Annotated in this window: 45 protein-coding genes, 1 tRNA gene and 1 pseudogene (1 of these 47 cut by a window edge); 22 read left to right on the forward strand and 25 right to left on the reverse strand. The window is 60.2% G+C overall.

The genetic code is table 11. The annotated features are described in order from the left end of the window. Positions 1-65: 65 nt before the first annotated feature. The gene (locus LGH74_RS06350; RefSeq protein ID WP_226173462.1) at positions 66-764 is read right to left on the reverse strand and encodes a hypothetical protein; all 699 of its coding nucleotides are present in this window, start codon (positions 762-764) and stop codon (positions 66-68) included. Positions 765-939: 175 nt separating this feature from the next. On the opposite strand from LGH74_RS06350, the pseudogene rpsA reads away from it, so the two are divergent. The 3 genes and pseudogenes from rpsA to cphA form a co-directional block, all read left to right on the forward strand. Continuing rightward, a pseudogene (gene rpsA, locus LGH74_RS06355) lies at positions 940-2,832 on the forward strand (30S ribosomal protein S1); the annotation flags it as partial. Between the two features lie 615 nt (positions 2,833-3,447). Next, a tRNA-Cys gene (locus LGH74_RS06360) sits at positions 3,448-3,518 on the forward strand. Positions 3,519-3,789: 271 nt separating this feature from the next. Then, positions 3,790-6,420 carry a cyanophycin synthetase gene (cphA, locus tag LGH74_RS06365; RefSeq protein WP_226173466.1) on the forward strand — a complete coding sequence of 877 codons (2,631 nt, stop codon included), beginning with the start codon at positions 3,790-3,792 and terminating at the stop codon, positions 6,418-6,420. A gap of 112 nt (positions 6,421-6,532) precedes the next feature. On the opposite strand, the gene LGH74_RS06370 is transcribed toward cphA, so the two are convergent. After that, positions 6,533-7,480, reverse strand: a complete 948-nt coding sequence (locus LGH74_RS06370) for a hypothetical protein (protein WP_226173468.1) — start codon at positions 7,478-7,480, stop codon at positions 6,533-6,535. A 113-nt stretch (positions 7,481-7,593) separates the two neighbouring features. On the opposite strand from LGH74_RS06370, the gene LGH74_RS06375 reads away from it, so the two are divergent. From LGH74_RS06375 to kdsA, 3 genes are read left to right on the forward strand one after another with little or no spacing between them, the layout of a single operon-like run. Next, complete coding sequence (locus tag LGH74_RS06375) at positions 7,594-8,208, forward strand: methyltransferase domain-containing protein (RefSeq protein ID WP_226173470.1); 615 nt, start codon at positions 7,594-7,596, stop codon at positions 8,206-8,208. Further along, a complete protein-coding gene (locus tag LGH74_RS06380; RefSeq protein ID WP_226173472.1) occupies positions 8,205-8,510 on the forward strand; it encodes a hypothetical protein in 306 nt (101 codons plus the stop codon). Before LGH74_RS06375 ends, LGH74_RS06380 begins: the two co-directional genes overlap by 4 nt. Positions 8,511-8,548: 38 nt before the next feature. Then, on the forward strand, positions 8,549-9,373 hold the full coding sequence (gene kdsA, locus LGH74_RS06385) for a 3-deoxy-8-phosphooctulonate synthase (protein ID WP_226173473.1): 825 nt from the start codon (positions 8,549-8,551) through the stop codon (positions 9,371-9,373). 66 nt (positions 9,374-9,439) lie between these two features. On the opposite strand, the gene LGH74_RS06390 is transcribed toward kdsA, so the two are convergent. Continuing rightward, positions 9,440-10,210 (reverse strand): O-methyltransferase, encoded by a 771-nt coding sequence (locus tag LGH74_RS06390; RefSeq protein ID WP_226173475.1) that lies wholly within the window; start codon positions 10,208-10,210, stop codon positions 9,440-9,442. A gap of 154 nt (positions 10,211-10,364) precedes the next feature. After that, positions 10,365-10,751: a Co2+/Mg2+ efflux protein ApaG gene (apaG, locus tag LGH74_RS06395; protein ID WP_226173477.1), complete on the reverse strand. Its 387-nt coding sequence runs from the start codon at positions 10,749-10,751 to the stop codon at positions 10,365-10,367. 109 nt (positions 10,752-10,860) lie between these two features. Here apaG and LGH74_RS06400 point away from each other — a divergent pair, with 109 nt between their 5' ends. Continuing rightward, positions 10,861-11,526 (forward strand): uracil-DNA glycosylase, encoded by a 666-nt coding sequence (locus LGH74_RS06400; protein ID WP_226173479.1) that lies wholly within the window; start codon positions 10,861-10,863, stop codon positions 11,524-11,526. Positions 11,527-11,687: 161 nt separating this feature from the next. Here the strand turns inward: LGH74_RS06400 and lepB are convergent, their stop codons facing one another. The 7 genes from lepB to LGH74_RS06435 form a co-directional block, all read right to left on the reverse strand. After that, positions 11,688-12,878: a signal peptidase I gene (gene lepB / locus LGH74_RS06405; RefSeq protein ID WP_226173480.1), complete on the reverse strand. Its 1,191-nt coding sequence runs from the start codon at positions 12,876-12,878 to the stop codon at positions 11,688-11,690. Positions 12,879-13,008: 130 nt separating this feature from the next. Then, on the reverse strand, positions 13,009-13,728 hold the full coding sequence (dapB, locus tag LGH74_RS06410) for a 4-hydroxy-tetrahydrodipicolinate reductase (RefSeq protein ID WP_226173482.1): 720 nt from the start codon (positions 13,726-13,728) through the stop codon (positions 13,009-13,011). Further along, the gene (locus LGH74_RS06415) at positions 13,725-14,396 is read right to left on the reverse strand and encodes a DUF5683 domain-containing protein (RefSeq protein ID WP_226173483.1); all 672 of its coding nucleotides are present in this window, start codon (positions 14,394-14,396) and stop codon (positions 13,725-13,727) included. The genes dapB and LGH74_RS06415 overlap by 4 nt, the downstream gene beginning before the upstream one ends. A gap of 11 nt (positions 14,397-14,407) precedes the next feature. Continuing rightward, a complete protein-coding gene (locus LGH74_RS06420; protein WP_226173485.1) occupies positions 14,408-15,373 on the reverse strand; it encodes a ParB/RepB/Spo0J family partition protein in 966 nt (321 codons plus the stop codon). Positions 15,374-15,608: 235 nt separating this feature from the next. After that, entirely contained in the window at positions 15,609-16,673 is a 1,065-nt protein-coding gene (locus LGH74_RS06425; RefSeq protein WP_226173487.1) for a glycoside hydrolase family 43 protein, read from the reverse strand. Positions 16,674-16,809: 136 nt separating this feature from the next. Then, positions 16,810-18,390 (reverse strand): RagB/SusD family nutrient uptake outer membrane protein, encoded by a 1,581-nt coding sequence (locus tag LGH74_RS06430; protein WP_226173489.1) that lies wholly within the window; start codon positions 18,388-18,390, stop codon positions 16,810-16,812. A 34-nt stretch (positions 18,391-18,424) separates the two neighbouring features. Then, the gene (locus LGH74_RS06435; RefSeq protein WP_226173497.1) at positions 18,425-21,565 is read right to left on the reverse strand and encodes a SusC/RagA family TonB-linked outer membrane protein; all 3,141 of its coding nucleotides are present in this window, start codon (positions 21,563-21,565) and stop codon (positions 18,425-18,427) included. A 394-nt stretch (positions 21,566-21,959) separates the two neighbouring features. On the opposite strand from LGH74_RS06435, the gene LGH74_RS06440 reads away from it, so the two are divergent. Then, a complete protein-coding gene (locus LGH74_RS06440; protein ID WP_226173499.1) occupies positions 21,960-23,033 on the forward strand; it encodes a glycoside hydrolase family 43 protein in 1,074 nt (357 codons plus the stop codon). 268 nt (positions 23,034-23,301) lie between these two features. Here the strand turns inward: LGH74_RS06440 and LGH74_RS06445 are convergent, their stop codons facing one another. Together LGH74_RS06445 and LGH74_RS06450 are read right to left on the reverse strand one after the other, a co-directional pair. Further along, positions 23,302-23,688 carry a hypothetical protein gene (locus LGH74_RS06445; protein WP_226173501.1) on the reverse strand — a complete coding sequence of 129 codons (387 nt, stop codon included), beginning with the start codon at positions 23,686-23,688 and terminating at the stop codon, positions 23,302-23,304. A 74-nt stretch (positions 23,689-23,762) separates the two neighbouring features. After that, on the reverse strand, positions 23,763-24,572 hold the full coding sequence (locus LGH74_RS06450) for a ParA family protein (RefSeq protein WP_226173502.1): 810 nt from the start codon (positions 24,570-24,572) through the stop codon (positions 23,763-23,765). 210 nt (positions 24,573-24,782) lie between these two features. Between LGH74_RS06450 and LGH74_RS06455 the strand changes: the two genes are divergently transcribed. Next, entirely contained in the window at positions 24,783-26,450 is a 1,668-nt protein-coding gene (locus LGH74_RS06455; protein ID WP_226173505.1) for an ABC transporter substrate-binding protein, read from the forward strand. Between the two features lie 95 nt (positions 26,451-26,545). Further along, positions 26,546-28,996: a TonB-dependent receptor gene (locus tag LGH74_RS06460; RefSeq protein ID WP_226173506.1), complete on the forward strand. Its 2,451-nt coding sequence runs from the start codon at positions 26,546-26,548 to the stop codon at positions 28,994-28,996. A 127-nt stretch (positions 28,997-29,123) separates the two neighbouring features. Here LGH74_RS06460 and LGH74_RS06465 read toward each other — a convergent pair whose 3' ends face one another. The 3 genes from LGH74_RS06465 to LGH74_RS06475 all read right to left on the reverse strand — a co-directional run bounded on the left by LGH74_RS06465 (position 29,124) and on the right by LGH74_RS06475 (position 32,380). Next, positions 29,124-29,678: a DUF6438 domain-containing protein gene (locus tag LGH74_RS06465; protein ID WP_226173508.1), complete on the reverse strand. Its 555-nt coding sequence runs from the start codon at positions 29,676-29,678 to the stop codon at positions 29,124-29,126. A gap of 121 nt (positions 29,679-29,799) precedes the next feature. Continuing rightward, the gene (gene yidC / locus LGH74_RS06470) at positions 29,800-31,668 is read right to left on the reverse strand and encodes a membrane protein insertase YidC (RefSeq protein ID WP_226173509.1); all 1,869 of its coding nucleotides are present in this window, start codon (positions 31,666-31,668) and stop codon (positions 29,800-29,802) included. Positions 31,669-31,963: 295 nt separating this feature from the next. After that, a complete protein-coding gene (locus LGH74_RS06475; protein ID WP_226173511.1) occupies positions 31,964-32,380 on the reverse strand; it encodes a winged helix-turn-helix transcriptional regulator in 417 nt (138 codons plus the stop codon). 173 nt (positions 32,381-32,553) lie between these two features. Between LGH74_RS06475 and LGH74_RS06480 the strand changes: the two genes are divergently transcribed. Beyond that, positions 32,554-33,417, forward strand: coding sequence for an SDR family oxidoreductase (locus LGH74_RS06480; RefSeq protein ID WP_226173513.1), 864 nt, complete (start codon positions 32,554-32,556; stop codon positions 33,415-33,417). Positions 33,418-33,861: 444 nt separating this feature from the next. Here LGH74_RS06480 and pyrG read toward each other — a convergent pair whose 3' ends face one another. Beyond that, positions 33,862-35,508, reverse strand: a complete 1,647-nt coding sequence (gene pyrG, locus LGH74_RS06485) for a CTP synthase (protein ID WP_226173515.1) — start codon at positions 35,506-35,508, stop codon at positions 33,862-33,864. Positions 35,509-35,769: 261 nt separating this feature from the next. On the opposite strand from pyrG, the gene LGH74_RS06490 reads away from it, so the two are divergent. The 3 genes from LGH74_RS06490 to LGH74_RS06500 all read left to right on the forward strand — a co-directional run bounded on the left by LGH74_RS06490 (position 35,770) and on the right by LGH74_RS06500 (position 41,284). Continuing rightward, the gene (locus LGH74_RS06490) at positions 35,770-37,122 is read left to right on the forward strand and encodes a D-alanyl-D-alanine carboxypeptidase/D-alanyl-D-alanine-endopeptidase (RefSeq protein WP_226173517.1); all 1,353 of its coding nucleotides are present in this window, start codon (positions 35,770-35,772) and stop codon (positions 37,120-37,122) included. A 266-nt stretch (positions 37,123-37,388) separates the two neighbouring features. Further along, positions 37,389-39,239 (forward strand): FG-GAP-like repeat-containing protein, encoded by a 1,851-nt coding sequence (locus tag LGH74_RS06495; RefSeq protein ID WP_226173519.1) that lies wholly within the window; start codon positions 37,389-37,391, stop codon positions 39,237-39,239. A gap of 299 nt (positions 39,240-39,538) precedes the next feature. After that, positions 39,539-41,284, forward strand: a complete 1,746-nt coding sequence (locus LGH74_RS06500; RefSeq protein ID WP_226173521.1) for a PA14 domain-containing protein — start codon at positions 39,539-39,541, stop codon at positions 41,282-41,284. 263 nt (positions 41,285-41,547) lie between these two features. Here LGH74_RS06500 and serA read toward each other — a convergent pair whose 3' ends face one another. Continuing rightward, the gene (serA, locus tag LGH74_RS06505; protein ID WP_226173523.1) at positions 41,548-43,449 is read right to left on the reverse strand and encodes a phosphoglycerate dehydrogenase; all 1,902 of its coding nucleotides are present in this window, start codon (positions 43,447-43,449) and stop codon (positions 41,548-41,550) included. Between the two features lie 119 nt (positions 43,450-43,568). On the opposite strand from serA, the gene LGH74_RS06510 reads away from it, so the two are divergent. Beyond that, entirely contained in the window at positions 43,569-44,276 is a 708-nt protein-coding gene (locus tag LGH74_RS06510) for a hypothetical protein (RefSeq protein WP_226173525.1), read from the forward strand. A gap of 124 nt (positions 44,277-44,400) precedes the next feature. Then, a complete protein-coding gene (locus tag LGH74_RS06515; RefSeq protein ID WP_226173527.1) occupies positions 44,401-45,039 on the forward strand; it encodes a hypothetical protein in 639 nt (212 codons plus the stop codon). A gap of 41 nt (positions 45,040-45,080) precedes the next feature. Here LGH74_RS06515 and gloA2 read toward each other — a convergent pair whose 3' ends face one another. Next, positions 45,081-45,470 carry an SMU1112c/YaeR family gloxylase I-like metalloprotein gene (gene gloA2, locus LGH74_RS06520; RefSeq protein ID WP_226173529.1) on the reverse strand — a complete coding sequence of 130 codons (390 nt, stop codon included), beginning with the start codon at positions 45,468-45,470 and terminating at the stop codon, positions 45,081-45,083. 52 nt (positions 45,471-45,522) lie between these two features. Further along, positions 45,523-46,236, reverse strand: coding sequence for a DUF421 domain-containing protein (locus LGH74_RS06525; protein WP_226173530.1), 714 nt, complete (start codon positions 46,234-46,236; stop codon positions 45,523-45,525). A gap of 141 nt (positions 46,237-46,377) precedes the next feature. On the opposite strand from LGH74_RS06525, the gene LGH74_RS06530 reads away from it, so the two are divergent. Both LGH74_RS06530 and LGH74_RS06535 read left to right on the forward strand, forming a co-directional pair. Beyond that, positions 46,378-47,202 carry a helix-turn-helix domain-containing protein gene (locus LGH74_RS06530; protein WP_226173532.1) on the forward strand — a complete coding sequence of 275 codons (825 nt, stop codon included), beginning with the start codon at positions 46,378-46,380 and terminating at the stop codon, positions 47,200-47,202. Between the two features lie 91 nt (positions 47,203-47,293). Further along, positions 47,294-47,830, forward strand: a complete 537-nt coding sequence (locus tag LGH74_RS06535; RefSeq protein WP_226173539.1) for an SgcJ/EcaC family oxidoreductase — start codon at positions 47,294-47,296, stop codon at positions 47,828-47,830. A gap of 112 nt (positions 47,831-47,942) precedes the next feature. Here the strand turns inward: LGH74_RS06535 and LGH74_RS06540 are convergent, their stop codons facing one another. Next, positions 47,943-48,248, reverse strand: coding sequence for a hypothetical protein (locus tag LGH74_RS06540; protein ID WP_226173540.1), 306 nt, complete (start codon positions 48,246-48,248; stop codon positions 47,943-47,945). 226 nt (positions 48,249-48,474) lie between these two features. Here LGH74_RS06540 and LGH74_RS06545 point away from each other — a divergent pair, with 226 nt between their 5' ends. Further along, positions 48,475-49,329, forward strand: a complete 855-nt coding sequence (locus LGH74_RS06545) for a pirin family protein (protein ID WP_226173541.1) — start codon at positions 48,475-48,477, stop codon at positions 49,327-49,329. Positions 49,330-49,645: 316 nt separating this feature from the next. Here LGH74_RS06545 and LGH74_RS06550 read toward each other — a convergent pair whose 3' ends face one another. From LGH74_RS06550 to LGH74_RS06560, 3 genes are all read right to left on the reverse strand, one after another. Further along, the gene (locus tag LGH74_RS06550; protein WP_226173542.1) at positions 49,646-51,076 is read right to left on the reverse strand and encodes an alpha-amylase family glycosyl hydrolase; all 1,431 of its coding nucleotides are present in this window, start codon (positions 51,074-51,076) and stop codon (positions 49,646-49,648) included. 143 nt (positions 51,077-51,219) lie between these two features. Next, positions 51,220-51,639 carry a DUF983 domain-containing protein gene (locus tag LGH74_RS06555; protein WP_226173544.1) on the reverse strand — a complete coding sequence of 140 codons (420 nt, stop codon included), beginning with the start codon at positions 51,637-51,639 and terminating at the stop codon, positions 51,220-51,222. 160 nt (positions 51,640-51,799) lie between these two features. Next, on the reverse strand, positions 51,800-52,753 hold the full coding sequence (locus LGH74_RS06560) for an aldo/keto reductase (RefSeq protein ID WP_226173546.1): 954 nt from the start codon (positions 52,751-52,753) through the stop codon (positions 51,800-51,802). Positions 52,754-53,009: 256 nt separating this feature from the next. On the opposite strand from LGH74_RS06560, the gene LGH74_RS06565 reads away from it, so the two are divergent. The 3 genes from LGH74_RS06565 to LGH74_RS06575 all read left to right on the forward strand — a co-directional run bounded on the left by LGH74_RS06565 (position 53,010) and on the right by LGH74_RS06575 (position 54,811). Next, on the forward strand, positions 53,010-53,417 hold the full coding sequence (locus tag LGH74_RS06565) for a YciI family protein (protein ID WP_226173548.1): 408 nt from the start codon (positions 53,010-53,012) through the stop codon (positions 53,415-53,417). A 127-nt stretch (positions 53,418-53,544) separates the two neighbouring features. Further along, on the forward strand, positions 53,545-54,351 hold the full coding sequence (locus LGH74_RS06570) for a penicillin-binding transpeptidase domain-containing protein (RefSeq protein ID WP_226173550.1): 807 nt from the start codon (positions 53,545-53,547) through the stop codon (positions 54,349-54,351). A 7-nt stretch (positions 54,352-54,358) separates the two neighbouring features. Next, entirely contained in the window at positions 54,359-54,811 is a 453-nt protein-coding gene (locus tag LGH74_RS06575; protein WP_226173552.1) for a hypothetical protein, read from the forward strand. 68 nt (positions 54,812-54,879) lie between these two features. Here LGH74_RS06575 and LGH74_RS06580 read toward each other — a convergent pair whose 3' ends face one another. Continuing rightward, a protein-coding gene (locus LGH74_RS06580; protein ID WP_226173554.1) for a TIM-barrel domain-containing protein crosses the window boundary here: on the reverse strand, positions 54,880-57,671 show its 3' portion. The gene runs 250 nt beyond the window's last position; 2,792 of the gene's 3,042 nt are visible here — the last part of the coding sequence; its start codon lies off the right edge, out of view — the gene reads right to left on this strand; it ends in the stop codon at positions 54,880-54,882.

The following is a 57,671-nucleotide window of genomic DNA, read 5'->3' on the forward strand; positions in this document are numbered from 1 at the left end:
TACAAGCAGGCTGAAACGGCGGAGGCTTGGCGCATAGCAGGGTATTGTTACCTACTTAAGCTATGCTATTTCTTCACGCTATGGCTTTGCTCCTGAGCCACAATCTTCCATTTGCCCTGTTGACGCTCGGCACAAAACACCGTCATCCTGCCTGATCCTGGGTCAGAATAAGTTACTTGAAACACGGCTTTTGTAAAGGCTTTGTCGAAACATACTCTGGAAAACATATTGTAGTTTATGCCTTCATAGTTTGTATCGAGGAGGAGAGTATGCATCGGCGTTGGCAGTAGCCGTGACGGATAGTCGAGCCGATATTCCATTGCCTCGAATGGAACAGTGCGTTTTATAAGGTTGACAGAATCCTGCGGATTCCATAGCCCTAGCAGTAAGGAAAGAAATGCTGGGTTAATAGAATGGGCTTTAATAATACGGACTGCCTCTTTGGTAGCTGAAGCCTTTTGTACTTCAAAAGGCTTATCGGTCATTAGGTTACCTAAGCGTAGCGGAAACCCCATGTTCTCCACAAGGGCAATGGTAGGCAAAGGGTATACTTTACCTTGTCCAGGCCCCGAGTGGCGAGACGGAAAATCGAAATATAAATAGGGCATTACAAACAGAGTTTCGCCCACCACCTGGTTGCACAGTGTTAGCAAAACAGTGTCTTCCTGCTGCTGATACTCGGCCGAAACCGGGGAGTGGATGCCCGGGGTAGGACGGCAGCTTTGTTGGGCAACCATCAGCAAGAGAATCAGCCAGTTCTTCATACTGGCAAAGTAGCGCTTTGGCCCCGTTTTGCTGCTGGGAAACTTCCCTTAAACTCCGTATCTTTGCCCCCCCGCCAGGGTGGCGGGGTCTGGAGCTGTGCTTCAGGAAGTTACTCATAACGCGGACCCGGATTTGATCCTAAGCCGGCCGTGTATAGTAGGATCAACCAGTATTATGGCAGTAGAAGTAGTAGACAACTTCGATTGGGACAACGTTGGAGCGTCGCAGTTCGGTGGTAACTATACCAAAGAGCAGCGCGCCGAGATGGAGCAGATGTACGGCGACACGCTGACGACTGTGCAGGAAGAAGAAGTGGTAAAAGGTACCGTAGTTGGTATCACTGACCGCGACGTAATCCTGAACATCGGCTTCAAGTCGGACGGCCTGGTGCCCCTGTCGGAATTCCGTGACTTGGTAGACCTGAAAATCGGCGACCAGGTTGAGGTATTCATCGAAGACCAAGAAGACTCGAACGGTCAGTTGATCCTGAGCCGCAAGAAGGCCAAGATCAAGCAGGCCTGGAAGTCGATTTACGACGCTCTGGAGAATGACACCATCCTCGAAGGCGTAGTAAAGCGTCGGACCAAAGGTGGTCTGATCATGGATCTGGACGGCGTAGAAGCCTTCCTGCCCGGCTCGCAGATTGACGTGAAGCCTATCCGTGACTTCGACATTTATGTCGGCCGTCGCATGGAAGTGAAGGTTGTGAAAATCAACGCCGCTTTCGACAACGTAGTAGTATCGCACAAAGTCCTGATCGAGAAAGACCTCGAGAAGCAGCGCGAAGCTATCCTCAACAACCTGGAGAAAGGCCAGATCCTCGAAGGCGTTATCAAGAACATGACCAACTTCGGTGTGTTCATCGACCTTGGTGGTGTAGATGGTCTGTTGCACATCACGGACATCTCGTGGGGCCGCATCGCTCACCCGAGCGAAGTACTGCAGCTCGACCAGAAACTGAACGTGGTTGTTCTGGACTTCGACGAAGCCAAGAAGCGTATCTCGCTCGGTCTGAAGCAGCTGACTCCTCACCCATGGGATTCGCTCGTAGCCGAAATGGGCGTAGGCTCGAAGGTGAAAGGCCGCATCGTGAACGTAGCCGACTATGGCGCATTCATGGAAATCATCCCCGGTGTTGAAGGTCTGATCCACGTTTCGGAAATGAGCTGGAGCCAGCACCTGCGCAACCCGCAGGACTTCATCAAGCAGGGCGACGTAGTAGAGGCTCAGATCCTGACCCTCGACCGCGACGACCGTAAGATGAGCCTGGGTATCAAGCAACTGACCGAGGATCCATGGACCCGCGCTGACTTCGGCACGAAGTACGCCGTAGGTTCTAAGCACAACGGTCTGGTGCGTAACCTGACCAACTTCGGCCTGTTCGTAGAACTGGAAGAAGGTGTAGACGGCCTCGTGCACGTATCCGACCTGTCGTGGACTAAGAAGATCAAGCACCCTTCCGAAATGGTGAAGGTGGGCGACCGTCTGGACGTGCAGGTACTGGAACTCGACGTGTCGAACCGTCGCCTGGCCCTGGGCCACAAGCAGCTGGAAGAAAACCCCTGGGATACGTTCCAGACGGTGTTCACCCCCGGCTCGGTTCACAAGGCTACCATCACCGAGAAAAACGACCGTGGTGCCGTGCTCGAGCTGCCCTACGGCATCGAAGGCTTCGCGTATCCTAAGTCGCTGCAGAAAGAAGACGGCTCGCAGGCTGAGAACGGCGAACAGCTGGACTTCCGCGTAGTTGAATTCTCGAAGGATGACCGTCGCATCGTACTCTCGCACACGGCTGCTTACAACCAGCAGGCTGAAGAGGATAGCCGCACGTCGAAATTTGCCAAGAAGAAGCCCGCCGGCGGTGCCGGTGCTGGTGCCCAAGGCGAAGGCAAGCTAAGCGACCTCAAGAAGCCCGCTACCGGTGAGAAGTCGACCCTGGGTGACTTGGATGCTCTGTCCGCTCTGCGCGACAAGATGATGGGCACCGAGCGCCAGGCTGGCGAGCAGAAGCTGCAGGCTACGGCCGAGCCCAAAGCTCCTAAAGCTGAAGCTGCTCCCGCTGCTGAGGCTGCTACTGAAGCTCCGGCTGAAGGTGGTATCCTGGCGGCCGTAACCGGTGCTGCCTCGGCCGCATTCGACAAAGTAACGGAAGTAGCCAGCGACGCCATCGACGCTGCTACCCACTCCGCTGCTTTCGAGAAAGCCAAAGAAGTAGCCGGCGACGTAGTCGACAAGGTGAAAGGTGCAATTGCCGGCGACGAAGCCGCCGACAAGAAAGACGAAGAGAAAGCCTAAGCTTTCTTGTAAGTCAAGCCCAGAAGAGGCCCCGGAGCAATCCGGGGCCTTTTTTTGTGGCGCTGATTTTTCATCCTGTCATTGCGAGGACGCAGGACGAAGCAATCTGTCCTCTGCATAGCACGACATTGCCTTTTACCACGAAGCTCTTTCCCGCACAAGTAGGAAAGCGCTTTTCACTTCAGGATATTTTCTGTATTTCAGAGGACGCATTGCTTCGCCCCGCTCGCAATAACATAGTACCCAATGCTTAGAACTGTAACCGATAGTTACCGTAAGATTTCTTCTTGCAGATAGCCAACTGCTTATCCTAAAACGCCAGGAAAAACACCTTGTCGATTTGGAAAAGGAAGAATATGCCGTAGCTTTGCATCCCAATCCAAGCCCGGTGACGTGACCGAGTGGCTAGGTAGAGGTCTGCAAAACCTCCTACAGCGGTTCGAATCCGCTCGTCACCTCTCTTTATAGTTCCTGTTTTTCTAGTAGCTCTGTACCCCGGTCGATTAGCCCCGACCGGGGTTTTTGCTTTTTAGGCCAGTAGATATAGCCGCTGGGAAATATTTTTTATAGGTAATTATCTGCGCATCGCGCTGCTGACAAGCTGAGACTGAAAGAGTTTGCCCAAAACGGGTAAAATCGGGCCCGGTGCGGGTTTCCTGAATCATTATCCCTACATTTCATTCCCGCGTAAAAGCGCGCACGCAAGTATTCTTTCCTTCCTTTCATCCTATGAAGATTATTGACCTCCGCACGATGCGCGGCCCCAGCTACTGGTCCGTGAAACATTACAAGCTGATTGTAATGAAAGTGGATCTGCAAGAGCAGGCTGACGTGTGGTCGAACAACTTTCCGGCCCTGGCCGAGCAGCTGCCCTTATTGTTGCCCGAAATAGGCCGCGCCCAGCCCGCCGAATCGGAGAAAGCCCAGCAGAAACACCCGCCCCTCACGGCCGAGCAGCTTACGGATGGCGAGCCGCTGGGCCACGTCATTCAGCACGTAGCCCTGGCGTTGCAGCGCACGGCTGGGATGCCCGTGTACTGGGGAAAATCGTATCCAGCGCACCAGCCCGGAGTGGAGTTCGTCGTTTTCTCTTACCAGGAGGAACGCGCCGGGCGGATGGCGGCCGAGGCGGCCGTGCAGCTCGTGGAAGATATCTGCCAGGGGCGGCCGGTGAATGTGAAACCCATTGTGGATGAGCTGCACGAAATCCGGGAAGACGAATTTTTCGGTCCCAGCACCTGGAGCATTGTGTCGGAGGCAGCCTCGCGCAACATTCCTTACATCCAGCTCAAGAACAGCAACATCATTCAGCTGGGCTACGGCGTCAATCAGAAGCGCATCTGGGCTACTACCACCAGCTACACCTCGCACGCCGGGGTAGAGGTGGCCGGCAATAAGAACCGCACTAAGGCTATGCTCAAGGACTCGGGCGTGCCCGTGCCGAACGGCACAACTGTGTATTCGGAAGCTGGGCTGCGCGACGCCATCGAGGAGCTGGGCTTTCCCATCGTAACCAAGCCCCTGGACGGCAACCACGGCAAGGGCGCTACCATTCGCATCATGAACTGGGAAGACGCGGTGGAGGGCCTGAAAGCGGCCCAATACTATTCCCGGGCCGTCATTGTGGAGCAGTTCATCGAGGGCGACGACTATCGGCTGCTGGTAGTAAACGGCAAGCTCATTGCTGCTGCCAAGCGCACTCCCGCCGCCGTGAAGGGCAACGGCAGCAGCACTATTCAGGAGCTGATCAACGAAGTAAATAAGGACCCACGCCGGGGTATTGGCCACGAGAAGGTGCTCACCAGCATCAAGGCCGACCAGCACACGCTCGATATGCTGCAGAAGCAGGAGCTGACCTTGGAGTCGGTATTGCCGGAGGGCCAGACGGTGTACCTGAAAAGTACGGCCAACATCAGCACCGGCGGCACGGCTACTGATGTTACCGACCTCATTCACCCTTACAACCTGCTGCTGGCCGAACGGGTGGCCGGTATTATCGGCCTCGATATCTGCGGCATCGACTTGCTGACTTCCGATATTGCTATTCCGCTCAATGAGACGCGGGGCGCCGTTATTGAGGTAAACGCCGCGCCGGGTTTTCGGATGCATATTTCGCCCACTGAAGGCCTACCACGCAACGTGGCCGCGCCGGTGGTGGATATGTTGTTCCCAACCGGTGGCACCGCCCGGATTCCAATTTTCGCCGTGACGGGTACCAACGGCAAGACCACCACTACGCAGCTGTTGGCGCACATTGTGGCGTCGAAAGGCTATAAAGTGGGTCACACGACGACCAGCGGCATCTACATTCAGGGGGTGCAGTTGCAAAGCGGTGACTGTACTGGTGGGCAAAGCGCCGAGTTCGTGCTGAAAGACCCAACAGTCAACTTCGCGGTACTCGAAACGGCCCGCGGCGGCATGCTGCGCTCCGGCCTAGGCTTCCACACCTGCGACGTGGCCGTGGTAACCAACATTGCCGCCGACCATCTGGGCATGCGCGACATTTATACCGTGGAGGAAATGGCCCAGGTGAAGGGCGTATTGCCCCGCACGGTGCGCAAAAACGGCTGGGCCGTGCTCAACGCCGATGATGACCTAGTGTATGCCATGCGCGAAAAGCTGGATTGCCGGGTAGCTTTGTTTAGTATGAATGAGCACAGCCCGCGCATCCGGGAGCACGCCGAAAACGGGGGGCTGGCCGCCGTGTACGAGGAGGGCTACATCACCATTTACAAAAACAGCTACAAGCTGCGCATCGATCGGGCCGCTGAATTCCCGATTACGTTTGGGGGCCGGGCCACGTTCAACATCGAAAATTCGCTGGCCGCCGCCCTGGCCTGCTACTGCTACGGCTTCGACAAGGACGACATCAAGCAGGCCCTGCGCACGTTTGTGCCCTCGGCGGCCAAGACGCCGGGCCGTATGAACCTCTACAAGTTCCCCACTTTCGAGGTGCTCGTCGACTATGCCCACAACACCCACGGCATCGGCAAGTTTGCCGAGTTCCTGAACGCCACTGATGCCACCCACAAAGTGGGCGTGATATCGGGCCTAGGCGACCGGCGCGACGAAGACACGCTGGGCTTTGCCCGCATTGCTGGCAGCATCTTCGATGAGGTGATTCTGCGCCAAGACCGTGACCTGCGGGGTAAAACCAAGGAACAGCTGCGCGAAATTATGGAGCGCGGCCTGCGCCTCGATACGCCCGAGCTGCCCATTACCTACATCGAAGACGAGATGGACGCCATTGACCACGTATTGGCCACGGCCAAGCCGGGTTCGGTCATCGTGATGTTCACCGAAAACATCAAGGCCACTATCAAGAAGCTGGATGAGTTTGAATCCTCGCTGCACGGGTAAGCTGGCGCAGCTACCAACAAAAAGGCCCCGGAGCAATCCGGGGCCTTTTTTGTTACTGGAAAAAGTCGGAGAAGAGGTAAGTAACTTCCCGGCTTCTATCAGCTATAATCGCCTACTTCAGCGTGAAGGTTGACTTGCCGATCATAACGCCGCCCGAGTACAGCTCGACGGTGTGCAGGCCGGTTTTATAGGGGGCACCTTTGGCATACAGAAACTGCACGGGCTGGCGGGTATTGTCGAATACGATATCCTGCTTGGCCGTGTAAAACGCCTCGGAGCCGTCAATCATGAAGGTGCCGCCGCCGGTGCTCAGGTTGTAGAGGGCCGCGCCGTCGGGCTCAATCAGGCGCATCATGATTTCCTTGGTTTCCTTCGGCGACACGTCGTTGCGGGCCAGGTTGAAGGTCACTTTCACCTTTTCCACGCGCTTGGCCTTGAACTCGTTTTCGTCGTCGTCCTTCTCCTTGTTGCGGGAATTGATGACGCCAACGCGGATATTATCGGCCTGCAGGCGCGAGGCAATGCTAACCTTCTCCGACAGCTCCTGGTTGGAGCGCACCACAGTTGTAATGGTGTCGGTGAGCTTGTTTTGCCGCTCTTTCAGCGTGGTGGTTTCGGTGTAAAGCGCCTCGTTGTCGTTTTTCAGCTGGGCAATTTCCTCGTCTTTCTTGCGGAGTTGGTTCTCGAAGCTGGCGGCCCGCTGCTTGAAGCGCTGCTGCTCCGAAATAGAGAAGCTGCCGGCTTTAAAGGAGCGCAGCTTCAACAGGTCGGCATTGATAGCCGCAATTTTGGACTCCAGCGAATCGTTGGCGAGGCCCATGCCCTGCACTTCCTGGCTTTGGCGCTCGAAGTCGGCCTTCAGCGTTTCATACTGCTTAATCTGCTCTTCCAGCTTCGAATCCTTTACTTTCAGGTCGGCCGTGAGCTGTTCATTCTGTTTGCCCTTCTGCTGGTTCATGTAGAACAGCAAACCGTTAATGCCCAGCAGGACCAGGATCAGGGCCACAATCAGCAGGACACGGTTGTTGTTCTTAGGCTCGGTGCTTTGGTTTTGTTCCATTGCGGGAGGGGGTTAAATGAAGCCCGGAAAATTAGGGCGGTGGGTTACCTTTATTCACAAAAATAAAGGGAATGCCTACCTGGGCAAGTTTCGCGAATAAATACTACATCTCCATGCCATCGGATTTACCGCTTGACGCTACGTACTGGAACGCACGCTACACGCTGGGGCAAACTGGCTGGGATACCGGGGCCATAACGCCGCCCCTGCGGGATTATTTTCAGCAATTAACGCTGCCCGTCACGGCTCGGATTCTTATTCCGGGGGCGGGGCGGGGCTACGAAGCTGAGTATCTGCATGGTGCGGGCTACGAGAATGTTTGGGTGGCCGATATTGCTCCCGAAGCCTTACGTGACTTGCACCAGCGGGTTCCGGGTTTTCCGGCTGAGCACCTGCTGGAGCAGGATTTTTTCGCCCTGCCCACTACGCCGCCCTACGATTTAATCGTGGAGCAAACCTTCTTCTGCGCCCTGGAGCCCCGCCTGCGGCCAGCCTACGCCCGGCAATGCGCCGCGCTGCTCCGGCCGGGCGGCACGCTCATGGGCCTGCTCTTCAACACCGAGTTTGATAAGCCCGGGCCGCCTTTCGGCGGCAGCGGGGCCGAATATGAATCGTATTTTGCGCCATATTTCGACTTCGTGCATTTCGAGCCGGCCTACAATTCCATCAAGCCCCGCCAGGGCAAGGAGCTTTTTATCTGCCTGAAGAAAAAAGTAATATTCCCGTGAATCGTCGCCGTTCGTCACCCCAGCCCCGCGCTATTGCTTTGTTAGGTAAGGTGATGAATGGGGTGATGCTGCTAGTGTGCACAACGGCTACTGCCTGGGCGGTGCAGCTGTGGCTGGCCCGCCGAAGCTTGCCCTACAGCGCCACCGGTACGTATTTCAACCCGCAAACCGGCATTACCTACGACGAGCAGATAGTAGACGTAGCTTTGAGGCTGGTCTTGCTCTTCGGCCTGCTGACGCTGCTGCTGCTCTTTTCGGCCTACAAGCTCTACATAGTCCGCCGGCCGCATAAAGCCGTTTGATTTCCTTACCTCGAACTCTGAATTTTACTTTCAACAACATGATAGAGTCCCTCGCCGCCGCGCTGCCGCACTTTCGCAACACCAACTCGGGTCAGTTTTTTCTGATGGCCGGCCCCTGCGTCATCGAAGGCGAAGACATGGCCCTGCGCATTGCCGAAAAGGTGAAGCATATGACCGATAAGCTCCAGATTCCTTATATCTTCAAGGGCTCCTACCGCAAGGCCAACCGCTCGCGCCTCGACTCGTTCACCGGCATCGGCGACGAAACGGCGTTGCGCATCCTTCAGAAAGTAGGCCGCGAAATAGGGGTGCCCACCGTCACCGACATTCACGCATCGGATGAGGCGGCCCTGGCGGCCGAGTACGTGGACGTGCTCCAGATTCCGGCTTTTCTGTGCCGCCAAACCGATCTGCTGATTGCGGCGGCCAAAACGGGCAAAGTGGTGAATGTGAAGAAGGGGCAGTTTCTGAACGGCGAGTCGATGCAGTTTGCCGTTGATAAGATCAAGCAGTCGGGCAATGAGCACGTCATTCTGACGGACCGCGGCAACTCGTTTGGCTACTCCGACTTAGTGGTAGATTTCCGCAACCTGCCGGCTATGCGCAGCTTCGGTGTGCCCGTGGTAATGGATGTGACGCACTCCCTGCAACGCCCCAACCAAAGCAGCGGCGTAACGGGTGGGCAGCCGGCCCTCATTGAAACCATCGCCAAAGCCGCCATTGTGGTAGGGGCCGACGGCCTGTTTATCGAAACCCATCCTACGCCAGCCACGGCCAAATCGGACGGCGCCAACATGCTCCCCCTCGATCAGCTGGAAGCCCTATTGGTGAAGCTTACGCGCGTACGGGAAGCCATTCGGTAGATTTTAGTTGTTAGGTATTGGTTGTTAGTAAGAACGACCTAACAACTGATAACCAATGCCTAACAACTAAGCCGACAGGTGCTTTACCCGGTTCAGCAGGTTATCCACCGCGTTGTCGAAGCGCAGGGCGAAGTGCTGCTTGGGCTGGTTGGACCGGAAGAATACCAGGCCGATAAAGAACAAGTCGATTGTCAGGCGCACGTCGGGGTGGGTCTTGATGGTCGCCCAGGCCTGCTCCATTTCTGCCGACCAGTGAATATCATCCAGGATAAATACGCTGCGCTCGGTACGGTAGGGTAGGCACTGCTCGAAGTAGCGCACAGTGGGCTCGTAGCGGTGGTTGCCGTCGAAAAAGGCGAAGTCGATGGGACCGGGCAGCGCGGCCAGCGTAGGGGCTAAGGTTTCGTCCAGATTGCCTTCTACCACCTCAATGTTGGTCAGAGCCAGCTCGGCAAATGTTTGGCGGGCTACGGCGGCGGTTTGGGGGCAGCCTTCGAAGGTGATGATGCGGCTGCGGGAGTCGGGGGCGGCCAGGTAGGCGGTAGTGAGGCCCAGGGAAGTGCCCAGCTCCAGAATAGTGCGCGGTTGGAAATGATTTACCAGCCGGAACAGTAGCTGCCCAAACGGCCGGGGCTTGGCTGCCGTGCGGGCAATGCTGCCGATACTGCGTTGCCGCCCGGCGCCGGTGTGGGAGCCGGCCCCAAAGTCGCGCACGGTAATTAGGGTAGCATCCTGCCGCAGCTGCTCTCGCCGGGCTTCAATGGGTGTGTAGGCCGCGAAAGTGCCGTCGTGGTTGATGACGTGGGTGTAGAGCCCAAAAACGAACGGGGAATGCAACCCATGTGCATTCCCCGAGCGGAACAAAAAGCGGATGTAGCTAAAAGCCTGGAAAAACAAGAAGCAATATTTAGAGCCTGGGGTTTGCTGCTTCGTGATTGACAAATCACCATTCGAGCCAAGCACCAGGCACCGGGCGCGAAGCACAAAAAGCTTAGTTCAGGCGGTAGGGCACAACCAGGGTGAATTCTGGAATCTCGACGCTGAACTCCCGGCCGTCGGCCAGACGCTCCATCTGGTAGGAACCGCGCATCTTGCCCAGGCCCGACTTCAGGTTGCAGCCCGACACGTACTGGTGCGAGTCGCCGGGCTCCAGCACGGGCTGCTGGCCCACCACGCCTTCGCCTTCCACTTCGCGCACTACGCCGTTGGCATCGTAGATATACCAATGGCGGCGAAGCAGCTTTACGGTATATTCGCTGCCGTTGAGAATATCAATCTTGTAGGCAAACACGTAATGCTCCTGGGCCGGGCTGGAATAATCCGGCAGATAGTTGGTCGTAACGCTAACGGTGACGCCCTGCGTAGTGGTCGTATTCATGGCTCCTGTGCGGTTCTGTGAAGGACTAACACCCGTGTCCGGAAATTGGTTTATCTACGCAGGGGCTAGCTGAAAGGCTTGCCACCACCGCAAAAAAATCTTTCCCCTTATGTCTGTAAAGATAGAAGAAAGCTGGCGCAAGGTACTCGCCGCCGAGTTCGAAAAGCCATATTTTCAGCATCTCATTACGTTTGTGCGCGGCGAATACGCCACCACCACCGTTTACCCGCCCGGGCCCGCTATTTTCCACGCCTTCGACGCCTGCCCGTTCGACCAAGTCAAGGTCGTTATCTTGGGCCAAGACCCATACCACGGCAAGGGCCAGGCCAACGGCTTATCGTTTTCGGTGGCCGACGGCGTGCGGACGCCGCCCTCATTGCAGAACATCTTCAAGGAGCTGCAGGACGATATTCCGGCCTCGACGCCGCCCGCCAACGGTAACCTGGACCGCTGGGCCAACCAGGGCGTACTGCTGCTCAATGCTACCCTCACAGTGCGGGCCAAGGAGCCCGGCTCCCACCAGAAGAAAGGCTGGGAGCAGTTTACCGACGCCGTCATTCAGCAGATTTCCCAGCAGAAAGAGCACGTCGTGTTTATCCTGTGGGGTGCGTATGCCCAGAAAAAGGGCGAAGTCATCGACGAGAAAAAGCACCTCGTCATCCGCTCGGCCCACCCTTCACCCTACGCCGCCGACCGAGGATTTTTCGGTTCCCGGCCCTTCAGCAAAACCAACGACTACCTCCAGCAGCACGGCCTGGAGCCAATTAATTGGTAAATCACCGATTATGCTGATGCACCATCAGTTTGGACCGTGTTGGAACCAGGCTCTGGATTCTCTACTTTCTAAGGCAAGCAGTAACACTAAAAAAGGCAGCCCAAATAGGCTGCCTTTTTTAGTGTTACTGCTCCGCATGAAATCAGCGTAATCAGTGATATTTAGTGGATGAAGTTGAACAGGCGGCTCCAGCGGATTTTGTGCAGAGCGTCGGCGTAGGGGTCTACCGACATCCAGATCAGCACGGCTTTGCCCACAATGTGGTCGGCGGGGACGAAGCCCCAGTAGCGCGAGTCGAGCGAGTCGTGACGGTTGTCGCCCATCATGAAGTAGTAGTCCTGCTTGAAGGTATAGCTCGTCAGCGGCTTGCCGTTCTGAGTAAGTACGCCGTTCTGCATCGTGATGCCCTCATTATGCTCGTAGCGCATAATGATTTTCTGGTAGATGGGCGTGTTTTCGGGCGTGAGCTGCACTGTTTGGCCTTCTTTGGGCAACTGCAGCGGGCCGTAATTGTCCTTGTTCCAGTTTTTAGCAACGCCCGTCAGCGACGGAGTACTCTGAGGATAGTCGGGGTTGTTGGGGAATATCTCGGCCTCGCCCTGACCCGCGGGAGCCTGGTCGAGCACAATGTCCTTGATAAATGGTTGCTGCTTAAAGAACGTGGCCGTCTGCGGTGTGGCGTCCACCACGTAGGCGGGGCCAATAGCCGTCATCTGAAGCTGCGGTACGCCGGTCGGGTTGTTGAAATCCGAAATGCCCTGCTCCTGGAAGATCTTGTCGCGCACCGGCTCATTATCTTTCACCTGCAGGTAGTAGCGGTTCTGGCTCTGGGGCGGGTTCTCGGCCGGCTTACCGTTGATATACACCTGCATGTTCTTGATTTCGAGCACGTCGCCGGCTACGGCTACGCAGCGCTTAATGTAGTTGGTACGCAGGTCGGCGGGGTACTGGCTTTCGAAGGGTACGTTGAAGACGACTACATCATTGCGCTTTACCTCGGAGAAGCCCGGCAGGCGGTGGGAGGTTAGCTGAATGGCGTCGGAATAGCTCTTCACGTTGAAACCCCAGAGCGTCTGATGGGTGAGGGGCACTTGCAGCGGCGTCTGGGGCGTGCGGGGGCCGTAGTGCAGCTTGCTCACAAACAGATAGTCGCCCACGAGCAGGGAATGCTCCATGGAAGGCGTCGGGATGGTGTAGGCCTCGAAGGTGGCCCAGCGGATGAGCGTGGCGGCCACTACGGCAAACAGGATGGCATCACCCCATTCCCGGAAGAAGCCCTTGGGCTTTTGCGGTGGCGTATTGGTAGTGGTGTTGGCAGCGGCAAGGCGCTCCTCCCAGGATTGAACAGCCATAAAGTCGGCAAGATGAAAGCGAAAAGCCACCGGAACAGTGGTTCTTAAGACGCTGTAATATCTGAATAATTACGTGGGAAGTCGATGAATTCCCCGAACCCGCCGCCGTACTGGTGGCGGGCCCAGAGCATTACAATCCCAGCAGATCTTTCATTCCAAACACGCCCCGGTGGCTGGGCAGCCACTCGGCGGCCAGCAGCGCGCCCAGCACGAACCCGTCGCGGGAGTGGGCCTCGTGCTTGAGCTCAATTTCATCAACGGCCGAAGAGTACGTGACGATATGGGTACCAACGACTTGCCCGGTGCGCTCCGAAATGATGGCCAGCTCATTGGCAGCTTCCGTAGGCTCGTTGCGCCAGGTCGCTTTACCGGGGAAGTTGCGCAAGATACCCTCGGCAGCCGTCAGGGCCGTGCCGCTGGGCTGGTCTACCTTCTGGGTGTGGTGAATTTCCCGAACCTGCACGTTGTAGCCGCCGAACTGGTGCATTTTAGCGGCTATGTATTCATTGAAGTGAAAGAACAGGTTGACGCCCACGCTGTAGTTGGAGGCGTAGAAGAGGGCGCCGTTCTGCTCCTGGCACAGGGCCTGGGCTTCGGCAAAGTGGTGGAGCCAGCCCGTGGAGCCGCACACCACCGGCAAACCCTGGCGCAGGCATTCCATCACGTTGGCAAAGGCCGCGTCGGGGTGGGTAAACTCGATGGCCGCGTCGACGGACGAAGCGTCGAAATCGGAAATGCGAACCTCGGGGCGGGTGGGGTCTACGATACCAGCAATCTGGTGGCCGCGGGCCACCGCCTGGGCTTCGATGGCTTGGCCCATTTTGCCGTAGCCAATCAGGAGCAGCTTCATTTTAGGGGGCGCTGTGCGCGCGTATTGTTCAGGGAAAGGGTAATGGAAATGCCGGGCGTGAGGGCCGCCGTAGGCATCCAGAGCAGGGAGGGCTGCCAGCGCAGGCCCAAATCGTCGCTGATGTCGAAGTCCTTGAGGTGGGCATCGACGACGGCATCGAGAATCGTCATGGTGTAGGCCAGAGCGGCGTAGGCAATGAAGACGTCGCGCTTATTGCGGTAAAAAATGATGCCCTGGTACACCACGCTGCTGTCGCGGGCCTTGGCTACGTTGGGGCCAAGCTGTTCGCGGTAGTTAGCGGGCCGGTTTTTCCTGGGAGTAGTCAGAATGGCATAACCGTCCACATACTCCCGGTAGCGGGTCTGGTAGAAATACTCGCCGTAGAGCGTGCCGCCGATAGCGCCGTACACCAGGGGCAGCTTCCAGTATTTGCGGTTGTAAATCTGGCCCGCGCCGGGTAGCACTGCTGCCAGCAGGCCCGCCTTTTTGGGCCGCGTCACGGCCATGCCCAACAGCTTTTCCGTACGCCGCGAATCCTTGGTCAGCGTTGGGGTGCTTACTACCGCCGAATCGGGGCCCGCCGTTATAACTTGGGCCTTGGCCGGTAGTGCCAGCGCGAGGGCAGTCAGTAGGCTCAGGGGAGAAATTCGGTTGCGGAAGGCCGTCATTAAACTGGTCGTTAGGCTGGTTGCAGGATATGCAGAATGCGCTGCATATCTTCTACCGAGTCGAACGCAATTTTGATTTCGCCATTGCCCTGGGGGCTCGACTTTACCAGCACTTTGCTACCAAACCGGTCGGAGAGGTAGCGCTCGGTGCGGCGCAGCTCGGCCACGGGAATGTGGATCTGGGTATCCTGCACGGCCTGGGCACTGGGCGCGTCGGCTTTGCGGGGCGCTACCAGGCCGGCGCGCACCAGCTGCTCCACCTTGCGCACCGACAGCTCCTCGGCCACGATGCGGTGAAACAAGGCCAGCTGTTGCTCGGCATCGTCGATGTTGATCAGAGCGCGGGCGTGGCCCATGCTGATGACCGTGTCGCGCAGGCCGATCTGAATATCGGGCGGCAGCTTGAGCAGGCGCAGGTAATTGGTAACGGTCGAGCGGTTTTTGCCCACCCGGTCGCCCAGCTCTTCCTGCTTCAGGTTACACTCACTCACCAGCCGCTGATAGCTCAGGGCAATTTCGATGGCGTTGAGGTTTTCGCGCTGAATGTTCTCAATCAGAGCCATTTCCAGCATCTGCTGGTCGTCGGCCTTGCGGATGTAGGCCGGAATAGCATCGAGGCCCGCCAGCTTGGAAGCCTGCAAGCGCCGCTCACCGGAAATGAGCTGGTAGGCGTTGGTGCCAGTTTGGCGCACCGTAACGGGCTGAATGATGCCCTGAATCTTGATAGATTCGGCCAGCTCCTGCAGGGCTTCCTGGTCGAAGTGAGTGCGGGGCTGGTAGGGGTTGGCCTCAATCTGGCCGACGGGAATAAAGCCGACGGAGTTCATGGGGTGGGGTACGAGGCCCACCCGGTCGCCTTTCTTCTCGTAGCTACCTTCAATTAGGGCGTTGAGGCCGCGGCCCAGGCCCCCGACTTTGCGTTTGGCTACTGCGGGAACCGCCGCCGGAGCGTTTTTCTCTTCGTTCTTCTCAGACATACCGACATTCAGCTTCCACCCAATACCAGGTGAAAGGAGGATTCAAAAATACACAATGGATGGGGAAGCGGCAGGAAAAATGTTCCACGCTGGGCAAATAATCGTGGAACATCGGTGGGAGTGCTTGGCTTTCAGGGAGGTAAGGCGGCAGTCGGGGGTGCGGCGTAGGCCCTGGGCTGCCAATGCGCGTTGGCGGGGGGACCAGGGCCACTGACAGGGCTACCCTGCCTGGGCGTTATTCCCCGGCGGGCTTAGGCAATGCGGTACCGGTGGCCACGGGCGTACCGAAGTTAGGCGTGCCATCGGCATTCCAGGTAAACTTCTGCATCCGGGGGCTGCGGGTGTCGCCGCAGCCCTGCCCGGGTTGGGCATTAGCGTGGTAGATAAGCCAGTCCTCGGTGCCGTCCTTGCTTTGGAAGAATCCGTTGTGGCCGGGGCCAAACGCCCGGCCCGCCGGGTTTTTCACGAAAACCGGCGCGGCCGACTTCGTCCAGGCGGCGGGCCGGAGCGGGTCGGCGGTGGCCGAAGCGGTGAGCAGGCCCAGGGCGTAGTCGTCGGTGCTGCAATGGCTGGCCGAGTACACGATAAAGGTTTGGTTGCCGTGCCGGAGCACTTCGGGACCTTCATTCACGGCCGGGCTACCATTTTGCTCCCAGCCGTACTCGGGCCGGGAAAGCTCGATGCGCGGGCCGACGAGCGTCCAGGGCGTACTCATTTCGGCAATGTAGAGACGCTGCGCCTGGCTGCTGGCCGTTTCGTGGCCCGACCACAGCAGGTAGCGTTTGCCGTTTTGCTCCAGCACCGTGCCGTCGATGGCCCACAAGTCCTGGCCGGGCACGGCTAGGCGGCCCTTATCGACCCAGGTGCCGGTGGTAGGGTCGGGGCTGGCGTTTTCGAGTACGTAGAGGCGGTGCCCGTCGCAGCAAAGCGGGTCGGCGGCGTAGTAGATATACCACTTGCCATCCAGAAAGTGCAGCTCGGGGGCCCAGATGTCGCGCTGATTGACGCCGGCCTGCTGGGGCGTCCAGACCACGGTACTGACGGCCGAGCCCAGCTCCGACATTTTCGCCGTTTTGCGAATCGTCAGGTTGTTGCCCGTCGTGTGCATGTAATAATAAAAGTCGCCCCGGCGGATAACCCACGGGTCGGGCCCAGCCTGGAGCAGCGGGTTGGTGAAGGTGGTGAGCGTGGGCGGCGTGACGGGCGGGGGCGGGGCAGCCGTTTTCTGGCAGGCCAGCGTGAGGGTCAGCAGACTTATGGTCAGCAGGCGGCGGAACAGGCAGCGCATATGAGTAGGCATAGGGCTAATAGTTAGTTGTTATATAAGTGTCGTTGGCTGGGCAGTGCTGCTCGGGTGGCATCTTGGAAAACGAAAATCGAAAGAGCCGCTCCGGCCGAGGCCGGAGCGGCTCTTTGCTGCTTCATTTAGCCTGGCGCTACCAATTCAGGTTTTGCTGCAGCCGGTTCAGGTCGACTTCCGTTTGCAGCAGGGGCAGCAGCTGCGACTTACCGACCACGAAATTGTTGAAGTCCGGGTCGCGGGTTTTGAGCACGTTCACCGAGGCCGCGTCGGAGAGCATGCCCCAGCGCTGTAGGTCGAACCACCGCACACCTTCGCCCGCCAGCTCCGTTACCCGCTCGTGCATTAGCTGGGTGCGCAGCGCGTCGCGGGTCAGGGTAGTGGGCAGCGGGGCCAGGCCGGCGCGCTGCCGCACCCGGTTGACCAGCGGAATAGCGGCGGCCGGGTTGTTCTGCTCATTCAGGGCCTCGGCCTGCAGCAGCAGTACGTCGGCCAGGCGCATCACCCGGTGGTTGATGGGCGAGTCGAAATCCTCGAAGGTGCGGTAGTAGTCGGTCTGGTACTTGCGCCAGTACACGCGGGAGCGGTTGCGGGCGTCTTTGCCGTAGCGCGTCAGAAAGCCGGTGCCGTAGACCAGCGTATCGGCGTCGGCGGGCAGGGCCGAGGGAAACAGGGTTTGGTCGCGGCGGTTGTAGAAGGTGGTGGCCGCCAGGCGCGGGTCGCGCTGCCCGGTAGTGGTGGCTTCCTGCAAAAACTCGCGCACTACCCAGGGCCGCACCTCGCCGTCGTTGAAGCCGAAGCCCGGCACGCCCCAGAACTGGGAGCGTTGCCCGCCCTGCGAGGAAGTGGCATCGGGGCCGCCGCCGGCGTCGTTGCCGCCTTTCTTCTCATCCGAAAACTGCACCTCGAAGATGGACTCCTTGTTGTTTTCGGTGGTGTGGCGGAAGTTGTCGGCATAGTTGGGTACCAGCTCGTACTGGGGCGAGTTGATAACCTGGGCAAACTGGGCCTGCGCCTCGGCCCAACGCTTGTTTTGCATATGCGCCTTGCCCAGCAGCGTGGTAGCGGCGCCCCGGGTGGCCCGGCCCACGTCGTTGCCGGTGTAGGAGAGGGGCAAGTCGGGCTGGGCGGCGGTCAGGTCGCTTACCACCAGCGCCCACACGTCGGCTTCTTTGCCCTGGGGGCTGGTTTGGTTCAGGTTGGTGGAGTACTGGGTTACGAGGGGCACATTGCCATAGAGCGACACCAGATTGAAGTACGATAAGGCCCGCAGAAACCGGGCTTCGGCCACGATGCGCTTTTGCAGCTGCGCGTCCATGCCCTGAATGGTGGGCACCCGGTCGATAACCTGGTTGCAGCGGAAAATGGTGCGGTAATGGTCGCGCCAGATGTTGTTCGATACCTCGAAGTCGTAGTTGGTCTGGATGAAGTGGGTGAAGTCAGCCAGCTCGCCCCAGGGGCTTTGGCTGAAGCCCGTGTCGTCGCGCAGGTCGAAGGCGAAGTGCAGCCAGCGGCGGTACATACCCAGCCCCTGCAGGCCGGCGTAGCAGGCCACCGAGCCCCGCACGGCGTCGTCGCTGGTGCGCCAGCTGAGCTCGGTCAGGGGCAGGTTGGGGTTGCTCTGGTCGAGCAGGTCTTTTTCGCAGGCCGTGGTGCTCAGCAGCAGCATGCCGGCCAGGCCCAGGCGGGTGAGCAGCGGAAGAAAGGAGGCTTTCATATCGGGAGCTACTTAGAAGTAAAAAGAACCGGACCTAGAAGCCCGCCTGAATGCCCAGCGTGAAGGAGCGCAGGTTGGGGTAGGAGCCCTCATCGACGCCGCGGGCCAGGTTGTTGCCCAGGGTGTTGAAGGCGCCGCTGCCCACGGTTTCGGGGTCGTAGCCGGTATAGTCGGTCACGGTAAACAGGTTCTGGGCCGTGGCAAACACGCGCAGCGAGGCCACGTATTTGGTGCGTTCCAAGGCCGTTTTGGGCACGCTAAAGCCCAACTGCAGGTTTTTCAGGCGCAGGTAAGAGCCGTCTTCGAGCCAGCGCGTGGAGTTGAACCGGGCGTTGTTGCCGGCGGCCTCCCCGTTTTGCGGCCCGCCCGACTTGATGGCGCGCGGCGTGGAGGTGGAGGGGTTGGTGGGCGTCCAGGGGTTGAAATCCGCGCGGTAGTTGCTGTTGTCGGCTGTGTTGTCGGTCAGAAACCGGCTCAGGTTCATCACGTCGTTGCCCTGTACGCCCTGCAGGAAGGCCGTCAGATCGAAGCCGCCGTAGCCCAGGTTCAGGTTCAGGCCGTACTGCAGCTTGGGAAACACCCGCCCGACGTGGGTTCGGTCCTTGTCGTTGATGACGCCGTTGTTGTCCTGGTCCTTGTAGCGCACGTCGCCCGGGGCCAGGCCGGCCGGAATATTGGCCTCGCCGGTCTGGTAGATGCCGTCGAACTGGTAGAGGTAGAACGAGCCCACTTCGTAGCCCACCTCGGTGCGGGTAATGTCGCGGGGGCCGCCGTTGAAGAAGTTGGCCGAGCCGGTACCCTCACTGCCAGCTGTACCCAGGTCCAGTACCTCGTTTTTGAGCGTGGTCAGGTTAGCCGTGGCCCCGTAGCGGAAGGTGTTCCGGTCGTCGTTGTAGCCCAGCACCACCTCGAAGCCCCGGTTTTCCAACTTGCCCAGGTTGCGGTAGGGGTTGTCGCCGGCGTTGCCCAGCGTGAGGGGCAGATTGGGGTTAATCAGTGCGTTGAAGGTTTGCGACACGTAGTAGTCGGCCGACAGCGTCAGGCGGTTGTCGATAAAGCCCGCGTCGAAGCCCACGTTGGTGGTGCGGCGGTCTTCCCACCGGATGCCGGTGCTGGCGTAGTTGGTTTGGATGGCCCCGTTCTGAATGCCGCCGCCCAGCACGTAGTTGGCGTTGGTGTTCAACGAGCCCTGCGAGTTGTAGGAGCCGCCGAAGAGGCCGCCCAGCAAGTCGTTGCCCAGGCGGCCGTAGGAGGCCCGCAGCTTGAGGTCGGAAATGCTGGTGATGCCCGTAAAGAAGGCTTCCTTCGACACCCGCCAGCCCACGGAAGCCGCCCCGAAGTTGCCCCAGCGCTTCCCGGCCTCAAAGCGCGACGACCCGTCGCGGCGGTAAGCGGCCGTGAGCAGGTAGCGCTGGTCGTAGTCGTAGGTAGCCTGGGCGAAGAAGGACTGCTTACCCCACACGTACGACGAGCCGATGGCCTGGGGCGTGGTGGTGCCCGCGCTCAGCTCCCAGAAGTACGTGGGGCCGGTGCCGTAGCCGAAGTTCACGCCCCGGGTAAAGTCCTGCTGGAAGCGCTGCTGGCTGTAGCCGCCCACCACCGTCAGGTTGTGGTTGCCGAAGCTCCGGTCGACGGTGAGTGTGTGCTCGGCCATGCCGAAGAGCTCGGTGCCCTGGTTTTCGCCGAAGTTGGAAAGTTGGGTAATGTCGTTTTGCCGCCAGATGCCGTACTGCCGCTTCTGCTGGTCGTGAAAGGCGTGGAACTCGGTGGCCAGATTGAGGCGGTAGCGCAGGAAGTCGAAGATGGATACCTCGCCGTACACGTTGCCCTGCAGGCGGTTGGAGGTGCCGGTGTCGTTGAGCAAATCCTGGGAGGCCAGGGGGTTCAGGCCAAAGGTGCTGGCATTGCCGTTGCCGATGCCGTAGCCGCCGGGCGTGGTGGCGTCACGCACGGGAATGACGGGCAGCATCTGCACCACGTTGTAGAACGGCGAGCCGTAGAAGGGAATGACGTTCAGGCGGGTTTGGTTGGTGCGGGAGAGCATGGCGTTTTCGCCGAACCGAAACCGGCCCCGGTTGAAGCCCGTGTTGATGCGCATGCTGTAGCGCTCAAACTCCGGCCCCTTCACCGTACCGGTTTGCTTGAAGTAGCCGCCCGCCACGTTGAAGGTGGAGTTGGGCCCGCCGCCCGAAAAGTTCAGGTTGTAGTCCTGAATCGAGCCTTGCTGGAAGAATTCCTCCTGCCAGTCGGTGTCGGTGCCGGCCGGCAGGCTAGCCGCGTAGGGCTGGCGCGCCAGGCCGGCATTGTCGTAGGCCTGGTTGTTGATGGCGGCCCACTGCTGGGCGTTCATCAGGTCCAGGCGGCGCACCAGGTTCTGCACCCCGCCGTTCACGCTGAAATTAATGCCCGTGGTGCCGGCTTTGCCTTTTTTGGTGGTAATGATAATCACGCCGTTGGCCCCCGAGGCTCCGTAGGGCGCCAGGGCCGCCGCGTCCTTGAGCACCTGCACCGATTCGACGTCGGCTGGGTTGAAGTCGCGCTGTCCGCCCTGGCTTTGCACCCACAGCCCGTCGATAACGTAGAGCGGACCGCTACCGCTGGCAATGGTGCCCAGGCCGCGGATGTTGATGTTAGGCGCCTGGCCCGGCTGCCCGGAGTTGTTGACCTGCACGCCCGGCAGCCGGCCCTGAATGGCTTCCCCCACGGAGGCTACCGGGGCCCGGCGCACTTCCTGGGCACTCACGCTGGCCACCGAGCCCGTCACGTCCTGGCGGTTCTGAGTCAGGTAGCCCACTACTACTACTTCACTGAGCTGCTTGGCATCCACGGCCAGGGCTATATTCACCTCGCTGCGCCCACTCACGGGCACATCCTGACTCAGGTAGCCCACGAAGGAAAACGTGAGTGTAGCATTATCACCCACGGTGAGGGAGTAGCGGCCATCGGCATCGGTGGTTGTGCCGTTGGTGGTGCCTTTTTCGAGCACGGTTACGCCCGGCATCGGCTGGCCTTTTTCGTCCAGCACCCGCCCACTGACGGGCGTAGCTACCGAGGCCAGCGCCGCAATGGGCACCCGGCTGGAAACCGCAGAAGCTCCCGCTGCCGGAGCCAGCAGCAGCCCGCAGAGCGCCGCTGGCACTGTCAGCGCACAAGTTCGGAGTAAGTTGTCTTTCATAGGATGGGTAGGATAGAAAGGGTGGGAGAGAAAGTGCGCGTGATTTCCGCAAACGTTTGCAGGTAAAAACAGCCGTTGGGTGCTGCATCACAGTTATTTACGCCATGAAGACTGGCAAGCGCCACAAGGGCCCGGGTTCGGACAGGCGCTTTCGGGGAAGCAAGTGGTAGAAGCTACCGTAATGGGCTACTATCCAGAGGTATATTTACTTGGTAACTAGCAACACAATGTAATACCTTAGTATCAGAATATATAAAATATTGTCATTAAAATACTATTGTTGTGCTTGTGCTACGTGTGTGAGACTCTACTGTTGAATGCCTGGTCAAGCAGACTATAGCTCATCAACGACGTATTGCTGTCGGCTTCTCTTCCACCATTTCCCTGTTTCACCATGTCTTCCCGTCGTGATTTTCTGCAGCAGGCTACCGCCGGGCTAGCGGCTCTGGCCCTGCAAAGCCAGGCCGTAGCCCGCGCCGCTGGCCGCACTTACACCAACCCCGTGTATGCCGGCCAGTTTCCCGACCCGTTTGTGCTGCGCCACCAAGGGCGCTACTACGCCTTTGGTACCACCGGGCAGGAGCGGACGGCCGACGGGCGGATTTTCACGGTGCTGACTTCGGCTAATCTAGTGGATTGGAAGCCGGCCGGTGGCGCCCTCAACCCGCCGGAAGGAGCAACCGGGGCCGACTTCTGGGCACCGGAGGTGACGTACCACAACGGGACTTTCTACATGTACTACTCGATGGGCGGCGGGGCTATTGGCGCCTCGGTGGGGCACCGGCTGCACGTGGCTACCAGCAAAACGCCCCAAGGCCCCTACACCCAGGCGGCGCTGCTCGACGTGCCCGCCAGCAAGTTTACCATCGATGCCCACCCGTTTCAGGACACCGACGGGCAGTGGTACCTCTTCTATGCCCGCGACTTTACCGACTCGGATAACGGCTACCGGCCCGGTACCGGCCTGGTCGTGGACCGGCTGCTGGACATGACGCGCCTAGCCGGGGAAAGCCGCACGGTGATGCGGGCCCGCCACGACTGGACGGTGTTCGAGAAAAACCGTCTCATGCCGCTCTACGACAACCGCACGTTTGCCGAGTGGCACACGCTGGAAGGCCCTTTCGTGCGCCGGCACGCGGGCAAATACTACTGCTTCTACAGCGGGGCCAATTTCCTCACCCCGCGCTACGGCGTCGATTACTGCGTGGCCGATTCGGTGCTGGGGCCGTACTCCGATGCCGGGGCGGAGAAGGGTCCGCGGGTGCTGGCTGCCGTAGCGGGCCACGTGCGCGGCCCGGGCCATCATTCGCACGTGCTGAGCCCCGACGGGAAAACCGAATACCTCGTGTACCACGCCTGGGACAAAGGCATGAAGGAGCGGCAGCTCTGCATCGACAAGCTGGCCTGGACCACCCAGGGCCCCCGGTGCCAGGGCCCAACCTACACGCCGCAGCCGCTGCCCTCGTGACAATGGCGGCTGACCGCGTGTCAATGCGCGGTAACGAGGCAACAATAGCGACTAACCGGGTGTCAATGACTACTTACCTCGTGACAATGCGTTCTGTCCAGGTGACAATGGCTGCTGACCTTGCGTCAAGGCATATTGACCGGGTGACAATGGGTTATGTCAGGCATGCAGCGCCTTAGGAAGGCAGATGGCGCGGGCGAATTCGCAGCGAAGCTGCTCAGGCGTAGTGGTCACTCGGCAGAGCCGAGCGACTGTGGGGGCGGCTCCATCAGTGCTGCGCTACCGGATTGGTGTGCAGACCCAGGATTTCTACCACCTCACACATGCCCATCTGCCGGGAGCCTTCCGCGAAGTAGCCGCGGAGCCCACGCCGGATATGAAGCTGGTGAAACGCACGGGACGTAGCGGGCAAGATGAACATATCGGCCAACCCATGCAGCGGAACGTAGCCTTCCGTCAGTAGTGCGCCGGAGGGCAGCAGAAATTCCGGCCAGATCATAAACGTGCTGGTCGATATGCTCTTGTCGGCGTAGCGGAAGTCCCAGCGGACGTGCTGCAGCAGGGGCGTCTGGCGGCCGCCTTCTTCGGGGCGATATAACTGGTAGCTAACCCGAAAGTCGGGCGGCCGGCCCGTTTGCTCGGTGTAGGATTGCATAAGTAATAGGCTCGTAAAACAGCAGAGGCCGACGAAATTCGCCGGCCTCTGCTGGAGTTAACGGAAGCAGCAGCTTATGCCGCTTCGCCTTCGGCCGCTTCGGGGGCGCCGGCGGCTTCCACGTTCTTTTCCACAATTTCGCGGGCCAGGTTCAGGTAGCTGATGCTGCCTTTGCTTTCGGCGTCGTGCAGAATGACGGGGATGCCGAACGAGGGCGACTCCGACAGCTTCACGTTGCGGGGGATGATGGTATCGAAGACGAGCTGCTGGAAGTGGAGCTTCACTTCTTCCACCACCTGGTTGGAGAGGCGCAGGCGCACGTCGTACATCGTGAGCAGGATACCCTCGATTTCCAGCTCCTCGTTCAGGCGGCTCTGGATGATCTTGATGGTGTTGAGCAGCTTGCCCAAGCCTTCGAGGGCGAAATACTCGCACTGCACGGGCACAATCACCGAGTGGGCGGCCGTCAGGGCATTCACCGTAATCAGGCCCAGGGAGGGGGAGCAGTCGATGATGATGAAGTCGTACTGATCGATGAGGGGGCGCAGGGCGTCCTTCATCTTTTCTTCCCGGTTGGGCAGGTTGATCATCTCCACCTCGGCGCCCACCAGGTCGATGTGGGAAGGCATCAGGTCGAGGTGGGGCAGGATATTGGTGTTCAGGATGATATCCTGGGCATTGATGCCATCCACCATGCACTCGTAAATGCTGTTCTCGATGTCTTTCGGGTCGAAGCCCACGCCGGAGGTGGCATTGGCCTGCGGGTCGGCATCCACCAAGAGCGTCCGGTACTCCAGCGCCGCCAGACTGGCCGCCAGGTTGATGGCCGAAGTGGTTTTGCCTACTCCGCCCTTCTGATTGGCTACCGCAATGATTTTTCCCATGAGGGGTGATGATTGATATGTTGATTGTTGACTGCTGATTGTTGACCGTTGGCGGTGGATTGTGGGTTATTGGCCTGTGGCAGCCAACGAGTAACAATCACCAATCAACAATCAGCTCACACCAATCAACTACAAAGACCACAACTATTAGCCAAAAGCTAGTAGCTATACGCTTAGTTTTGCACAAATATAAGTGATTCCCCCGTTCTCATGCTGTCGTCCGCACGTCGTTTTGCCGGTTATGTTGTCCCGTTGCTCACGGCGTTAGTCGGCTGTGGCCGTGCCGACCAAACAGGCGACGCGCGGCGGGTTTTTCGCTACAACCAGCCCGAGGCCCTGACCTCCCTGGACCCCGCTTTTTCCAACAAGCAGGCCAATATCTGGGCCGTGACCCAGCTCTACAACGGGTTGGTGGAGCTGGATTCGACCCTGCAGCCGGTGCCCTCTCTGGCCCGCCGCTACGATATTTCGGCCGACGGCCGGCACTACACCTTCCACCTGCGGCCCGGCGTGCGGTTTCACGATGCCGACGTATTTGCCGGCGGCAAGGGCCGCGCCGTGGTAGCCCGCGACTTCGTCTACAGCTTCCAGCGCCTGCTCGATGCTCCCACGGCCAGCCCCGGCGGCTGGATTTTCCGGGGCAAGGTGCTGGAGAAAGCCGGCGGGGAGCCTTCCGATACCTGTTTCGTGGCCGTGAATGACTCCACGCTACGCGTGCATCTGCGGGAGCCCTTCATTCCGTTTCTGGGCATTCTGGCCATGCCCTACGCCTACGTGGTGCCGCGCGAGGCCGTGGATAAGTACGGCAAGGATTTCCGGGAGCATCCGGTAGGCACGGGGCCGTTCCGCTTCAAGGAGTGGGACGAGGGCAATGCCATTATCTACCACCGCAACCCCTCCTACTGGAAAAAGGACGAGCAGGGCCGGCAGCTGCCCTACGTCGACGCGGTGCAGATCAGCTTTATTCAGGACCGCAAAACCGAGTTCCTGACCTTTATGCAGGGCAAGCTCGATTTCCTCTCCGGCATCCGGGCCGGCTCGCGCGACCTGATTATGCACCCCGACGGCACCGTGCGGCAAGACTTTCAGGGCAAATTCCGGCTCCAGAAAGCGCCGTATCTGAACACCGAGTACCTGGGCTTTCAGCTGGACCCCACCAACCTGCGCGGCGACGCGGCCAACCCCGCCCTGCGCGACAAACGGGTACGGCAGGCGCTGAGCTACGCCCTCAACAAACCCGAGCTGCTGGCCTATTTCCTCAACAACGTGGGCGTGCCGGGCCATTCGGGCTTCGTGCCCTCGTCGCTGCCCTCGTACAGTGAAAAGCTGGTGCCGGGCTACACATATGAACCCCAAAAGGCGCGGCAGCTGCTGGCCGCGGCGGGTTTCGGGCCCCAGAACCCGCTGAAGCTGCGGCTGGGCACGGTGGCCGAGCGCAAGGAAGTGTGCGAGTACCTGCAGAAGAAATGGGCCGAAGTGGGCGTGCAGGTGAGTATTGAGGTCAACCAGTCGGCGGCCCAGCAGGAAATGGTGGATAATGGCCGCGCCGCTTTCTTCACCAAAAGCTGGCTTGGCGACTACCCCGACGCGGAAAACTACCTGGCCTTGTTCTACAGCAAGAACTTCGCCCCGGCCGGGCCCAACAAAACCCACTTCAAAAGCGCTGAGTACGACCGGCTGTATGAGCAGGCCATCCGGGAGCAGAACGTGGCCAAGCGCTACGCCCTCTACCAGCAGATGGACCGTATTGTGGTAGCCGAATGCCCCGTCATTCCACTTTACTACGACCAAGTGGTGCGCCTCACCCAGAACAACATCCGGGGCCTGACGCCCAACCCGATGAACCAGCTGGTGCTGGAGCGGGTGCGCAAGGAGTAGGGCTCAGGCGGCGCTTACTGCGGGAGAATGTGGCCGGGGGCTGAACCCAACCGTAGGCTAACGGTTGTTGGTATATTCACCCAGCTCTATCCTCCATGCCCCACCGCTACCGGTTGCTCCTGCTTTTCCTGTTTGGTCTCACCTTGCACCTGCAGGCTCAAAATACCGGCCAGATCAGTGGCACCGTGCGCGACCGGGCCACTCAGGAGGTGCTGCCCGGCGTAACGGTGGTGCTCGACGGTACTGAGTTTGGCACCGCCACCGACGAGCAGGGTCGCTACAAGCTGGCGGGCGTGCCCACGGGCTCCTACAACCTGCGGGCCTCGTTTGTGGGCTACGAGCCGCTGCTGCGCAGTAACGTGAGCGTAACCAGCGGCAATGCCAACATCATTAATTTGGAGCTGAGTGCCGCCGCCAAGCAGCTGGGCGAGGTAACCGTGACGGCCAGCCGGGCCATCCGGGTAGCCACGGCCGAAACTCCGCTGAGCGTACAGCGCCTCAATACCGAGGAAATCAAGACCTTCCCGGGCGGCAACTTCGACATCTCGAAAGTGGTGCAGAGCCTGCCCGGCGTGGGCGGGGGCGGCACCGGCGGCACGGCCGGCTTCCGCAACGACATCATTATCCGGGGCGGGGCGCCCAACGAAAACGTGTACTACCTCGATGGTATTGAGGTGCCCGTCATCAACCACTTTGCTACTCAGGGCAGCACCGGCGGCCCGGCCGGCATCCTGAACGTGTCGTTTATCGAGGACGTGACGCTGAGCAGCTCGGCCTTCGAGGCCCGCTACGACAATGCTCTGAGCAGCGTGCTGCAATTCCGGCAGCGCGACGGCAACCCCGAGCGGATTCAGGGCAACGTGCGCCTGAGCGGGACGGAGGTGGCGGGCACCCTGGAGGGGCCGCTGGCCAAGAATACCACGTTTCTGGTGTCGTTGCGCCGCTCGTATCTGCAGCTGCTGTTCAAGGCCCTCGATCTGCCCATCCGGCCCGATTACTGGGATTCGCAGTTTAAAGTCACCACCAAACTCTCGGAAAAAACTACGCTGACGGCTCTGGGCCTGGGGGCGCTGGACCACTTCGAGGTGGCCGTACCCCGCAAGTCGTCGCCCGACAAGGAGTACGTCTTACGCTCCCAGCCCACCTTCGACCAGTGGAGCTACACTACTGGCCTGGCCCTGCGCCATTTGCTGCCCGGCGGCTTTCTGAATGTGGCTCTGAGCCGCACCCAGCTGGAAAATAAAATCGACCTGTTTGAGCGCGGCAAGCCCAAAGACGAGGAAAACCGCGTGTTTCTCACCCGCTCGGGCGAAACCGAAAACAAGCTGCGCGTGGACGTAAACCGCACGGCCGGCCGCTGGCAGTACGCCTACGGGGCCAGCGGCCAGCTGATGCACTATGACAACCGGTTTCAGCAGCGCCTGCGCCGCGAAATCCGGGACGGGCAGGGCGCGGTGGTAGCGCCGGGCGTCACGGTCAGCTTCGCTTCGGACCTGGATTTTGTGCGGTTCGGGGCCTTTGCCCAGGCTACCCGCACGCTGCTGCCCACGGGCCGGCTCACGGTGTCGGCCGGTATCCGCACCGATGGCAACTCCTTCACCGACGAGGGCCGCAACCTGTTGCAGACCCTGTCGCCGCGCTTGTCGGCGGCCTACGCCCTCACCGACAAGCTGAACTTGAACGCCTCGGTGGGCCGCTACTACAAGATTCCGCCGTCCACGATTCTAGGCTTCCGCGACGCCGGCGGGGCTTTCGTCAATAAACCCAACCGCTACATTCGCTCCGACCACTATGTAGCGGGCCTGGAGTTTTTGCCCCGGCCCACCACGCGCTTTACTCTGGAAGGATTCTACAAGAAATATAGCCACTACCCGGTGAGTGTGCGCAATGGTATTTCGCTGGCCAACCTGGGTGGCGACTTCGCGGCCCTGGGCAACGAGGCCGTCACCAGCACCGGCCGGGGCCGCACTTATGGGGTGGAGTTTTTCTTTCAGCAGAAGCTCACCCGCAAAACGTTTGCGGTAGTATCGTACACGGCTTTTCGCAGTGAGTTCAGCGGCCTGGATGGGCGCTATAAGCCCTCGGCCTGGGACTCGCGCCACCTCGTGTCGGCCCTGCTGGGGCGTAAGCTGGGCCGCAACTGGGAGCTGGGGCTGAAGTACCGCTTCGCCGCTGGCTCGCCCTACACGCCCTTCGACCTGGAGGCCTCACGCCAGAACTACGGCACCATCGGCAGCGGCATCCTCGACTTCAGCCAGCTCAACACCCAGCGCCTGGGCTCTTTCCAGCAGGTTGATTTTCGTCTCGACAAGAAGTACAACTTCCGCCGCCTCACCCTGGATTTTTACGTGGATGTGCAGAACGTATTCGCCGTCAAGTCGCCGGCCACGCCCAGCTACAGCTTCCAGCGCACCGACGACAATACGGCCTTCCTGACTACCGACGGCCAGCCCCTGCAGCCCGATGGCTCAAATGCCCTGCCGATTCTGATTGACAACGAAAGCGCGCTGGTAACGCCCACCATCGGCTTTATCGTGGAGTTTTAGCGGTGGGTCGGAGTTAGCAGGAAAGATGTGGAGACGCATAGTTGCGTCTTGTCGTCCGGGCCGTTGTTGTTCAACGAGGAGACGCAAGGATGCGTCTCTACCGCGTGCTGATAGTGCGTGAAACCACCTACCGGTCGGCGGCAGAAGTTGAGCCGCTCACTTTCTCAATTTCCGCCCCGATGTATTTCAGCAGCTCGTCCAGCTCGGGGGGCGTGCCTTCCTCGGCCTGCACGGTTTTCAGGCGCCCATTATCTTGCCGGATGCTGAGTACGGTGGCCGGCAAATCGAGGGAGCCTTGGGAATACCGCTCGTCGTAGGTGGCGAAGTTGAGGCGGCGGGCATCTTCCAGAATGGCTTTGATGGTAGCCGCGGGCAGTTTCAGTTCGTGCGCACCCGTGAGCGGCACGTCGCGGTAGCCGATGTAGGACACGCGCCCATCGGCGTAAATAGTGGCTTCGTAGTTGGGGCAGCGGCCGAAGCACGGGGTGCGCTTGAACACAATAACCGGCATCGAATCCACCTTTTTGGCGGCTACCGGCTGCTTCGTTACCACCTTCACCTTGGTTTTGGTGGGCGTAACGGCTACCATCTTGGTTTTGGCTTTCGTGGCCCGCAGGTTTTGAGCAGCGAGGCGGCCGGTGCCTAGCAGGGCGGCAAGTAGCAGAAGAAGAGCAAAGCGCATAGCAGTGGGGCCGGCAGGATGGAAGAGGGGTATAAGCTACAGAAAAAGAGCCACTCCGGAAAGCAAAACGCCTTCCGGCCGGGGGGCGGGAAGGCGTTTTGCTGTTATTACCTAGTCGGAACTACGAGCGGCGCGTGGGCTTCTTGGGTTTGTCGCCTTTCGGCTCCCGAGGCTCTCCGTCACCTTTCTTGGCCTGGGCCTCGCGCTCCTGGGCGGCTTTCATGGCCTCGGCCAGGCGGGCCTGGAAGCCCGAGGGCTTTTTGTCCTTGTTCTTCACCTTGTTGGCTTCGAGCTGGGCGCGCAGCTTGGTTTCATCCACGAAGCTACGGGTGATGAACTGCTGGCCGAAGGTGACCATGTTCGACACGAAGTAATACCAGGTGAGGCCGGCGGCAAAGCTGTTGAGTACAAACATGTAGATAACCGGCATTACGTAGCCAATCACCTTCATCTGACCCTGCATCTGGGTGTTTACCTGGTTGCTCTGCCACGTCATGAGCAAGGTGGAGGCCGTCATCAGCAGCGTGAAGAGGCTGATATGGTCGCCGTACCACTTGATGTAGAAGGGCAGCTTGATGAATACGTCGTAGCTGCTCAGGTCCTTAGCCCACAGAAAGTGCTCTTGCCGGAGCTCAATGGCGTTAGGAAAAAACTGGAACATGGCCAGTATAATCGGGATGGTAAGTATCGTGGGTATGCAGCCGGCTAGTGGGCTGACGCCGAAGGCCGAGTAGAGCTTCATCGTCTCGCTCTGCACCTTGGCCTGGTCGTCGCCGTACTTTTCCTTCAGCTCGTCGATTTCGGGCTTCAGCACTTTCATGCGCGCCTGCGACACATAGGTTTTGTAAGTAAGCGGCCAGGTAACGAGCTTAATGAGCAGCACCAGCAGGGCAATGATAATGCCGTAGGAACCGATAAACTGCTCCAGGAAGTGGAACACGGGCAGAATAATGCCCTTGTTGACCCAGCGGAAAATGCCCCAGCCCAGGAACACGTTGCGCTCAAAGCCAGGCGCCACGTTTTCCAGAATGGGCAGGGAGTTGGGCCCGAAATAGTAGCGGAAGTTCGCCTTGCCGCCTTGCACGTCGGCCACCGGAATGGCCAGCGTGGTGCTCATCGTTTTCAGGAACGTCTTGTCCTCCAAATCAACCTTGGAGTTGAACTGGCCGGTGCTGAACTGGTTGTCGGCAATGATGCCGGCAATGAAGAAGTCGTGCTTGTGAGCGGCCCACTTCAGGGGCTCGGCCACCTTGATTTCCTCGGGGTTCTCGGAAGCCTCCACCAGCGCGCCGTGGTCGTCGGTGGCCAGGTAGTGGTTGATGGTGGAGTGGTTGCGGTTCTGCTGGGCGTCCTGCTCGGTCTGGCGCACGTGGTCCACAAACGAGAAAGTGAGCGGCTCGGCGGCCAGGGTGCTGGCCACGCCGGGCATGCGCAAGGCATAGCCCACTTCGTATGAGTCGTCGAAGAGGGTATAATCTTCCTCGATGCTGCCACCGGCTACGGCGGCCGCGAAGGTCAGGCGCTGGCCTTTCCGCTCGCCCACGGTTACAGGCTGCACGGCAGAAGGCTGAAAGTAAAGGTCCGAAAGCTTGATGCTGCGGCCATCGGTGGTGCGGAAGCGGGTGTCAATCTGGGCGCTCTGGGCGTCAATCAGGTCGAGGGGCTTGCCGAAAAAGCTCTTGTACTTATTGAGGCGCACCGCTTCTACGCGGCCACCCTTGGTGGAGAACGTAACCGTCAGGTTGGCGTTCTGCAGTTGCACCTGCTGGGCCGTGCCCTGGGCGGCAGCCGCAAATGAGCCTAGCGTGCGGGCGGCCGTAGCCGAGTCGAGCGGGGCGGCGGGAGCTACACCGGCGCCGTTTTTAGCGGCGGCCGTCGTGGTGGCCTTGGCGGCGGGTTGTTCTTTCGGCGGCTTGGGCGAAAAGAAAAACAGGTAGACGAGGAGCAAGGCCGAAATCAGAAACAGGCCGGTTGCTTGGTTTTTGTCCATCGAAGGAGGGTACTGACGGGAAAAGGGTAAGGGCGCACCGCGCCGCGAAAGGCAAAGGTACGGGGAAAGCGCGGCTTGCCTCAAAAATCCGGCGAACCAGCGTAAAGGTCGGGAAATGGCAAGTGAATATTCGTAAACCGGCGTATTTGGCAGAAGCCCCGAGGAAATGGGCGGTATAAGGAGTGTTCTGCCAAAAGGGCGGATTCACACGCTAAGAATCTGACTTGCTAAGTTCCGGTGGGTCGCGGAAAGCAGCTAGCAGAAAAGTTACATCGTGGTGCCCTACACTTCTTAGTTACGCCAGGGCCTTTTCGCGGGCCAATCGTTGGTACTTCTCCACGGCTGCGCCTTTTCCAGTCTGAAGTTCTGCCAGCAAGCCCGGGTCAACGAGGGTGGAGCAATGCTGGGCTCCCCACAGGATGAGTTTTACCATGATGGGGACAATGGCCACGCCTTTTTCCGTCAGGCGGTAGGTAAACTTTGATTTCTTATCGGCGGCCACGGCCTTGGATACGATACCCTGCGCCTCAAGGCCGGCCAGGCGGTCGGCCAGGATGTTGGTCGCCATTTTTTCGGCCGACTGCAGGAATTGCCCATAGGTCGACTTGCCCGCAAATACCATGTCCCGCACAATCAGCAGGGTCCATTTATCCCCCAGCACGTCGAGCGACGTGCTGATAGGGCAAGTAGAACGCTGTTTTAGCTCTTTCATAAAAAACGATTCAACTTGCTTATTGCAAGTAATTTGTTCCATATTTGCACTTGCAAATCACAAGCAAATATACGCGGGTTTTGCCCCTGTCGGTAGTTGCTTGGTGTAGTACTCTTCTCACCACATTGCCTTTTTGCCAACCACGCAGTAGTGGTTTTTAATTTCTGCTTACCATGATTCTAGTAACCGGAGCTACCGGTGGCTTAGGCCACGAAACCATTAACTTCTTGCTCACGACCACCCCGGCCACGGAAATAGCCGCTCTAGTGCGCGACGTCAGCAAAGCTACCGACCTCGCGGACCGGGGCGTAGACGTGCGGCAGGCCGACTACTTCGACTACCCCGCGCTGGTGCAAGCCTTTCGGGGGGCCGAGAAGGTGCTGCTGGTTTCTGCCGTGGCCTTTACCGACCGGGCGCAGCAGCACCGCAACGTCATCGACGCCGCCAAGGAAGCCGGGGTCAAGCACTTGTTCTACACCAGTATCCAGCGCAGCTCCGATTTTGTGCTGACGGAGGTCACGGAAAGTGACCTGGCCACGGAAGCCTACCTCAAGGCGTCGGGGCTGGTCTACACCATTCTTAAAAACGGCTATTACTTCGAAGGTCTTGCGTACCTGATTGGGCGCGAGGTGCCGGACGCGGAAATACGTTTCCCGGCGGGAGAAGGCAAGATTGCGCTGGTCACGCGGACCGATCTGGCCGCCGCCACGGCGGCCCTACTAACCAGCGAGGGTCATGACAACCAGGAATATACTCTGACTGGGAGCGAAGCCTATTCGTTTCACGACATCGCCCGGGAACTTTCCGACTTAGCGGGCCGGCCCATCACGTACACCAACAGCGAGCCGGCGCCCTACATCGCGCAGCAAGTAGCCGCCGGCTTCCCCGAACCCGTCGCAAACTTCTTTGCCCAGTGGGGGGCCGCCACCCGGCACGACATGCTGGCTGGCACGCACGATACCGTCGAGCGGCTGCTGGGCCACAAGCCCACTTCGCTGCGGGAGTACCTGAGAACGACGTATTTCCCGGGTACCTGACCGCCGCCCATCTCTCGACGAACTGCCGCCGGCGACAACTGTTCGTAATGCCTTAGCGAAGCACGAGCCACTGAACCAAGCCGGAGGTTTTCTCTATTGGTTTGACAACACCCATAGAGCGGATGACAGCTGGACATAGCTGGCAAAACGACTATGAATATCTAAAAAGGCAAAAACGGTTAGCCTATAGAGCCCCGGTTTGGAAGAAGAACCCGCTATAGCGTGGCAATCCTTCTTCTGCGCGCCCTAGGCCCCACTCTTGCATCACGAAGCCCCGGTGTTTGAACAACATAGCACCAATCTGGCGCGACGCGCCCAAAAGAAAGCCCTTTCCCGTAGCAACGGGAAAGGGCTTTCTAGGTAAAGGATGGGACTACCTTTGTAGAGGACGAATGGCCGCGTCTGTGCTCGAAGCGCAGAATACTCGCCATGACAGGCTTCAGGCTAAAACTCGTTCTTGTGGTGCTGAATGGCGGCTTTCACAAAGCGCACGAACAGCGGGTGCGGGTTCTGGACCGTGCTTTTCAGCTCGGGGTGAAACTGCCCGGCCACAAACCACGGGTGGTTCTGCAGCTCAATGACTTCCACCAGGCCGGTATCGGGGTTGAGGCCCGAGGGAATCATGCCGGCCTGCTCGAACTGCTGCAAAAAGTCGTTGTTGAACTCGTAACGGTGCCGGTGCCGCTCACTGATGTGGTTGCGGCCGTAGGCTTTGGCGGCCTTCGAGCCTTTGCGCAGCTCGCAGCCATAGGCACCCAGGCGCATGGTGCCGCCCTTCTGCGTTATTTTCTTCTGCTCTTCCATCATTGAAATGACGGGGAAGGGCGAAACCGGGTCCATTTCCGTCGAGCTGGCGCCTTCGAGCTGCAGCACGTTGCGGGCAAACTCGACCACCGCGCACTGCATACCCAGGCAGATGCCGAAGAACGGAATCCGGTTTTCGCGCACGTACTTGATGGCCGTAATCTTGCCCTCGAAGCCCCGCTCGCCAAAGCCCGGTGCTACCAGCACGCCATCTACGCCATGTAGCAGCTGGGCAATATTTTCGGGCGTGATATTGTCGCTCTGAATGCTGCGTACCGTCACCTTGCACTCGTTCAAAGCGCCGGCGTGCACGAAGGCCTCATTGATAGACTTGTAGGCGTCGGGCAGTTCTACGTACTTGCCGACCAGGGCAATGGTGATTTCCTCGGTCGGGTTCTTGAGCCGGCCCAAAAAGTCCTTCCAGATTTCGAGGTCGGGCGCGGCGCTGCCACCGGTCAGGCGCATCTTCTTGATAACCCGCTCGTCGAGGTGCTCCTTGAGCATGAGCAGGGGCACGGAGTAGATGCTGTCGGCATCGAGGGCCTCGATGACCGAGTTGATTTTCACGTTGCAGAACAGCGCAATCTTCTTGCGCATCTCCATCGGAATGGGGTGTTCGGAGCGGCACACCAGGATGTCGGGCTGCAGGCCGGCCTCGCGCAGGTCGCGCACCGAGTGCTGGGTGGGCTTGGTTTTCAGCTCGCCGGCCGCGGCCAGGTAGGGCAGCAGCGTGAGGTGGATGACCACCGAGTCGTTCGGCGGCAGCTCCCAGCGCAGCTGGCGCACGGCCTCTACGAAGGGCAGGCTCTCAATGTCGCCGATGCAGCCCCCGATTTCGGTAATGACGATATCAAATTCGCCCCGCTCACCCAGCATCAGCATCCGGCGCTTGATTTCGTCAGTAATATGGGGTACCACCTGCACGGTTTTGCCGAGGTAGGCACCCTCGCGCTCCTGCCGGATGACGTGGTCGTAGATGCGGCCGGTCGTCACGTTGTTGGCCTGCGAGGTCGGCACGTTCAGAAACCGCTCGTAGTGGCCCAGGTCGAGGTCAGTTTCGGCCCCGTCATCGGTCACGTAGCATTCGCCGTGCTCGTACGGGTTCAGCGTACCAGGGTCGATGTTGATGTAGGGGTCAAACTTCTGGATGGTGACCCGGAAGCCTCGGGCCTGCAAAAGTTTGGCGAGGGAGGCGGCAATGATGCCTTTACCCAGGGAGGAAGTCACGCCGCCGGTAACGAAAATGTACTTGGCGGTAGTCGCGGGAGTAGGGGTTCTGTCTGGCATAACAGGACGCAAAGCTACTCAAATATGTGGGCCGGCCGGCGCTTATCTGAGAATCTTGCGCCCGTAACGGTAGGGTAGGAGGGGCGGCGGCGCCGGTTTATGGGGCGGCGAATTGTTGGCAATTGCGGCCTTAAAAAGCCTGGTTTTAATTAAATTATTACTTTAACTATTTGTATATAAAATGCTATTTATAAATTATATCTGACAAGTATTGCAATTGCTGATTCAGGCTGCATATTGCGCGCCCCAAATGCCTCTGCCATGCGCTACCTCCACACCTTGTTGCTGCTGATTTTCTGTAGTCTGGCCGCCGCCGCTTTGCCCGCCAGCGGCGACGACGACGACACGCCCGAAGCGGCGCTGCGCCGGGGCAAAGGTCCGCACTGGCTCAACCGGCTCATTACCACTTCGCCTATTCTGCGCCAGCACCACGTAGGCGTTTGCATCACCGATGCCGCTACCGGCGAGCAGCTCTACGAGCTCAACAGTGAGCAGTATTTCACCCCGGCCAGCACCATGAAGCTCTTTAGTCTGTATGCCGGCCTGCACCTGCTCGGCGACTCGCTGCCCAGCCTGCGCTACGTGGTGCGCCACGACTCGCTGCTGTTCTGGGGAACCGGCGACCCGACGCTGCTGCACGGCGACGTACCATCGCGCCGGGCCTTTGGTTTTCTGCAGAGCCGGCCCGAAAAACTGTTTTATGCGCCTATTCCCTGCGTTGAGGCCTTCGGTCCGGGCTGGAGCTGGGATGACTACAACTACTACTTCTCGCCCGAGCGGGGGCCTTTTCCGGTGTATGGCCACACGGTGCGCTTCTATGCCAAAGCCAACCAGCCCCTGCACGTAGCACCCCGCATTTTCACGGCCCTCGTGGAGCCCGCGCCTCCCAGCTTTGCCAGCACCGACCACGTGCGACGCTCGGTACTCGAAAACCGCTTTTACGTGCTGCCTTTCACCAAAAGCTGGATCGACGAAACGCCTTTTCGCACCAGTCCCGAGGTGCTGCTCAAGCTGCTCCAGGATACGCTGCGCCGCCCGGTGCAGGCGCTGCCCTGGGCGCTGCGGCCCCAGGATAGTGTGTACACGCTGCGCGGCCTGCCCGTCGATTCGCTCTACCGGCGCATGCTGCAGGTGAGCGACAATTTTCTGGCCGAGCAGCTGCTGCTGATGTGTTCCAGTCAGCTGGGGCCCGACTCACTGGATACCGGCCGTGCCATTCGGGCGGTGCGCCGGCAGTGGCTGCAGGACCTTCCCGACGCCCCACGCTGGGTGGATGGCTCGGGCCTGTCGCGCCTGAACCTGGCCACCCCCCGCGACCTGACGGCGCTGCTCTTTAAGCTGCACCAGGAAGTGCCCGAGCCGCGCCTGCTGAGCTTATTAGCGGCCGGTGGCGGGCACGGCACGCTGCGGCGCGGCTACCACGATGCCCGCGGCACCTGGTTCTGGGGCAAAACGGGTACGCTCACCAACGTGCACAACCTGAGTGGCTACTTGCGCACCCGCAAGGGCCGCCTGCTGGCCGTGAGCTTTATGAACAACCACCACGTAGTAGAAACCAGCGCCGTGCGCAAGGAAATGGAGCGGATTCTGGCCCAGGTAAGGGAAAAGATGTAACGGGCCGCCCGGGTTAGCGGAAACAGGTCCGCAAAATTCCTTCGCATCGTCTTTTCACTCCTTCAGATAGCAGAACGCCGCATTCGCCAAAGAGAGGCCGGGCCCGAAAAACCCGACAGTAGTTTTGATTCATAATCAGTGGTTAGAAGCTGGAAAGCAGGTTTTGACCCGATTGTAAGCCACTTACCGACACCGGTAAACGGCGCCAAACTACTTCACCTCTTTTCAGGATTCGGCTGGTGGCAGCCGATATATTCCCCGGTTGTATGCTGCACTTCTCCGCCCTTCCCGTTGCCTCTTCCAAAGCGCGTCAACTCGCGCTGGCTGGTTTCGCTCTGCTGGCCCCGCTGGCTGCCTCGGCCCAAACCATCACCAGCTTTTCGCCTACCTACGGCACGGTGGGCAGCAGCCTTACCATCACCGGCACCAGCCTGACCACGGCCACGGCCGTGCAGATCAACGGGGAAACGATGCGCATCACGGCTACCAACGCCGTAGCCGGCACCATTACCGTAAAGGTGCCCGCCTCGGCCAGCACCGGCCTGCTGCGCGTTACTACGGGCACGGGTACCGTGTTGTCAGACAAGGGGTTCCGGGTAACGCGCCAGTCCACCTCGTTTAGCTACCCGGCCAGCGGTACGGCTACCGGCGCCGGCAACCTAGGCGACTACTCGACCCCTACCATTGCCGACCTCGACGATGACGGCCTGCTGGATATGATTGTGGGCTACGGCGACGGAGCCAACAATACCAACGGCGGCACCTTGCGCCGCTTCGAGCAAACCAGCCTCACCGACGGTACGTTCGGCAGCAGTGCCACCACTACTCCACGTACCCTCACGGTAGGCGCGGCGGCCAGTGGGGCCACCAACCCCGCCATTACCGTGGCCAACTACGCCAAGCCCTGGCTAACCGACCTCGACGGTGATGGCCTGCTGGATATGCTGGTGGGCGAAACCGGCGGCACTATCCGCCTCTACGAGCAGAATTCGACGCTGTATCCCAACAACTTTGGCCCGCCCATCACTCTGTTTGCCAACCCCGACGCGACGACTCCGGCCAACCGCTACTACGCCCGCCCCACGGTAGTTGATCTGGACAACGACGGCCTGCTTGATATTCTGGTAGGCGCCAACGATGGTTTCATCCGGCGCTACGAGCAGAAAGTGGCCGGTGCCAATACCACCGCCAACTTTAACGACTTGGGCACGCTGAAAACCTCGGGCGGCTTGGCCATCGACGGTGGTGACGTATCGAAGGCGCAGGTACTCGACATCGACGGCGACGGGCTGCTCGACCTGCTCATCGGTAATGCGGCCGGCAATGTGTTGCAGTATGTGCAAAGCAGCGTTGGGGCTGCCACCTTCGACCGGGTGGGCACGGGCAGCTTCAACGGCATTGCCCTGGGCGCCGGCCAGTATGCGGCCCCGCTGATGGCCGATGTGGACAACGACGGCCTGATGGATCTGCTGCTGGGTAACTTCAACTTGGCCTCCGGCGACATTCAGCGCTACGAGCAGTCGGCCAGCACGGCCACGCCGCTCCCGGTGGTACTTACCTCCTTCACCGGCCAGCTCGCTACGGCCGGCGCCACTTTGCGCTGGGTTACGGCCTCGGAGTTGCATAGTGCCGCTTTCGTGGTAGAGCGTTCTGCCGACGGCCGCACGTTTGCCGACATCAGCACCCTGACCGCAGCCGGCACTACCAATGCTGCTCACGCCTACAGCTACTTGGATGCGACAGCCAATACGCAAACCAGCACGACGCTTTATTACCGTCTGCGGCAGGTAGACCAGGATGGCACCACGGCCTACTCGCCGGTCGTGACGCTGACCCGGACCACTGCTTCGGCTGCCTCGACCCGCTCCCAAACGGCTTCGGCTTATCCGAACCCCTTTACGGAAAGCCTGTACGTGGTGCTGCCCGCCGGCTCGGAACCGCAGGCTGCCCATCTGGAGCTGGCTACGCTCACCGGCCAAGTATTGTACGCTGGTCAGCTGCAGCTGAGCGCCGTGCCCCAGCAGCTCACCAACCTGCCCGCTTTGACGCCCGGCTTATACATTGTACGCCTGACCACTGCCAGTGGCACGACGATGCAGCGCGTAAGCCGCCGCTAGTTCCGCGCTACCACCCAACGGCCGCCTGCTCATGCTGCTTCTTTACGGGGCAGCACGAGCAGGCGCCGCCGTTTCGGAGTAGTACAAATTGAGGTTGCCACAATAGCGGCGGTTAGGGAACGACAAGCCGGAGGTAAAGTGTCTGTTATAATAATGCGTTGAAAATCAGCGTCAACTACGGTTGTGCTGGGATGGATGGGCGATAATCGGTAGATTCAGGCCTGCATTCACTATTGACTAATAGTCCGATGAGTCGTTCTGTTGGTTTTCTACCTGGTATCACCTTAAATTTTTCTGCTGTGCGTTGCTTGCTCCTCTACTCGCTGGTGGCCGGTCTTAGTGCTGGTGCAACTACCCTGGCACTTCCCGCCGCCGCTACTTCTCCGCGTACCGGCCCTACTGGTCTGGCGCCGGTGGCCCTGCCGGTGCAAAATGCCGGTACTGGCCTCACGGGCAGCTACTTCGCCAGTGGCTCACTGGCCGGGGCTACGGTACTGCGCCGCGTCGATCCGGCCATCGACTTCAACTGGGGGCAGGGCTCACCCGGCCCGGGCCTACCCAACGACAATTTCTCGGCCCGCTGGGAAGGCTTGGTAGCGGCAGCCTCCACGGGCAGCTACCGTTTCGTGGCCAAAACCAACGACGAAGTACGGGTGTGGGTAAACGGTAAAAAGATTATCGACACCTTCAACGGCAGCAAAAGCGGTGCCCAGAGCAGTGGCGTTGGGTTGGCGGCCGGCGAGAAAACCACCATCAAGATTGAGTTTGCCGAAGGCGAAGGCGACGCCCAGTTTCAGCTGATGTGGGCCCCGCCCGGTCAAAGCCCTCAGCTGATACCCAGCAGCAGTCTGTATCCGCTCGGCTCGCCTACCACCCCCGACCCGCCGGGCTCCACCCCACCCGTAGTGGCCAAAGCGGCCGTGAAGCCCACGCCCAAGCCCGCCCCGGCCAAAGCGCCCGTGAAGCCGGAACCTAAGCCGGCCGTAGCCAAAGCCGCCGCGCCGGCTAAGCCCGTAGCCAAAGTGCCCGCCGCCGAAACCGAGGAAGCCAAGGCCGCCAGAGCCGCCAAGGCCGCCGCTGCTGTCGAAGCCAAAGCCCAGGCCGTAGCCGATGCCAAGGCCAAAGCCGAAGCCAAGGCCGTAGCCGAAGCTAAAGTGAAAGCCGATAAAGCAGCGGCCAAAGCGGCAGCAGAAACAGCCAAAGCCAATAAGGAAAATCCGCCGCCCATTGCGCCCGGCGTATACGTGCTGACCTCGCGCACCACCGGCAAGCCTCTGGAAGTGGTAGACCCCTATCGGCCCAATACCCACGCCTACCAGCCCGAGGCCGTGGGTGCCGCCGCAGTACCAGGCACGCCGGCCGCGGCCCGCAGCACAGCCCCGCAGTGGCGCATCGAAAGCCTGAGCGACGGGTACTACCGCCTCGTGGTGCCCGGCAACAACCGCGTGCTGGAAGTGCTGGGCAGCTCTACCTCCAACGGCGCCGACCTGGATTTGTGGCCCTACTACAGCGGCAACAACCAGGTATGGCGCATCGAGCCGGCCGAGCAGGAAGGCTACTATAAGCTGGTGGCCAAGCACAGCAAAAAAGCTTTGACGGCCCGCGACTCGGCTGATGCCGCCGCTGGCGAAATAAAGCAGTGGCGTGACAACGGCCGCGAAAACCAGATGTGGAAATTACAACCGGTGCAAGCCCAGGAGCCGACTCCCGTGGCTATGGCCGGCAACCGGGCTGGTATAGGAGCCCACAAAATGAGCCTCTACCCCAACCCCAGCAACGGCGTGGTGCAGCTACGCTACGAGCTGCCCGAGGAAATGCCGATGGGCTGGGTGCTCTACAACCAGAGCGGCGCCCCGGTGCGCGTATCCGACTACCGCAAGCAGCCCGCCGGAACCCACCACCAAACTCTGGACTTCACTGGCCTGCCCACCGGCGACTACAACCTGCGCATGACCGTAGGCACCGTCACAACCCGCGAATCATTGCAGCTGCGCAGCCCGAAGGCGGTAATTCCGGACGCGGCGGCCAACCCGAACGGCAACTAAGCATTTTTGATGTGACTGAATACAAACGGGCGGCTCCAGATGGGGCCGCCCGTTTTGTGTTTGTGTGGTGACTACCTAGACAAAGGTAGAGCTGATGAGGGCTGATGTGTTGTCTTATCTGGAACGTTTTTCACCACTAATGGAACAGTCATGTCGAGCCTGTTGAAGCATCTCTACTGCACTGGTAATCAGATTGCTTTGGCGGTAGAGATGCTTCGACAGGCTCAGCATGACGTTCATTCTTCTTGCTTTTTCTGCTTGGCTTAATACAGTACCCGAAACTTAATTGTGTGCTCTACCTCGCGCAGGGCCTGAATTACTTCCTGGTCGTATTCCTGGTTGATATCGGTGATGACGTAGCCGATGTGCTCGTTGGTTTTCAGGTACTGGCCCAGGATGTTGACGTGGTGCTCGGCCAACACGTTGTTGATGCGGGCCAGCACGCCGGGCACGTTGGCGTGAATGTGGATGAGGCGGTGGGCTTGCTGAATGGGCAGCTGAATGTTGGGGAAGTTGACGCTCTGCTGGGTGTTGCCGGTATTTACGTACTGCATGATGCGCTCCGGCACAAACTCGGCAATGTTGCGCTGGGCCTCGGCCGTGCTACCGCCGATGTGGGGCGTGAGCAGCACGTTGGGCAGGCCGCGCAGTTCGTTTTCGAAACTTTCGCTGTTGGTTTTGGGCTCGTAGGGAAACACATCCACGGCCGCGCCGCCGAGGTGGCCGCTGCGCAGGGCGGCGGCCAGGGCCGGCACATCTACTACGTGGCCACGGGCGTTGTTGAGGAACAAGGCGCCGGGCTTCATCAAGGCCAGTTCGCGGGCCCCGATGAAGTTCTCGTTTTCCCGCCGGCCGTCGATGTGCAACGTGACGACGTCGGCCTGCTGGAGCAGCTCTTCCAGGGTGCGGCAGCGCACGGCGTTGCCCAGCTGCAGCTTTTCGGCCACGTCGTAGTAGAGCACCTGCATTCCTACGGCCTCGGCCACCACCGAAAGCTGGCTGCCGATGTTGCCGTAGCCCACGATGCCGAGCTTCTTGCCCCGGATTTCAAACGCGCCCTTCGCCGACTTATCCCACTCGCCCAGGTGCATCTTGGGGTTTTTCTCCGGAATGCGGCGGGCCAGCACGATGATTTCGCCCAAAGCCAGCTCCACCACCGAGCGGGTGTTGCTGAACGGGGCATTAAACACGGCCACGCCGCGCTTCATGGCTTCGGGGAGGTCAATCTGGTTGGTGCCGATGCAGAAGGCGCCGATGGCAATCAGGCGGTTGGCTTTTTCCAGCACCCGGGCCGTTACCTGGGTTTTGCTCCGGATGCCCAGGATGCTCACGCCCTCGATGCGCTCCATCAGCTCGTCTTCGTCGAGGCCACCGGGCACGGTATCCACTTGGTAGCCTTCGGCCCGGAACAGCTCGGCGGCCCGCACGTCGGGGTTTTCGAGCAGCAATACTTTGATGCGGTTTTTGGGGTAGCTCAGGGTCATGGGTAGCTTATTCTGGTAGAGAAACTCGTCGAAAGAGGGAAGAACTTCATCGGCGCGGGCCACTACGGCGGCGCGGCTCACGTTTTCGGTAAAGGCGTAAAAGCGGTTGGCCAGGCCTGCCTCGCGAATCTGGTAGTCGGTGTAGCCGTCGCCGAGCACGTACACGTCGCCGCTCAGATCCAGCTCCCGCAGCTGCAGAATCTTGCCCCCGTCGCGGCTCAGCACGTTGTTGGGGTCGAAGCCGGTGATGCGGCCCGTCTCGTCGAAGGTGAAGGTGTTGGCCAGCACATGGTCGGCGTCGATGCCGAAGTCGGCTACGACGGGCTCGATAAACTCGCGGAAGCCGCTGCTCACGATGTAGATGCGGCCCGGAAACTGCTCGAAGAAGCCCCGGTTGCGCACGATACTCTCCGACACCTTGCCCTTGAGCTGCTGCACCAGCAGCGGCAAATGCTCGCGCCGAGCCGGCAGCAGGGCCAGCCGCTGCTTCAACGACTCCGAGAAGCTCAGGCTGCCGCTCATGCCCCGGTCGGTGAGGGCCCGGATGTCGCCGACTACTTTTTCGCGGTCGGGGTGGCCCTGCAAGGCAATATCGGCCAACTCATCGAGACCTTCCACCTGGGTGAAGGTACTGTCGAAGTCGATGATGAGGTAGGGCAACGGGGTGTTCGGTTTGGGCATAGTGGCGGTAATATCGGGCACAAAAGCCATTCGGGCTGGGAAAATTCTTGCCGGAAGTTTACAACCTTTGCTCAGCTTGGTGGCTCATCCTCAAAATACCTTAGCCCTCAGTAGTTGTTATGAAGAAGTGTACGCTATTTTTCCTTGGTGCCCTGGCCGCCCACCTCAGCTACGGCCAGCAGACGGAGGTTTCGTTTCACCTCACTTCGGGTGCGGCCAGTTTCCGGGGCTCCTCGGCTGCCGGTAGCTCCTTTATTATTGCCCCCATGATGGGGGAAGGACCGTATACCAACAACATCTACGGCTCCCGACCTGCCTTTTCCTACGGGGTGGCGGGGCAGGCCCAGCGCCTCACCGAAGGTGAAAACCTGGTGGGTGTGCAGGCCGGCTATGAGGTATTGCGTAGCCGCGTGCAGATTGTTAGCGTGGTTAACCGGTCCAATCAGGTCATTGCCACGGATGGCAAAAGTATCCTTACCAACTCCTTTGTCAGCGTGCATCCGTTTGGGGGCCACCGTTTCGAGCTGCCTGGCGTGGCGTTGGACCTGACGGCGGGCCCGGAAATGGGGCTGCTGCTGCACAGCGAGGAGAAAGGGGAGGCGCTAAGCCCTACCGGAGCCCGCTACACCAGCAGCCGTGGCCACGACCATCCCGAAGTAGATATCCGCTTCCGGGCCAACCTGACGGCTCACCACCAGCGCACTTCCCTGTCGGTGGGCTATTCCTATGGGCTGACCAACTACCGCAGAAGTGAGCTGGGCAGCACGGGAGAAGCGTACACGCAGGTTTTTCGGGTGGGCCTGGGGTTCCGGTTGCTGGAGCTGTAGCCAATGGAGGATTTCGGCGTCGGCTGGTTATGTCAATAAATAGCCGTAGCGACTGTATCTTAGCTTGTCTATCACCTGTTGCCTGTCCTGATTCGTGTCTGCCTGTTTCCGCCTTTTGCTTGTGTTGCTGCTGAGTACTGCCGCGCCGCTTGTTGCCACGGCCGGCGGCGTGGTGGTGCAGCAGGTAACGGCCGCCGAATACCAGCAGGCCCGCAAGGCGGCGCGGCCGGGCCGCACGGTTGTCACGTTTCCGGTGCGCAAGCAGGGCCGCCGCCTCAGCATTCCGACCAGCACCGGGCCCGTCGTGTTGCAGGATATGATTGTTGGCGAAGCGGAGGTAAACCAGGGCCACTCCGAAGGTGAAACCACCATTTACACTTACCACGGCTACCTATCGCACTTCAAGCGGCACCTAGTGGAGGCTGCCTACTACGAAACCACCCAGTGGCTGCTCATCGGGCCCGACGGCCGCCGCCTCACGCTGTGGGGCAAGCCCTTATATGCCCCCGACCAGAACCGCCTCGTCAGTATCTGCCAGGGGCTTGAGTACAGTGGTGGCCAGCCGAATATTGTGCAGCTGTTTCAGCTTAAAAACGGGGTGCTGCAGTCCACCTGGGAACTTCGGCCCACTGCCTGGGAGCCGGAAGAAATTTTCTGGGCCTCGCCCACGCTGCTTTACCTCAAGCGGGCAAACTACTCGGCCACCGGCCAGGAGCTTCCCGCCAGCCGCCGCTACAGCTACTGTAAGCTGCTTATTGAGTAGAGAGCCTGCGCGATGAAGAGCTTGTTTTTTCGTACAGAAACTCAGCTTTCGTAGAACTCTACTGGCAGCCCATCGGGGTCCTGAACAAAAGTGAAGCGGCGGCCCGTAAACTCATCGGTGCGGATGGGCTCCGAAGCCACCGCGTGCTGCATGAGCCAGACCACGGCGGCATCCAGGTCGGAGACGGCGAAAGCCAGGTGGCGCAGGCCGGCGGCTTCGGGATGCGTGGGGCGCGGTGGTGGGCCAGGGAAAGAAAACAGCTCGATGACGTAGTGCCCGTGCAGCGCCAGGTCCAGCTTATAGGAGTCTCGCTCGGCACGGTACACTTCCCGGATAATGCCTAGGCCGAGCACTTCGGTGTAGAAGTGTTTCGACACGGTGTAGTTGGAGGCAATGATGGCAATGTGGTGAACGTGCAGCAGCGGAAGCATAGGCGGCGGAAAGAAACAAACCCCGACGAAGGGCCGGGCAAAGCAACGAAATTTAGCTTATCCGCTTTTCGTCGCCGGCCGGAATCCACTGGTCGTCCTGGCACACCGGGCACTGGGCTACGCCGCCTTTGGGCAGCTCCTGCACCTGGCCGCAGGTGCAGCAGGCATAGTGGTCGGCTTCCGGCACGCGGCGGTGCAGCTGCTCCAGCCGCTCGGGCCAGATAGGCAAGCCGGGGCGCACGTCCTCATCAGAAAAAAAGTAGATGCTGATGTCGCCGGTGGCTTCGATGTAGGCCCGGCGCACCTGGCCCAGGTGCTCTACCTGCATCTGGCGCAACTCCCCAAACAGTTCTTTCTGGGTCAGGTTCTGCTGTCGAAACTGCTCAATACAAATCCGACCGTCCTCGACCAGCAGCACGGGCTTGCCTTCGAGCCAGTCGGAGAACTTGGGGAATTTCTCGGTAAGCCAGTTGAAAAGCAGATACATGCCCGATACCACCGCAAACACCACGGCCGCGTGCAGCAGCGGCGTATCGTCGTAGAGCATGGCGTCGCCGGCGGCCGAGCCCAGGGCCAAAATGATGCTCAGCTCGAAGATGGACAGCTGCCGAACCCCGCGCCGGCCCGTTACGCGCAGGGCCCCAATAATCATCAGATAGGTAACGACGCAGCGCAGGGCCACTTCCAGCAGAAACAGGGGCGGAGCGTCTTCCGAAAACAGCACGCGCTGCCAGTCGAAGGGTTGAATATCAGCAGCAAGCAGCATAGGCCGGGGTATAGTTGCTGTTGCTAACGCAGTTTGGGGCGCTAGTGTTCAGCTTATTGGCCGCAGCACGATGCCGCAGTTGAAGGCATGCTGCTTTACGTAGTTTTATTAGATTTCCTGTATATCAAAGCCTTATAGAAGATGGTCGTCCGCTTTGTTTTGCCCGCCGAGCCGCTGCGCCCTTTTGTGCAGTACTATTTTCTGCTGCACACCCGCCACGACCAACGGCAGCTGCACCGGGCCGTGAAACCCATGCCGCCTGCCCCGCAGCAGTGCCTGTACTTTTACCCGCGGGATGCCATGCGCATGTTTCATTACGGCGAGAATCGGGACCTGCTGTTGCCACGCAGCATTGTGGTGGGGCCGCAGGTGTCGCGCATCGACCTGCATTTTGCCCCCGACCACCTCGTGGTGTGCGCGGCGTTCTGGCCGGGCGGGCTGCACCGGCTGCTGGGCGTGCCGGTAAAGGAACTGCTCGACTTTTCGGTGGAAGCCCGCGCGTTGCTGGGGCCCGCTGTGGCGGAAGTGGAAGACCGACTGGCCGAAACCACCAGCTACTCCACGATGCTGGAACTACTAGAAAACTACTTGCTGCGGGCTCTGCGGCGGGTGCAGCGGCCCATGCGGCCCGTTGACCGGCTGCTGCCGCTGCTGCTGTCGGCGGGTCGCGCCTCCGATTCGCTCGACGCGCTGGCCGCCGATGCCTGCCTGAGTGCCCGGCAGTTTGAACGGCATTTTTTCGAGCGAGTCGGCCTGGCGCCCAAGCTCTACGCCCGCATCGTGCGCTTCGACCAGGCTTTTCGGCTGAAAGAACAGCACCCCGAGCTCGACTGGCTGAGCGTGGCCGTGCGCTGTGGCTACTACGATTACCGGCATCTGGTGCGCGACTTCAAGGAGTTTGCCGGCGTGACGCCACCCGTGCTGCTGGCGGCTGAAACGGCCTACGCTGCTTTAGCCCGCCCGTGAAGCGTATCCGGCTTATTATGTCGGTTTTTTACTACCAGGAGCGGGGCCCGGCAGGGTAGGTTTGCCCTATCACCAACCTCCTTTCTCCGCTATGAAAAAGCTCTTGCTCTTCAGCCTGGCCGGCCTGCTGGCCTCCCAGCTTAGTGTGGCCCAAACCACAGCCGCCCCGCCCTTGCCCGCGGCTGATGAGGCCGCCGTGCGCACCCTCGTAAGCCGTATGATGACCAATTGGAACGCTCACCAGTTCGCCGATATGGCCACCTACACCACCGACGACGTGAGCTGGGTAAACATTGTGGGTATGTGGTGGCAGGGCCGCCCGCAGGTGCAGCAGGCTCACCAGGCCATTTTCGACGCAATTTTCAAAGGTGTTACATTCAAGCCCGGAGCCCTCACCCTGCGCGCCATCACGCCGGATGTGGTAGTGGCCAACCAGTACTGCAGCGTGGGGGCCTACTACCCGCCCGACGGCGTGAACCGGGGCACCAACAAAATGGGCGACGACCAGGACTTAGTAACGCTGGTACTGGTGAAACGCCAAGGCAAGTGGCTGCTGACGGCCGGTCATAATACTGTGGTAGACGCGCGGGCGGCGGCTAATAACCCCGTGAAAATGGCGGCTAAGTAAGTAGCGCCAATAGGTGAAGTCCGGTGTTGGCCGGGTTTTAATAAACAGTAAAAAGCCCGGCCGCAGATAGTTGCGGCCGGGCTTTTTACTCGTCGAAAGAACAAGTCAGAACTTAGTCTTTCGGCTTGATTTTAGTCTTTTTGCGTTTGTCCTTCACCTTTGCATCATTGGGGATGGTTGACGCCGGTGGGCTCTGTACTACCGTGGTGGTAGTGGCCGGGTCTACCGTCGTGGTCGTCGACTCGACGGTGGTAGTGGCAGGAGCGGCCATAACGGGTGCAGCAGCCGGCGTGGCGGGGGTAGCCGGGGTAGCAGGCGTCACGGTGGTTTGCTTCGTGGTGGTAGTCGTGCTCGACTGAGCCTGGGCCGAATATGCACCCGTGGCGAACAAGGCGGCGAAAACAAGGAGCTTCTTCATGGGAGCAATAGTTTCGTTGAACCATAAGCGGGCTTGGTGGGAAAGCCGCTTTCGAGTTGCCTCTAACGAAGCTCAACGGAAAAGGGTTGCTTGGGTGGCTGCCTCCGGTAATGCGGGCATCTTCCGGCGGCCGGAGTGCGTACGCCAAAGTCGCGTTTTGCGCCGCTTGCCTCACAAAACGGCCCCGAGCCGGTTTACCTGCCTGCACCCCTGACCTTCCCCACTCATGCGTACCATCAAGAAAATCCACCGCGCCGCCTACTCGCCCATTGCCGACCTGATAACCTATTCGCCGCTGCCCTCACGCACCCTGGAGCAGGTCGACCCGTTCCTGTTTCTAAACCACCACGGCCCCCAAACCTACAAGCCCCGCAACAATGGCCTGCCCTTTGGCCCGCACCCGCACCGGGGCATGGAAACCGTCACCTTTATTCTAGAGGGCGACATTATGCACAAGGACAGCGGCGGCCACGAAAGCGTAATTACCGCTGGCGGCGTGCAGTGGATGACGGCCGGCCGGGGCCTGATTCACGCTGAGGTGTCGTCCTCGGAGTTCAAGCAGCACGGCGGCGACCTGGAGATTCTGCAGCTCTGGCTGAACTTGCCGGCCCGCCTCAAAATGACCGAGCCGCGTTACATCGGTTTGCAGAAGCAGGATATTCCCAGCCTCTCGCTCGACGAAGGCCGCGTCATGGTCAACCTGATTGCCGGGGAGTGGGACGGCCATAAGCCTGCTTTCGAAACCCTGTCGGAGGTATACCTGAATACGATTTTCTTCCAGCCCGGCGGCGCCCTTACCATCGACGTGCCGGCGGCCCACAACATCTTTTTCTACATCATCCGCGGCCAGCTTACCGTCAATGGCCAGGCCGTGGAGGCTCTGAATCTGGTGGAGTTCAACAACGACGGCACCGCGCTGCGCATCGAGGCCGGCCCCGACAGCGTGCTGCTCTTCGGCCATGCCCAGCCCTTCGACGAGCCCGTGGTAGCTCAGGGCCCCTTCGTGATGAATACGGAAGAGGAGATTCACCAGGCCTACGACGACTACCGCCGCGGCAAGTTCGGCCAGTGGCAGAACTAGGGGTAATGTGCTGATGTGCGAATGCCCAACGTGTTCTTGCAAGGCGCAGCCGTGGCAATCCGTCCTCTGCGCAGGTCGTCCCGTCCTTTTACCACAAAGCCCTTTCCTACCGCGGCAGGAAAGGGCTTTTGCTTGCAACGCGCAGTTCCACTTTGCGAGACATTAAACGATTGGCGTTGCTGCGGCGCGGACAACTTGCGCAGCGGAACGTCGCGTTACAGCATGAGCTTTTCATATTAAGAAAGCTCGGCACACTTCAGCTGATGGATTGCCGCACTTTGCTCACATTGACACGCTGCACAACCTCACCACTTCACTATTTCACCAACTCATACACCACGTACCCGTGTGGCGGCAAAGCTAGCTTCGTATCGGCATCCAACCGCTGCATTTTGCCGGTGAAGATTTCTCGGTAGCCGCCTTCTAGCACACCGGCCAGCTGCAGTGGCCGGGGCTTGGCGGCTACGTTCACGGCTACCAGCACAGCGGCTTCACCCTTGCGGCGCATAAAGGCATACACGTTGGCCGAATCGGTGGGGGCCAGGGTTTGCAGTTGGCTGCACGGGTCGCCGTTGAGCAGGGCCGGGTGCTGTCTTTTGAGGGTGAGTAGCTTGGTGTAAAAGTCTTCCAGCGGGTAGCTATTCCACTCAATTGTGTCTTTGTCGAAGAAGGCGAGGCGCTTTTTCAGGGCCGCTTCCTGGCCGGTATACACCATCGGCATGCCAGGCAGCATAGCAGCCAATACGGCCATCGGGCGCACGTTAGGGCCCAGGCGCTCATACTCGCTGCCGTCCCAGCTGTTGATGTCGTGGCTGGTGGTGAAGTTCATCAAATACACGCTTGGCGGGTACATGCGCCGCTCCCGGGCCAGGTAGGCGTTGATGTCGTGGGCGGGGCGCTGGTGGCGGGCCACGCTGTCGAGCACGTCGTGCAGGCGCAGGCCGTAGGTCATGTCGAAGGCTTTTTCCAGCAGGTGGGTGTTGGGGTCAAACTCGCCGGGCCTCAGGAACGTGGGCGGAAACAGCTCGTCCCACTCGGCCAGCATAAATACCGGCTTGATCTTCTCCAGCGCGGCGCGGGTTTCCTCCCAGAACGGCGTGGGCACCAAGCCGGCCACGTCGCAGCGGAAGCCGTCGAGGTCAGCTTCGCGCACCCAGTAGGCCATGCTTTCCCGCATGTAGTGCTGCAATTCGGGCTTGCTATAGTCGAGGTCGATGACGTCCTGCCAATCGGCTACCGGCGGCCGGAAGCCACCTTGCTCGTTTTTGGTAAACCAGTCGGGGTGCTCTTTGGCCAGCTTACTATCCCAGCTGCTGTGGTTGGCCACCCAATCCAGAATAACGTGCATCCCCAGCTTATGCGCCTCGGCTACCAAGTGCTGAAAGTCGGCCAGGGTGCCCATGTCGGGGTTTACGGCGCGGTAGTCCCGGATGGAGTAGGCGCTGCCCAGCTTGCCCTTGCGGTTTTGCTTTCCGATCGGCTGAATGGGCATAATCCAGAGGATTCCCACGCCCATCTTCTGCAAACGCGGCAGCTGCGCCTCGAAAGCTTTAAAGGTGCCCTCGGGGGTGTATTGTCGGATGTTAACCTCGTAGATGCTGGCGTTGGCGGCCCACGCCGGGTGCTTCACGGAGTAGGCGGCCGGAATAGCGGCGCAGGGAGGGGCAGCCTTTTCGGTAGAACCGGAAGTGCAGCCGGCGGCCAGCAGGCCCAGGCTCAGCAGGGCGGGAAGAGTGCGGTGGAGCATACCGGCAAGTAACGTTTTTCACCCGAAACCCGGCGGGAATTGACCGATGTAGAGCCGCAACCTTACGTCTCCTCAGTTGACGATTGGTCGAACGGCGCCGCCGGAGAGCCGCAAATATGCGGCTCTACATCGTACTGCCGACCTCAGGAATGGTAAGCCGAGCCGGAGTTTGTTGAGGTGTGCCGGGTGGCAGTGGGATTGTAGCGCACCCCGCCGAACAGATACAGCATAATGGCCCGCGAATACCGAAATACCAGCGGCATAAGCAGAATGCTGGCTACGGCTACCGTCAGCACATACACCCACACGGCCGGGTCGCCGAGCAGGTAGTAGCACAGCACCCCACTGATGGCGAAAATGGCTACCGAGAAGCCGTAGCTCACAAACATGGCGCCCCAGTAGAAGCCCGGCTCGGGCTCGTAGGCCTGCCCGCACACGGGGCAGTTGTCGGGCATGCGGGCAAACTTAGTGCTCAGGGCCGGGTACGTAAATAACGGCCCTTCGTGGCAGCGCGGGCAGCGCAGGGCCAAAAAGGCCAGGGCAGATGATTCTATTTTAGGCATGACAAACGCACGTTGGTTTTGGAGAAAAGCTCGCCTTTTTTCCTACGCACAGAATGGGTGGCTGGCCGTCTGGTAAGTCAGTTTTAACCATGCAGGCCAACAAAAAAGGAGTTGACTCACCGCTGAGTCAACTCCTGTTGTCCGTAGAATAGCCGCCAGGCTAGGCGCTGGCTTCATTCAGCTGCGTCAGGTCGTCGGGGCTGAGTTGCAGCTCGGTGGCCTGCAACAGTTCGGTTACCTGCTCGGGGCTGGTGGCGCTGGCAATGGGGGCCGTCAGGCCGGGCTGGGCCAGTATCCAGGCCAGGGCCACCTGGGCGGGCGTGGCCTGATGGCGGGCCGCCACCGCGTCGAGGCCGGCCAGTATGCGCAGGCCTTTGTCGTTGAGGTATTTCTGGCCTACGCCACCGCCCCGGGCGCTTTTCTTCAGATCTGCTTCCGAGCGGTACTTGCCCGTGAGGAAGCCCGCGGCCAGTCCGTAGTAGGGAATTACGCCAATATGCTGCTCTTGTACCAGCGGCAGCAGGTTTTGCTCAAAGTCGGCGCGGTCGTAGAGGTTGTAGAGCGGCTGCAGGGTTTCATAGCGCGGCAGGCCGTGCCGTTCACTGGCCTGGAGCGACTCGCGCAGCCGCTCGGCCGTGAAGTTGCTGGCCCCGATAACGCGCACCTTGCCGGCTTGCACCAGTTGGGCGTAGGCTTCTAGGGTTTCTTCTACCGGCACTGTTGGGTCGTCTTTGTGCGACTGGTACAAGTCGATGTAATCAGTCTGGAGGCGCTTGAGCGAGCCTTCCACGGCCCGCAGAATGTAGTCTTTGGCCAGGCCCTTGTTCTGGGCATCCACTTCCCAGCCCACTTTGGTGGCAATAATGACGTCGTCGCGGCGGCCGCGCTGCTTCAGCCAGTGGCCGATGATGGTTTCCGACTCACCACCCACGTGGCCGGGCACCCATACCGAATAGCCGTCGGCGGTATCAATGGCATTGCCGCCGCCGGCCACGAAAGCGTCCAGGATGCGGAAGGAAGTGGCTTGGTCGGCAGTCCAGCCGAAAACGTTGCCGCCGAGCACGAGCGGCGTAATGTGCAGGTCGGAGCGGCCTAAAGTGCGTTGGGAAGCCATAGAGCAGGAAAGTTAAGAGTTGAGGTATCAGCCAGGAGCGGCCTACAGCGGCAGCGGCGTAGTACTACTGCTGTATTTTTAAATTGTTTCTCAGGAGCTGCTCGTAGGGGCGTAACGCATTTATTATCAGTGGTAAAAATAGGAATCTGGCCTGGGGCTGATCCTGCGGGAAGCCCAAATTAATGCCATTTGCGCCACTCGAATGGCATTTTTCCGTACAGTTTATCCGGACTGTCCCGCCTTTGCGCGCCTTCTCATGACAAAACGTGTGCTTCTGTTGCCCGCCCTGCTGCTTTTACTTGGCTCTACGCCGGTAGCGGCCCAGTCATCGGTTAAAAGCCGGAAAGCGGCAGCCCCGCCCGCCAAAACCTATTACCTGGTGCTGCTGAAAAATGCCGTTAAACAGCAGCAAGACGTGGAAACCGTAGCCACCATCCGGGCCGGACACGCGGCGCATCTGCAGCAGCTCACCAAGGAAGGCCGCCTCAGGCTGGCCGGCCGCTGCCCCGGCGCCAACAGTGCCCTCGGCGGCATGTACATCCTCAGCGCCGACAGCTACGAGCAGGCCCGGCAGCTCACCGCCGCCGACCCCGCCGTGCAGGCCGGCAGCCTCACGATGGAAATTTACCCCTGGGAAAAGCAGACCGTAGCGCGGCAGCCGTAGCCGGGCAGCGGTGAGAGTAGGGCCCGGGCCATTCTTTTCGCCCCAATCCGGGATTCGCCATCTTTGGGCACAGACCTTGCCACGGCGCTTCTTCTGTCACCGTACCCCAACCTTTAGCTTTTGCCCGATGCGCGTTCTGGCCCTCCTTTTTTTGTTACTCGTCGTCCGGCTCAGTGCCAGCGGCCAGGCCCTCACCGAGCGCGACTTCAAGAAACACTTCGACAGCTACGGCCTGCGGGGCTCGTTTCTACTCTACGATCAGAAAACCAACCACTTCACGGCCTACGACGTGGCCCGCTGCAGCCAGGGGTTTCTGCCCGGCGCCACCTTCGCCATTCCCAACATCCTCATTGGCCTCGAAACCGGCGTACTGGCCGATACCAGCCACGTATTCGTCTGGGACCGGGAGAAGCGGGAGAACGAAGCCTGGAACCGGAATTTGCGCCTGCGCCAGGCCCTGCGCACCGACTGCCAGCCGTGCATGCAGCAGATAGCCCAGGAAGTAGGTGTGCGCCGCTACCAGCAGCAGCTGCTCAAGCTCAAATTTGGCCAAATGGTGGTGACGCCCGAAGTGCTGCACACGTTCTGGCAGGGCGGAGTTTCGCGCATCTCCCAGTTTCAGATGGTGAACTTCCTGCGCTTGCTCTACGAGGAAAAGCTGCCCCCTGCCATTCAGCACCAGTCCCTGACCAAGTCGCTGTTTCTGCTCAAAGCCACGCCCCACTACAAGCTCTACGGCACCAGCGGCTACACCCAGCGCGCCAAGCTCACCAATGGCTGGTTTGTGGGCTGGCTCGAACAGGGCGGCAACGTGTACATGTTTGCCCTGAATGCCGAGCCCAAAGATGGTAAGCCCGCCGACGAAAAATTTATAGCCGGCCGCCAGGCCATTGCTGAGCTGATTCTGCAGGACCTGGCCCTGCTGCCCAACTAAGCCCCCTATGAAGGCGCGGGTGCGAGAGTGGCTGCGGCGCTACGGTCCGGCCGAAGTACTGTCGATTCTGGCCACGCTCAGTGCGGCCTGGCTCACCTTCCGACTGACTCGCAGCTACGCCGCCACGGCCCTGGCCGGCACCTGGGCCGGCAACGTGGCCTACTTCGGCTATATTCTGACCCTGGATATCTGGCAGACGCGCCGGCAGCGCCATGCGGCCGGCCTGGCCTACACCGGCCGCACGCTGCTGCGCAACCTGCGGGCGTTGGTCGTGGAATTCGGCCTGGCCGAGGTATTCGACAGCCTGCTGATTCGCCCGGCCCTGATGTATTACCTGCCCAGGGCCTTGGGCAGCCTGAGCGGCGGTATTCTGCTGGCGAAAATCCTGGCCGATATTACGTTCTACGTGCCCGCCATTATCAGCTACGAGCTGAGCAAAAAGCGCCTGCGCCGGTTTTGATGGTGCGGTAAGACCCGAAAGTAGAACGTCCTGCAGGGTGACAGACTGAAGCAGGCCACCTGCCTTGTTTACTCCCGCAGCAGCACCAGCCGCTGGTGCTGGCCGTGCATTTCGGCGGTATACACGCCGTTGGGCAACGACCGGCCTTGGGCATCGGTGCCGTTCCAGGCTACGGTGTGTAGGCCGGCACTTTGCAGTGGTTGCGGAAAGGTGCGTACTGTTTCACCCCGCGAGTTTCGGATCAGGAGCGGGTAGCTACCGGGCGTGTGCAGGGTATAGCGCAGCTCAGTGCCGGTGCTGAACTGCCGGCTGCCAGGCGCTTCCAGGGTCAGGACTTCGGGGGTGGCGGTGCTGGTAACGGTAGCATCAAGCTGAAGGCTCCGCACCAGGATAGTGACGTCCTTTTCACTCAACAGGCAGCGCAGACGCAGCATCTGGTGGGCAGGCTCGTATTGCCAGTCGGTGGCCGGTACGGTTTGCTCATCTATTATAACGGCCGTGGGGGCAGCCTTCACGCGCGGTATTTCCAGGTTAATAGTACGCCAGGCCGGGGCCGTGGGGTAACCATTGCCGCTTAGCCGAATCTGGATTTTCGCCAGCCCGGCCGTAAGCTTGCCGGTAAAGGAAATCAGGTCGAAAGTACCGCTCCGGATAGCTCCGGCCGACTTGCCATCGTCGTCATACAGCGTGAAGCTTGACTCGAGCACCGTCGGGTCGGCGTAGTAGCGCACGTTGAGCGTATCGGTGCGGTAGCGGGCCGTGGAGGTTACGTAAGGAGCCATTGGCAGGAAAGCACCGGCCCGCACCAGCAGCGGAACCCGGGCCAGCGGGGCAGGTAGGCCAATGGTCTGGTTGCCCTCGAAGGCCTGCTGAGAATAGAAGTCGAGCCAGCGGCCGGGGGGCAGCACCACGTTGCGCCGCCGCTGCCCGGGCTGCACCACTGGGGCCACCAGCAGGTTGGGCCCCAGCAGATACTGGTCGTTGACGTTGAGCAGGGCCGGCGAATTATTGGCCGCAAAAGCCTTGGCTTGCCGGTTCGCTAGCCGCTCGGCACCCCAGGCGGTGTAGGCCTTGGTGTTCCAGTTCCAGGTAGACACGAGCGGCAGGGCCGAGTCCCGATTTTGTGCTTCCTCTTCCGGGGAAAGCAAGGCCAGTACCGACTGGGGGTCAAGGCGGGTTTCGCCGTAGTTCATGGGCCGGGTCAGCGGGGTGCCGGTCTGAGCGTTTTCCCAGGCCAGGGTGTAGAGGTAGGGCAGCAGCTGGTAGCGCAGGCGGGCGTAGTCGCGCACGCTGTTCTGGTAAGGCTCGGGGTAGTGGTAGGGCTCCGGGGCCACCACGCCGTGGGGCCGGAATATCGGGCCCAAGCTGGCCAGCTGGAGCCAGCGCGTGTACAGCTCGGCATCCATGTTGGAGCCCGCGAAGCCGCCCGCGTCGGAGTGCATGTAGCCCACGCCGCCCAGACCCATGCTCAGCATAATGGGTACCTGCGCCTGCAACCCCGACCACGAGCGGCTTACATCCCCCGACCACGGAAATACGCTGTTGCGCTGCATGCCCGCCCAGCCCGAGCGCGCCAGGTTGAACAGCCGCTGCTGCGGGTACTGCTGCGCGTAGCCTTCCCGCAGGATGCTGGCCCAGGCCTGCCCGTAGGCGTTGTGAATGCGGCGGGTGGGGCCGCCGTCGTAGAGCATGTCGGCGGGCTGGTTTTCGGGCTCGCCCAGGTCGCTCCACCAGCCGCCCACGCCGTCCTGCTTCAGCCTATTGTACTGCTGCCAGAGCCACTGGCGGGTGGTGGGCCGGTCCATATCGAGCAGCGTGGCTGGCCCCGCCCAGAACGATTCGACGGTGTAGGGCTGGCCCTTGAAGTCGCGCCCCACCAGCTGTTGCGCCCGCACCAGCGAGTCGTTGCGGGAGGCGCGCATTACGTAAGGCTCCGAAATCAGGATGGTTTTGACGCCGGCCGAGTCGAGGCGGCGCATCATGCGCTTGGGGTCGGGAAACTGCCGGGGCTGCCAGCTAAAGTCGCCCTGCCGGGTGGTGCCGCCAAACCAGTAGAGGTCGAGCACCAGCGCATCGAGCGGGAAACCGGCCCGGCGCATGCGGCCGGCCACCTGGTACATTTCCTGCTCCGACTGGTAGCCGAAGCGGCTCTGAATGAGGCCCAGCCCCCAGCGCGGCGGCAGCGGCTGCTTGCCCGTGAGGGTAGTGTAGCGGTCCAGAATTTCGGCGTACGACTGGCCGGCCACAATGAAGTAGGCCAGGTTTTCCAGCCCTTCGCCCCGGTATTCGAGCGTGTTTTTTTCGGTAGCCCCCAAATCGAGCGTGCCGGGTGCGTGGTTGTCGAAAAACAGCATATAGCCCCGGCTGCTCATTACCGTGGGCAGGCTCACGTTCAGCGTGGCCTCGCCGTTCTGGTAGCCGTAGTGGGCCTCGTTGTAGAGCCTGAGCCGGCGGCCGCGCCTATCCAGGGGCAGGGCGCGGGAGCCGGTGCCGTAGAGGTGCTCATCGGGCGCGAGGCGAAACGAAACGCCCATGCCGCCCGGCGTTTCCTGGCCCGTCGCCAGCTCCTGAAATGGCCCGGCGGCTTCGGCAACCATTGTTTCGGGGCCGCGCTGGTAGCTGACGCGGAGCGGATTTTTCTGAATTACGATTTCGCCGGGACAAGCTGCCTGCCAGGTGATTTTCGTTGAAAATACCCGGATTCCGGCGCAGAAGTCCTTGCCGTATTGGGCCAGCGTAGCCGCGGGTGGTGGCCCGTCGCAGCCGGGGTTGCAGCTGAGCCGCTCTGGGGGCCACGGCTGCTTTTGCACCACACTCACCGACGGAATTTCGCCCACTGGCTGGCCCGCCGGGAAGTATT

Origin of the sequence: Hymenobacter lucidus (genome assembly GCF_020447265.1) — a bacterium.
GTDB classification, from domain to species: Bacteria; Bacteroidota; Bacteroidia; order Cytophagales; family Hymenobacteraceae; genus Hymenobacter; species Hymenobacter lucidus.

Bases quoted from the DNA above. Each gene is read 5' to 3' on its own strand.
- LGH74_RS06350 (WP_226173462.1), bottom strand. From the start codon at position 764: ATGAAGAACTGGCTGATTCTCTTGCTGATGGTTGCCCAACAAAGCTGC.
- cphA (WP_226173466.1), top strand. From the start codon at position 3,790: ATGAAGATTATTGACCTCCGCACGATGCGCGGCCCCAGCTACTGGTCC.
- LGH74_RS06370 (WP_226173468.1), bottom strand. From the start codon at position 7,480: ATGGAACAAAACCAAAGCACCGAGCCTAAGAACAACAACCGTGTCCTG.
- LGH74_RS06375 (WP_226173470.1), top strand. From the start codon at position 7,594: ATGCCATCGGATTTACCGCTTGACGCTACGTACTGGAACGCACGCTAC.
- kdsA (WP_226173473.1), top strand. From the start codon at position 8,549: ATGATAGAGTCCCTCGCCGCCGCGCTGCCGCACTTTCGCAACACCAAC.
- apaG (WP_226173477.1), bottom strand. From the start codon at position 10,751: ATGAATACGACCACTACGCAGGGCGTCACCGTTAGCGTTACGACCAAC.
- LGH74_RS06400 (WP_226173479.1), top strand. From the start codon at position 10,861: ATGTCTGTAAAGATAGAAGAAAGCTGGCGCAAGGTACTCGCCGCCGAG.
- lepB (WP_226173480.1), bottom strand. From the start codon at position 12,878: ATGGCTGTTCAATCCTGGGAGGAGCGCCTTGCCGCTGCCAACACCACT.
- dapB (WP_226173482.1), bottom strand. From the start codon at position 13,728: ATGAAGCTGCTCCTGATTGGCTACGGCAAAATGGGCCAAGCCATCGAA.
- LGH74_RS06415 (WP_226173483.1), bottom strand. From the start codon at position 14,396: ATGACGGCCTTCCGCAACCGAATTTCTCCCCTGAGCCTACTGACTGCC.
- LGH74_RS06420 (WP_226173485.1), bottom strand. From the start codon at position 15,373: ATGTCTGAGAAGAACGAAGAGAAAAACGCTCCGGCGGCGGTTCCCGCA.
- LGH74_RS06425 (WP_226173487.1), bottom strand. From the start codon at position 16,673: ATGCCTACTCATATGCGCTGCCTGTTCCGCCGCCTGCTGACCATAAGT.
- LGH74_RS06430 (WP_226173489.1), bottom strand. From the start codon at position 18,390: ATGAAAGCCTCCTTTCTTCCGCTGCTCACCCGCCTGGGCCTGGCCGGC.
- LGH74_RS06435 (WP_226173497.1), bottom strand. From the start codon at position 21,565: ATGAAAGACAACTTACTCCGAACTTGTGCGCTGACAGTGCCAGCGGCG.
- LGH74_RS06440 (WP_226173499.1), top strand. From the start codon at position 21,960: ATGTCTTCCCGTCGTGATTTTCTGCAGCAGGCTACCGCCGGGCTAGCG.
- LGH74_RS06445 (WP_226173501.1), bottom strand. From the start codon at position 23,688: ATGCAATCCTACACCGAGCAAACGGGCCGGCCGCCCGACTTTCGGGTT.
- LGH74_RS06450 (WP_226173502.1), bottom strand. From the start codon at position 24,572: ATGGGAAAAATCATTGCGGTAGCCAATCAGAAGGGCGGAGTAGGCAAA.
- LGH74_RS06455 (WP_226173505.1), top strand. From the start codon at position 24,783: ATGCTGTCGTCCGCACGTCGTTTTGCCGGTTATGTTGTCCCGTTGCTC.
- LGH74_RS06460 (WP_226173506.1), top strand. From the start codon at position 26,546: ATGCCCCACCGCTACCGGTTGCTCCTGCTTTTCCTGTTTGGTCTCACC.
- LGH74_RS06465 (WP_226173508.1), bottom strand. From the start codon at position 29,678: ATGCGCTTTGCTCTTCTTCTGCTACTTGCCGCCCTGCTAGGCACCGGC.
- yidC (WP_226173509.1), bottom strand. From the start codon at position 31,668: ATGGACAAAAACCAAGCAACCGGCCTGTTTCTGATTTCGGCCTTGCTC.
- LGH74_RS06475 (WP_226173511.1), bottom strand. From the start codon at position 32,380: ATGAAAGAGCTAAAACAGCGTTCTACTTGCCCTATCAGCACGTCGCTC.
- LGH74_RS06480 (WP_226173513.1), top strand. From the start codon at position 32,554: ATGATTCTAGTAACCGGAGCTACCGGTGGCTTAGGCCACGAAACCATT.
- pyrG (WP_226173515.1), bottom strand. From the start codon at position 35,508: ATGCCAGACAGAACCCCTACTCCCGCGACTACCGCCAAGTACATTTTC.
- LGH74_RS06490 (WP_226173517.1), top strand. From the start codon at position 35,770: ATGCGCTACCTCCACACCTTGTTGCTGCTGATTTTCTGTAGTCTGGCC.
- LGH74_RS06495 (WP_226173519.1), top strand. From the start codon at position 37,389: ATGCTGCACTTCTCCGCCCTTCCCGTTGCCTCTTCCAAAGCGCGTCAA.
- serA (WP_226173523.1), bottom strand. From the start codon at position 43,449: ATGCCCAAACCGAACACCCCGTTGCCCTACCTCATCATCGACTTCGAC.
- LGH74_RS06510 (WP_226173525.1), top strand. From the start codon at position 43,569: ATGAAGAAGTGTACGCTATTTTTCCTTGGTGCCCTGGCCGCCCACCTC.
- gloA2 (WP_226173529.1), bottom strand. From the start codon at position 45,470: ATGCTTCCGCTGCTGCACGTTCACCACATTGCCATCATTGCCTCCAAC.
- LGH74_RS06525 (WP_226173530.1), bottom strand. From the start codon at position 46,236: ATGCTGCTTGCTGCTGATATTCAACCCTTCGACTGGCAGCGCGTGCTG.
- LGH74_RS06530 (WP_226173532.1), top strand. From the start codon at position 46,378: ATGGTCGTCCGCTTTGTTTTGCCCGCCGAGCCGCTGCGCCCTTTTGTG.
- LGH74_RS06535 (WP_226173539.1), top strand. From the start codon at position 47,294: ATGAAAAAGCTCTTGCTCTTCAGCCTGGCCGGCCTGCTGGCCTCCCAG.
- LGH74_RS06540 (WP_226173540.1), bottom strand. From the start codon at position 48,248: ATGAAGAAGCTCCTTGTTTTCGCCGCCTTGTTCGCCACGGGTGCATAT.
- LGH74_RS06545 (WP_226173541.1), top strand. From the start codon at position 48,475: ATGCGTACCATCAAGAAAATCCACCGCGCCGCCTACTCGCCCATTGCC.
- LGH74_RS06550 (WP_226173542.1), bottom strand. From the start codon at position 51,076: ATGCTCCACCGCACTCTTCCCGCCCTGCTGAGCCTGGGCCTGCTGGCC.
- LGH74_RS06555 (WP_226173544.1), bottom strand. From the start codon at position 51,639: ATGCCTAAAATAGAATCATCTGCCCTGGCCTTTTTGGCCCTGCGCTGC.
- LGH74_RS06560 (WP_226173546.1), bottom strand. From the start codon at position 52,753: ATGGCTTCCCAACGCACTTTAGGCCGCTCCGACCTGCACATTACGCCG.
- LGH74_RS06565 (WP_226173548.1), top strand. From the start codon at position 53,010: ATGACAAAACGTGTGCTTCTGTTGCCCGCCCTGCTGCTTTTACTTGGC.
- LGH74_RS06570 (WP_226173550.1), top strand. From the start codon at position 53,545: ATGCGCGTTCTGGCCCTCCTTTTTTTGTTACTCGTCGTCCGGCTCAGT.
- LGH74_RS06575 (WP_226173552.1), top strand. From the start codon at position 54,359: ATGAAGGCGCGGGTGCGAGAGTGGCTGCGGCGCTACGGTCCGGCCGAA.